Origin of the sequence: Schlesneria paludicola DSM 18645, assembly GCF_000255655.1 — a bacterium.
Taxonomy (GTDB): Bacteria; Planctomycetota; Planctomycetia; order Planctomycetales; family Planctomycetaceae; genus Schlesneria; species Schlesneria paludicola.
Genome location: NZ_JH636435.1, coordinates 1,946,658 through 2,004,328, shown reverse-complemented (window position 1 = coordinate 2,004,328; position 57,671 = coordinate 1,946,658). Strand labels below are relative to the sequence as shown.

Annotated in this window: 39 protein-coding genes and 1 tRNA gene (1 of these 40 only partly in view); 20 read left to right on the top strand and 20 right to left on the bottom strand. The window is 55.3% G+C overall.

What is annotated here, in order from left to right; genetic code table 11:
• On the bottom strand, positions 1-1,685 hold the start of the coding sequence (locus tag OSO_RS0126100) for a hypothetical protein (protein WP_010585981.1). The gene continues 4,747 nt to the left of window position 1, outside the view; only the first 1,685 of its 6,432 coding nucleotides appear in the window; the start codon lies at positions 1,683-1,685; its stop codon lies beyond the left edge, outside the window.
• A 558-nt stretch (positions 1,686-2,243) separates the two neighbouring features.
• Between OSO_RS0126100 and OSO_RS0126095 the strand changes: the two genes are divergently transcribed.
• Entirely contained in the window at positions 2,244-3,329 is a 1,086-nt protein-coding gene (locus OSO_RS0126095; RefSeq protein ID WP_040593237.1) for a PA0069 family radical SAM protein, read from the top strand.
• Positions 3,330-3,395: 66 nt separating this feature from the next.
• Here the strand turns inward: OSO_RS0126095 and OSO_RS0126090 are convergent, their stop codons facing one another.
• Together OSO_RS0126090 and OSO_RS0126080 are read right to left on the bottom strand one after the other, a co-directional pair.
• Positions 3,396-4,865, bottom strand: coding sequence for an Nramp family divalent metal transporter (locus OSO_RS0126090; RefSeq protein WP_010585979.1), 1,470 nt, complete (start codon positions 4,863-4,865; stop codon positions 3,396-3,398).
• 193 nt (positions 4,866-5,058) lie between these two features.
• A complete protein-coding gene (locus OSO_RS0126080) occupies positions 5,059-5,583 on the bottom strand; it encodes a hypothetical protein (RefSeq protein ID WP_010585977.1) in 525 nt (174 codons plus the stop codon).
• Positions 5,584-6,016: 433 nt separating this feature from the next.
• On the opposite strand from OSO_RS0126080, the gene OSO_RS0126070 reads away from it, so the two are divergent.
• Positions 6,017-7,402: an alkaline phosphatase family protein gene (locus OSO_RS0126070; RefSeq protein ID WP_010585976.1), complete on the top strand. Its 1,386-nt coding sequence runs from the start codon at positions 6,017-6,019 to the stop codon at positions 7,400-7,402.
• Positions 7,403-7,413: 11 nt separating this feature from the next.
• Here the strand turns inward: OSO_RS0126070 and OSO_RS0126065 are convergent, their stop codons facing one another.
• Positions 7,414-8,475, bottom strand: coding sequence for a DUF1559 domain-containing protein (locus OSO_RS0126065; protein ID WP_261340395.1), 1,062 nt, complete (start codon positions 8,473-8,475; stop codon positions 7,414-7,416).
• A 239-nt stretch (positions 8,476-8,714) separates the two neighbouring features.
• Here OSO_RS0126065 and OSO_RS50055 point away from each other — a divergent pair, with 239 nt between their 5' ends.
• Positions 8,715-8,933, top strand: a complete 219-nt coding sequence (locus OSO_RS50055) for a SlyX family protein (protein WP_010585973.1) — start codon at positions 8,715-8,717, stop codon at positions 8,931-8,933.
• Between the two features lie 135 nt (positions 8,934-9,068).
• On the opposite strand, the gene OSO_RS0126045 is transcribed toward OSO_RS50055, so the two are convergent.
• Positions 9,069-10,205, bottom strand: coding sequence for a mandelate racemase/muconate lactonizing enzyme family protein (locus OSO_RS0126045; RefSeq protein ID WP_010585972.1), 1,137 nt, complete (start codon positions 10,203-10,205; stop codon positions 9,069-9,071).
• A 710-nt stretch (positions 10,206-10,915) separates the two neighbouring features.
• Here OSO_RS0126045 and OSO_RS0126035 point away from each other — a divergent pair.
• Entirely contained in the window at positions 10,916-14,338 is a 3,423-nt protein-coding gene (locus OSO_RS0126035; RefSeq protein WP_010585970.1) for a cation-translocating P-type ATPase family protein, read from the top strand.
• A gap of 169 nt (positions 14,339-14,507) precedes the next feature.
• Here OSO_RS0126035 and tsaE read toward each other — a convergent pair whose 3' ends face one another.
• A complete protein-coding gene (tsaE, locus tag OSO_RS45175; RefSeq protein ID WP_063710447.1) occupies positions 14,508-15,014 on the bottom strand; it encodes a tRNA (adenosine(37)-N6)-threonylcarbamoyltransferase complex ATPase subunit type 1 TsaE in 507 nt (168 codons plus the stop codon).
• A 248-nt stretch (positions 15,015-15,262) separates the two neighbouring features.
• Here tsaE and OSO_RS0126020 point away from each other — a divergent pair, with 248 nt between their 5' ends.
• Entirely contained in the window at positions 15,263-15,730 is a 468-nt protein-coding gene (locus tag OSO_RS0126020) for a hypothetical protein (RefSeq protein ID WP_010585968.1), read from the top strand.
• 141 nt (positions 15,731-15,871) lie between these two features.
• Positions 15,872-16,636, top strand: a complete 765-nt coding sequence (gene surE / locus OSO_RS0126015; protein ID WP_010585967.1) for a 5'/3'-nucleotidase SurE — start codon at positions 15,872-15,874, stop codon at positions 16,634-16,636.
• A 1,345-nt stretch (positions 16,637-17,981) separates the two neighbouring features.
• Here the strand turns inward: surE and hisF are convergent.
• The 3 genes from hisF to OSO_RS50985 form a co-directional block, all read right to left on the bottom strand.
• Positions 17,982-18,782 carry an imidazole glycerol phosphate synthase subunit HisF gene (gene hisF, locus OSO_RS0126000; RefSeq protein WP_010585965.1) on the bottom strand — a complete coding sequence of 267 codons (801 nt, stop codon included), beginning with the start codon at positions 18,780-18,782 and terminating at the stop codon, positions 17,982-17,984.
• A 140-nt stretch (positions 18,783-18,922) separates the two neighbouring features.
• On the bottom strand, positions 18,923-21,583 hold the full coding sequence (gene topA / locus OSO_RS0125995; RefSeq protein WP_029247485.1) for a type I DNA topoisomerase: 2,661 nt from the start codon (positions 21,581-21,583) through the stop codon (positions 18,923-18,925).
• A gap of 243 nt (positions 21,584-21,826) precedes the next feature.
• Complete coding sequence (locus tag OSO_RS50985) at positions 21,827-21,973, bottom strand: hypothetical protein (RefSeq protein WP_157605456.1); 147 nt, start codon at positions 21,971-21,973, stop codon at positions 21,827-21,829.
• Here OSO_RS50985 and OSO_RS48575 point away from each other — a divergent pair.
• From OSO_RS48575 to OSO_RS0125965, 4 genes are all read left to right on the top strand, one after another.
• Positions 21,972-24,548, top strand: coding sequence for a hypothetical protein (locus OSO_RS48575; RefSeq protein ID WP_010585963.1), 2,577 nt, complete (start codon positions 21,972-21,974; stop codon positions 24,546-24,548). The two genes, OSO_RS50985 and OSO_RS48575, sit on opposite strands and share 2 nt — an antisense overlap.
• 273 nt (positions 24,549-24,821) lie before the next feature.
• Positions 24,822-25,556 carry an ABC transporter ATP-binding protein gene (locus OSO_RS0125975; protein WP_010585961.1) on the top strand — a complete coding sequence of 245 codons (735 nt, stop codon included), beginning with the start codon at positions 24,822-24,824 and terminating at the stop codon, positions 25,554-25,556.
• 287 nt (positions 25,557-25,843) lie between these two features.
• Positions 25,844-28,543, top strand: a complete 2,700-nt coding sequence (locus OSO_RS0125970; RefSeq protein ID WP_010585960.1) for a Gldg family protein — start codon at positions 25,844-25,846, stop codon at positions 28,541-28,543.
• 95 nt (positions 28,544-28,638) lie between these two features.
• Positions 28,639-30,213 carry a DUF4340 domain-containing protein gene (locus OSO_RS0125965; protein ID WP_010585959.1) on the top strand — a complete coding sequence of 525 codons (1,575 nt, stop codon included), beginning with the start codon at positions 28,639-28,641 and terminating at the stop codon, positions 30,211-30,213.
• A gap of 190 nt (positions 30,214-30,403) precedes the next feature.
• Here OSO_RS0125965 and OSO_RS0125960 read toward each other — a convergent pair whose 3' ends face one another.
• From OSO_RS0125960 to OSO_RS45160, 5 genes are all read right to left on the bottom strand, one after another.
• Positions 30,404-31,180 carry an FHA domain-containing protein gene (locus tag OSO_RS0125960; protein ID WP_010585958.1) on the bottom strand — a complete coding sequence of 259 codons (777 nt, stop codon included), beginning with the start codon at positions 31,178-31,180 and terminating at the stop codon, positions 30,404-30,406.
• Positions 31,181-31,589: 409 nt separating this feature from the next.
• A complete protein-coding gene (locus OSO_RS0125950) occupies positions 31,590-32,078 on the bottom strand; it encodes a hypothetical protein (RefSeq protein WP_010585956.1) in 489 nt (162 codons plus the stop codon).
• A 79-nt stretch (positions 32,079-32,157) separates the two neighbouring features.
• Positions 32,158-33,564 (bottom strand): 3-isopropylmalate dehydratase large subunit, encoded by a 1,407-nt coding sequence (gene leuC, locus OSO_RS0125945; RefSeq protein ID WP_010585955.1) that lies wholly within the window; start codon positions 33,562-33,564, stop codon positions 32,158-32,160.
• 307 nt (positions 33,565-33,871) lie between these two features.
• Positions 33,872-35,128 (bottom strand): beta/alpha barrel domain-containing protein, encoded by a 1,257-nt coding sequence (locus OSO_RS0125935; RefSeq protein ID WP_010585954.1) that lies wholly within the window; start codon positions 35,126-35,128, stop codon positions 33,872-33,874.
• 324 nt (positions 35,129-35,452) lie between these two features.
• On the bottom strand, positions 35,453-37,012 hold the full coding sequence (locus OSO_RS45160; RefSeq protein ID WP_010585953.1) for a hypothetical protein: 1,560 nt from the start codon (positions 37,010-37,012) through the stop codon (positions 35,453-35,455).
• A gap of 346 nt (positions 37,013-37,358) precedes the next feature.
• On the opposite strand from OSO_RS45160, the gene OSO_RS48570 reads away from it, so the two are divergent.
• Positions 37,359-39,284 carry a serine/threonine protein kinase gene (locus OSO_RS48570; protein WP_050986195.1) on the top strand — a complete coding sequence of 642 codons (1,926 nt, stop codon included), beginning with the start codon at positions 37,359-37,361 and terminating at the stop codon, positions 39,282-39,284.
• Positions 39,281-39,910, top strand: coding sequence for an RNA polymerase sigma factor (locus OSO_RS0125915; protein WP_010585951.1), 630 nt, complete (start codon positions 39,281-39,283; stop codon positions 39,908-39,910). Before OSO_RS48570 ends, OSO_RS0125915 begins: the two co-directional genes overlap by 4 nt.
• A 356-nt stretch (positions 39,911-40,266) precedes the next feature.
• Here the strand turns inward: OSO_RS0125915 and OSO_RS0125910 are convergent, their stop codons facing one another.
• From OSO_RS0125910 to OSO_RS0125895, 4 genes are all read right to left on the bottom strand, one after another.
• On the bottom strand, positions 40,267-41,490 hold the full coding sequence (locus tag OSO_RS0125910) for an MFS transporter (RefSeq protein ID WP_010585950.1): 1,224 nt from the start codon (positions 41,488-41,490) through the stop codon (positions 40,267-40,269).
• Positions 41,491-41,556: 66 nt separating this feature from the next.
• Positions 41,557-42,381, bottom strand: a complete 825-nt coding sequence (locus OSO_RS0125905) for an ABC transporter permease (protein WP_010585949.1) — start codon at positions 42,379-42,381, stop codon at positions 41,557-41,559.
• Between the two features lie 7 nt (positions 42,382-42,388).
• On the bottom strand, positions 42,389-43,372 hold the full coding sequence (locus OSO_RS0125900; protein WP_010585948.1) for an ABC transporter ATP-binding protein: 984 nt from the start codon (positions 43,370-43,372) through the stop codon (positions 42,389-42,391).
• Positions 43,373-43,457: 85 nt separating this feature from the next.
• The gene (locus OSO_RS0125895) at positions 43,458-45,515 is read right to left on the bottom strand and encodes a carboxy terminal-processing peptidase (protein WP_010585947.1); all 2,058 of its coding nucleotides are present in this window, start codon (positions 45,513-45,515) and stop codon (positions 43,458-43,460) included.
• Positions 45,516-46,016: 501 nt separating this feature from the next.
• Here OSO_RS0125895 and OSO_RS0125885 point away from each other — a divergent pair.
• From OSO_RS0125885 to uvsE, 4 genes are all read left to right on the top strand, one after another.
• A complete protein-coding gene (locus OSO_RS0125885; RefSeq protein WP_010585946.1) occupies positions 46,017-46,415 on the top strand; it encodes a hypothetical protein in 399 nt (132 codons plus the stop codon).
• A 584-nt stretch (positions 46,416-46,999) separates the two neighbouring features.
• Positions 47,000-47,072 (top strand) — tRNA-Ala (locus OSO_RS0125870).
• Positions 47,073-47,398: 326 nt separating this feature from the next.
• Positions 47,399-47,803, top strand: coding sequence for a TspO/MBR family protein (locus tag OSO_RS0125860; RefSeq protein ID WP_010585945.1), 405 nt, complete (start codon positions 47,399-47,401; stop codon positions 47,801-47,803).
• Complete coding sequence (uvsE, locus tag OSO_RS45150) at positions 47,800-49,014, top strand: UV DNA damage repair endonuclease UvsE (protein ID WP_010585944.1); 1,215 nt, start codon at positions 47,800-47,802, stop codon at positions 49,012-49,014. The genes OSO_RS0125860 and uvsE overlap by 4 nt, the downstream gene beginning before the upstream one ends.
• Positions 49,015-49,154: 140 nt before the next feature.
• Here uvsE and OSO_RS0125850 read toward each other — a convergent pair whose 3' ends face one another.
• Entirely contained in the window at positions 49,155-49,388 is a 234-nt protein-coding gene (locus OSO_RS0125850) for a hypothetical protein (protein WP_202799978.1), read from the bottom strand.
• A 505-nt stretch (positions 49,389-49,893) separates the two neighbouring features.
• A complete protein-coding gene (locus OSO_RS50980) occupies positions 49,894-50,325 on the bottom strand; it encodes a hypothetical protein (protein ID WP_157605455.1) in 432 nt (143 codons plus the stop codon).
• 353 nt (positions 50,326-50,678) lie between these two features.
• Between OSO_RS50980 and OSO_RS0125840 the strand changes: the two genes are divergently transcribed.
• The 4 genes from OSO_RS0125840 to OSO_RS51765 all read left to right on the top strand — a co-directional run bounded on the left by OSO_RS0125840 (position 50,679) and on the right by OSO_RS51765 (position 57,564).
• On the top strand, positions 50,679-51,344 hold the full coding sequence (locus tag OSO_RS0125840) for a sigma-70 family RNA polymerase sigma factor (protein WP_202799977.1): 666 nt from the start codon (positions 50,679-50,681) through the stop codon (positions 51,342-51,344).
• 12 nt (positions 51,345-51,356) lie between these two features.
• Positions 51,357-53,600 carry a serine/threonine protein kinase gene (locus OSO_RS45145; protein ID WP_010585940.1) on the top strand — a complete coding sequence of 748 codons (2,244 nt, stop codon included), beginning with the start codon at positions 51,357-51,359 and terminating at the stop codon, positions 53,598-53,600.
• A 331-nt stretch (positions 53,601-53,931) separates the two neighbouring features.
• Positions 53,932-55,251, top strand: coding sequence for an efflux RND transporter periplasmic adaptor subunit (locus OSO_RS0125830; RefSeq protein WP_010585939.1), 1,320 nt, complete (start codon positions 53,932-53,934; stop codon positions 55,249-55,251).
• Between the two features lie 12 nt (positions 55,252-55,263).
• On the top strand, positions 55,264-57,564 hold the full coding sequence (locus tag OSO_RS51765) for an ABC transporter permease (RefSeq protein ID WP_010585938.1): 2,301 nt from the start codon (positions 55,264-55,266) through the stop codon (positions 57,562-57,564).
• The last annotated feature ends 107 nt before the right edge of the window (positions 57,565-57,671 follow it).

Here is a 57,671-nt window from a genome sequence, read left to right as displayed (position 1 = left end):
GACGTGTACTCGTGGCCACTCATCCACAGAACCGCGTCTTTGACGAGTTCGTTCTTCTCATTGAGGATTGTGAATCGTTGTCCGGTGGGTGTGGTCCGGACGAGATGTCGCAGACGTCCTTTTCTGACAAGAGCGCGGCTGCTGCGGCCGTTGCCGATGAAATCGATGATGTAGACGCCCGGTTTGTCGAGTTGAGGAAACTCAAACGACTTGGCAACGCGTCGCAACGGGCCTTCCTGAATCGAATACGTTTGTTCGACGTTCGCCACGAGGCCGTCCAGACTCATGTCGGTATCAACTTCGCGACGCTGCTCGCGGTAATAACTTTGAGTATTGATCTCGTAAACTTTGACGATCAGCGTGCCCGCGTTCTTGATGAACAAATCCAGCTTTACGTGTTCATCGGGATCAAACTGGGTCTTGTTCGTGACGGCGAAATCCAGGTCGACACGTTCCTTCAGGCGTTGAAAGTCCGCCGGTGGCAAGAGGGCCGCCCACTGTTCGGCGTCGCCCAGGCCGTTCACAATTTTGACTTCCGCGAACAGAAGTTTCAGATAGACGTCATTGACGTAGGGTTCAAACTCTTTGGTATTCGTCGCATCTGTCAAGAAATGGGCGAGATAGCTTCGGACGAGTGGTTCGTCGTTGACGATGGGCGCCAGCAGCGTCACGCCGTTGTAGTTCGCGTTCAGATCGCTGGGGAAACGTTTCAACTCGTCCGACGCGAGCATTTTCTTCGAGAGATAGGCGACATTTCGGGGCAGTTTGAGATATTCGATAAACCGCTCTTTGCTCAGCGTGCCTCGCATCCGATCGAGAACCAGACGGTGATAGAGTATGTGCGACTTCAGTGAGTTATGGGCAGGTGAAAGGCGATTGACGAATTTCTGCAGGCGATCGAGATAGGCTTCTAGTTGTCGTGGATTATGACGCCAGTCTTCATCGGCCGTGGGCTGCAGCTTGGACAAATAGGTGATCACGAAGTTTTGTTGATTCAGCAGATCTGGCTTGGCTTTGACCAGTTCTTCCAACTGAGGAACAAGCAATTGCCGGTGAATGGGCAATGAGCCAAATCCCCCGGACCGTTCGCTATTCAAGTCGTCAAGAATCAACTGTGCGAAGCGGTCATAGTCGGGCCGAGTGATCCGCGACAAAAGTGCCCGGCGCAGGATCGGATCCAATTCGGTAGAAACGAGCCAATCGAGTGCGCTGTCTTCGAACGCATTAAGATTGCCGGGCGACGTTGCCTTGGCTCGTTGCAGATACGCTTCGCGCGAGATCAACGTTGGCTCGAGCGCTGTGGGCAGGTTGGGCTCGGCATCGAGCTCTTCCTTCTGGTGCGGATAGGTGACGCCCAGTCGCGTTCTGAGATACTCAAGCGTCTTGCGCGGATTCTTGTCGTAATTGGCGAGTGCGAATCGCGTCCGGATTTCCACGACACGTTGAGTTTCGCCATGTCGCTGGACCCACGCCGTCAGCAGCGAATCAAGTTTGTCGAATTGTTCGGTCTGAATGTAGTGCAGCGCGTGGTAGTAACTATACTCCTCGGTTCCCGGGACCAATTGCTTCAGCACGGCCGCGCGATCCTGTGCCAAGGCAAAGTCCTCGACAAAATCAATTTCGCCACCATAGCTTGTGGACATCCAAGTCATTGCCAATGCTCCGACGAGTGCGAGACGACGCATGACGACTCCTCATTACGTGCGCTGCTGCGCGTGAACAACGGTGAGTGTGATCGAACACCGTGCGAGTGGGTATTTGCCAGGCAATGGTGATTCTCGTCATCCACACTGGGCGAAATCCAAGGGCCGCTCGACGATTTCTACTGTGACGGGGACTGTGGTAGCCGAAGCGTAATAGACGAACGACGATTGCGGAAGTTCCCGAGTTTCCGAACTCACGCAAAGGTTTTTTGGAGATCGGATGGGGACCGGACCGGATTAATCGTTGGGCTGCAATATCCCTTGCGAGTCCGATTGCGGCACTATACTCGGTCTTTGTACAGCAAACGGGCAATTCTCATTCTGTGGCTGATGGGAAACCGTTCCGGCTCGGATCCAGTGACGAAACAATGAGAAACTCGTTCACTTTTCTTGAGCGGTGCCATACCATTCAAGGCGGCAGGTGAATTCGCGACCTGTGACGGACACCGTGCGGTTGTCCGAATTGAGACCATCAACGCCGACTGTTCTGACGTTGCGAACGAGTGCTGGCCGGTATTCAGGCTTACGGAAATTCGTCAGATGACCGATCCAATTCGACCAGGAGAGGTGGGGCGCGGCGCTCAAAGCAATCCCACCAACCGTTTCGCGCGGATTGAGGTGGTCGTTGATGAAGATTCGTTCGACGAATCGTCAGAGGAAAATCCGCCTCGCACCAAGACGCAGTACTTTTCTGATTTGTCGAAGTCGGTGGTCACCGAGAACGACAGCCCGGATGTCTTCTTTCGTTACAGCATCAACCCGTACCGCGGGTGTTCTCATGGGTGCAGCTACTGCTACGCGCGACCGACGCACGAGTATCTGGATCTGAGCGCGGGGCTGGATTTCGAGACCAAGATTTTTGTGAAAGAACGCGCACCGGAACTGTTTCGTGACTGGCTGGCCCGTGACCGTTACCGGCCGGAAATCGTGATGATGTCGGGCGTGACAGACTGCTATCAGCCTGCCGAGCGTCATTTTCAATTGACGCGAAAGTGCCTGGAAGTCGCACTTGCGGCACGTCAGCCGATCGCCATCGTAACGAAGAACGCGCTCGTGACTCGCGACATTGACTTGTTGCGGCAGATGGCCGAACGGAATCTGGTCAGCGTTGCGATCAGTATTACGACATTGGATCAAGCACTCACACGCAGCATGGAGCCTCGAACCAGCAGCCCGCGAGCACGATTGCGCGCACTCCGTGAATTGACGGATGCCGGCGTGCCGACGCATGTGATGATCGCACCGGTGATTCCCAGTTTGAACGACTCACAGATCCCCTCGGTTCTTAAGGCCGCCAGCGAGGCCGGCGCGACATCCGCAGGGTATGTCCTGCTTCGTCTGCCTCACACGGTCAAACCGGTGTTCCTGGATTGGCTGGCCGTCGCCCTTCCCAACCAACGAGAACGGATCGAATCCCGGTTGCGAGATACCAGAGGGGGAAAGCTGTACGAAGCGGACTTTTCAACGCGGATGACAGGCCGTGGACAAATTGCCGATCAGATTCGTCAGACGTTTGAAGTCTTTGCTAATAAATATGGACTCAACCAAAAGCACGAAGAACTTGATACGTCGCAGTTCGTGCGGCCCATCCCGAAATCCGGACAGATGTGGCTGTTCAACGATTGAAAACAGCGATCGAGGACACGCCCCGATCGCTTGAATGTGTCGTTCACGGCGATCGAATCGTAGCGATCAACCGCCAAATCGTTTGATGAGCAACGCGATCGTGAAGCCGCCGTAGGCGAGCGAGCAGAGGACCAGGCCGATTCGTCGCCACAGTTTTGGTCGAACGGCTGGCGGCAGAAATGTCGTGTTTACTCGCAGGATCTGAAGTGAGGCAATCGCCATGATGGGGCAGGCGACGACACCAAGGATTTCAAACAACTCGAGCACGCTGCCCCAACGAACGGCAAACACGGCCCAGGTTGTCAGCAGGACCAACAGGACCGCATAAAGCCGACTCACAGGCCAGCGGCGGATCTTGGGGAATGCGACCCAACTGATGTCAGAGACCAGCCGCACCAGAACGTCTGTGTTGCCGAGGTGAGTCGAGAACAAGATCCAGAATCCATTCAGCAACGCGAGATACCAGAAGCCCGACCACATCTTTTCGGACATGTACTGGGCCTGGAATGTGCCCGCGGCCATCCCTTTCAATTCGACATCGGGTGGAATCAGGTAGGCGGCCAGATTCACATTCAAATACATTCCAATCACGCAGCCGAACGCCCAAAGGGCCACCTGATCCAGAACCGCATACCGCCACCAGGTGTGCCAGCGTCGCATGTTCTCGGGCGTCGTGGGAAATGTGGTTCCGATCGCACGCACGGCGCTTTCTTCACCAGCCAGTGCGTTGCCGATCGAGCCCGAGAGCGAACCCATCGCAAAGCCCTTGTCGCGGAACCAGTTGGAAATCGCGAGGTTTCCGAGTCCACCGGATCCGGCCGTCGCGGCGAATGTCGCCAGAAGAACTAGATCCAAATTGCCGTGGGTCGGTTGCATTCCGATGAACCCCAGGGCGCTTCTTAGTGATTCTTCCCTGGGAACGAACAAGACGTTGACGATGATCAAAAATCCGAAGATGAACACGATCATGATCCACGACAGCCGTTCGAGCACTCGCTCGATCGATTTTCCGGATAAGAGCAGCGCGACGGCGAAGATGATCACGCCGGTCGCGATCCAATGCTGCGTGGCTTGCTGGTCAGCATTCTGAGGCAGATGCCCCAAGAACGCCGCGTACAGAACGGCACCACAGCCAGCGGCCAGAGCCGGAGTCGCCAGTTGAGCGACGCCGATCAGGATATAAAACCAGGCCCAGAACAATGAACCCGGTTTCAGCCGCATGAAACCTGTCAGAATCGGCTCACCCGTGTACATCGTATAGCGGGCCGCTTCGAGATTGAAGATCGTCTGCAGAACGACCGCAAGCGTGGCGATCCAAAGAATACCCCGGCCAAACTTGATCGTGGCCATGGGGCCTGCGATCCATTCGCCTCCTCCGATCGCCGCGACAAGCAGAATTGCGCCGGGGCCAATCGTCTTGAACAGGTTGAAGAAGCCAAACGGCAACGGCTCGGGCAGATCGGCGCGGTCCCAGGCAGGAAGGCAGCCAGGATTGATCGTCTCGGACGAATCAACGGATGAGGTCTCGGCATTCACGATTCGGTGTGCTCCACGAGGTGTCTCTCTCGGCGACAGAGTTTTTTGAGACTGCTGAATGTACCGAGGTGAGCGCCCGTGTCACAGTGATCGAACGGAAGCGTTTCCTGCCAGCGAAACGTCGTCGGTCCGTCGACGACGTCGCAAGTGGATTGTCCTGCGACTGCGGAAATCGTCGCATGCCGTGTTTTCACTAGGCCAGAAGATCGACCGAGCCACCGCTTGAGGCGCTGTTTGCCGACTGAATGGCATTGAGTAGCGTTGACGCCAGGTCCGTTGCGGACGATGTTGAACTGGACGATGAAGAATTGGAAGCGCTGTTCGTGCCATCGCTGTCGCTGACGGGCGGCTTGCCATGATGTCCGTGGTGTGGCTTCGCGGATTTGAGATCCGAAGTCAGCTTGGTCAGGGCGGCTTTTGCGGCATCGGTATCACCCGAAGCGAGCGCAGATTGCACCGCGTTCAGATCCTTCTGAATCGGACTGGTTGAACTTGATGACGTGGATGCTGTCGCGGCGCTGCCCCCACCTGGTGGTGTCGGCAAACTCTGAAAATCCTTCTGCAAAGTCGTGAATGCGGAATTGGCAGAGTCCAGGTCGCCTGAGTTTAAGGCCGACTGTAGCGCGTTCAAATCCTTCTTGATGGCGTTGAAGGGATTGGAGGTACCGCTGGGCTGATACGAACTGATCCCAGATGAGATCCCAGAGATCGACGACATGACATGAAGCTCCTCGCACTGAAAGAATGGGGACACATTCGCTCACGCGACTCACGCTCCCATGAATGAAGAAGCGACGCGCGTTCGAACCAGAAAGGCCGTTGACGTGTTCGGCCGTATCCCGAATATCGGTTGGCGATCTCGAAAATCGTCTTCGTCGGCGTTCACGGCCCGTCAGATTTCGTTTTTGTGACGCAGGATATTCCGTTTGTCGCATCCTGAAATCTGGCGGGATAAAGAAGCTGTTACTTTCCTGCTGTTTGCCGATGGGACGCATGAAAAAAACGTCAGAAATCGACGCCTCGTGAGTCCGACCGATGAGACCTTTCCACGGTGGACAGATCACCCTTAAGATCGGTGACGGGCTGGCTGAATTGGGCGGAATTCGATAAATCAACGTTGTTCCTGACATTATCAACTTGATGGTTTTTCCATGCCCCGCCCACTTCTGATTCTCAATGTTGTCGGCCTAACTCACGAAATGCTGGGCGAGAGTACGCCGCATTTGAAGGCGCTGGCGGATGACGGTTTCTCCCGCCCGATGGGAACGGTGCTTCCCGCAGTCACCTGCTCGGCCCAATCGACGATGTTGACCGGGACATTGCCACGCGAGCATGGAATCGTCGGGAACGGATGGTACTTTCGTGATCTGGCCGAGGTCATGTTTTGGAAGCAATCGAATCGACTTGTTCGCGGTCATCGCATTTATGACGAAGGGGTTTGGCGCGATCCCGCCTATACCACGGCGAAAATGTTCTGGTGGTACAACATGTACGCCAGCGTCGATTGGTCGATGACACCGCGACCGTCCTATCCTGCGGATGGCCGCAAGATCTTCGATTCCTACAGTCAACCTGCCAGTCTGAGGGATGAACTGCAGGCAAAGCTGGGGGTTTTTCCGTTGCCCCGATTCTGGGGGCCGATGGCCGATATCACCAGTTCTCGCTGGATTGCCGACGCCTCGATTGAAGTCATGCAGCGAAACAAACCGACGCTGACGCTGGTCTACCTGCCACACCTCGATTACAGCATGCAGCGGTTAGGACCGGCCGATCCTCAAATCGCACGTGAGATCCAACTGGTCGATGCTGAAGCGGGCAAGTGCATCGCCGCCGCACGAAAATTAGGGGCCGAAATCCTGGTCGTCTCGGAATATGCGATCACACCCGTCTCGAAGCCCGTGCATCTCAATCGGATTCTTCGTCGACACGGCTATGTTCAAACGCGGCTGGAACCACTCGGCTGGGAGACACTCGATTGTGGCGCGTCGAGGGCCTTCGCCGTCGCCGACCATCAGGTGGCGCATGTCTATATTCACGGACATGACGACATCAAGGCGGTGAAGTTGCTACTGAACTCAACGGATGGCGTTGATCTGGTGCTGGATCGCTCCGAGCAGAAGCAGTTCGGTCTTGATCATGAACGCTCGGGCGAACTGGTCGTGGTTGCCGCGCCCGACTCTTGGTTCACCTACTACTTCTGGAACGACGACCGCCTTGCCCCTGACTATGCGCGTACGATCGACATTCATCGCAAGCCGGGATATGACCCGGTGGAACTGTTCGTCGATCCCAAGCTGTCCTTTCCGCAATTGCGGATTGCGCGACGGCTGGCGCAGAAGTTTCTGGGGTTCCGCTACTACATGGACGTCATTGGGCTCGATGCGAGCCTCGTCAAAGGCAGTCATGGACGATTGCCCACACCGGGGCAGGAATCACGCGAAGCGCCTGTCTTCATTTGCTCACGCCGCGATCTCGAAGTCGACGAAATTCCCATGACGGCGGTGAAAGACCTGGCGCTGAAGATGCAGTTTGAATAGCAGCCCCCCAATCACCAGGTATCGACCACGTTTTCCATGGTGGGGCTCATCGATTTCAACGCACCGTTTCGCGTGGAAATCGCCTTGAAGATGCTGGGATCGATCCGTTTCGAAACCGATTTGACCGATCCATCCACGAGTGAGAAGTTACAGAGATCGCCGTGCGCGCTGCCGAAGCTGAAGAATCGCAGTGTGATCAAGGGGCCGTTCACGGTTTGAACCTGGTATGCCCAATACGTATCCCACAGGTCAGGGTGCGTTGAATCCTCCCAGACTCGGACGCAGCAGCTGAATCCATCGGCCCAGAATCCATAAAGAGAATCGCCGACCAGGATAGTGTTGGACTGCCCGTCGGAAACATCCGCAGTCCGCACGGCGCTGTTGCGATACAGCATTCCATTGGGATTCGTGGGAGCGTTGACCGGTCCGCTGTTGTTCGTGTCGTAAGCGCCCATCGATCCCCGGTAAGTTGCGTAGGCCCAGTTCTCGGGACGAGTCCCCGGCAGTGACTGCGCGCTGGGGCAAACGTAACTTGGAATCTGGGTCTTCACATAGGCTTCATTGGGGGTGAAGGCGAAGTCGGTCATATTGAACTTCCCCTTTTTGAAATCGATCGAGATGGTCCCTTGATCCATTTGTGGCAAAATGAAGCTCGGCCAGCCCCAGTCGTCGGGAAGCACCCACGTGGGAAAGGTGGACTGCGTACGCACTTTGTTGATGACCGTATCGAAGACGGGACGCTCCGTCAGTGGTGTTTCTTCGACAGGCTCGATGGGATGAGAGATATACCCTGAGGGAAAGGTGCGAAACGATCCCTCGTAGTTGTGCATGGCCAACGTGATTTGTTTCAGATTGTTGATGCATTGGGAACGCCGACCGGCTTCCCTCGCCATTTGAACGGCGGGCAGTAACAGTGCGGCCAGCATCGCGATGATGGCGATTACGACCAGCAGTTCAATCAACGTGAATCCAGAACGTGCTGGGGGGGCAGACCGACGTGACATATCAAGACTCACCTGCTGACGGGCATTTTCGAGGGGACTGCAGGCTGAGATTGTAGGTTGCGAATTCATTTCCGCCAAATCCACCGCAGAAACCTGTGTCAATGCGCAGCAGTGATTCGTCTGCGCGTTCGCATGACCGCTGAATCGCGGAAATCGATGACGCTGTCACGTTGGGGCGACTGATAAGACGGTTTCTGGTCGCTTTGCGAGCATCTCGCGTTTCTTCACAATTGACGAACCACGCCACCAGACGACAAGATCCTGCTTCATTGCGCCTGTTTCAACGATGACGAAGACGAGGCTTTGGCTTGACCGCACCCGATGTATCGCAACAAATCATTGACCTACAAATGACCGTGGCTCATTTGGAGCACGATCTCGCGCAAATGCACCATGTCCTGCTGGCGGTGCAAGCCGACCTGAAAGGAATGCGCGATCAAATGGCCAAGCTCGAACGGCGCGTCGTTCAGGCCAGCGAACCCGCCGAACAACGCGATCCAAATGACGAACGCCCGCCTCACTACTGAGACGAGCGTTTGCATCGGCGACGTCGATTGCCGTTCAGTGACAGGACTTGTCGAACGAATCGATTTCCAACATCTTCCAACATCGGTCTGTGGCGCATCGCACGCGCCACAGACGGACTCAGCTGGCAAAAACCACTACGATCGAAAGACTGTCCGCCGACCGGCCAGACGTTTCAATTTATCGAGATCAATGTCGATGCCTAGTCCCGGTGTCGTGGGGATTTCCAGGAAGCCTTCACCGTCAATCTTGAATGGCGTCGTGGGCAATTCCTCGATATAGGCACAGGGGGTCAGATATTCGACAAATCTTGCGACGGGAATGGCTGCCGAGAATTGCAAGTCGGCCGCCAGTCCCACGGCGGTATTCCAGCCGTGCGGTACCAGCGTGATGTTATGATCGAAGGCCATCCAGGCGATATGTCGCGATTCCGTCAGGCCGCCGTTCTTGGTCACGTCCGGTTGAATGATGTCGACGGCGCGGCGTTGCAGCCACGGCAGAAACGCTTGCCGTCGAGTCAGAACTTCTCCGCCCGAGATCGGGACGGGCGAGACGCGTGTCAGTTCGATGTAGCCTTCGATGTCGTCCGGCGGAAGCGGTTCTTCAAACCAGGTGATGTTGTAATCGGCCAGCATCTTGGCGGTTTCGCGAGCCCAGTTGGTTCCGTGAGGCCAGAACTGTTCGCTGCCGCCCGCGTCGACCATCAGTTCGACCGAATCGCCGACAGTCTCGCGTGCGGTGCGAACGAGTAGTTCATCGAACTGACGATTGCGTCGTCCGAACGGGCGCCAGCCCATCTTGATTGCCTTGAATCCCCGTTGGACGACGCTTGTCAGAGTCTCTCGCAGGGCCGCAGGCTCATCAAACAGGATGGACCCGTACGGCATGATCCGCTGGCGATAGTTTCCACCCAGCAGCCGTGACACCGGCTGGTTGCAGGCTTTGCCCATGATGTCCCACAGGGCGATGTCGATCCCGCTGATGGCATGTTCGACCGATCCACCGCGTCCCTGCCAGAAACTTGCTTGTCGCAGCGTCTCGGTCACGCGTTCAGGTTCGACGGCGGACTGTCCTTTCAGCAGCGGCCAAAGCAGCGCAACGGCGCCTTCGACAAGCGTTCCGGAAGTGAAGACGCTACCCCAGCCATGAATCCCCTCGTCCGTCTTGATCTGCACCAAAGTATGCAGGTTTTCTTGAGGTTCATGGCCTTGCGGCCAACCGCCGTCGACGGTGGCACCGGTCAGGGGGACGACTTCAATTTCAACGATTTTCATGCTGGTCGCTCACTGGGGTTTTCATCAAAATTTCGGACTACGGGACAATATGCCGAACGGTTCTTTTCGCACAAGCGACCCCGCGTCGCAAGAATCGCTCGACACACGATTTCCAAAGGCGATCGTTCAAAGGCCGACAAGCCGTTTGGGTGCCGATTTCCTCGTTACCAAGCGCCGCTTTATCTCGTTTCTCGTCGTTTCTCCTCGTTACCAAGCTCGGCTTGGTAACGCCTCTTTTTCTCGTGACCAAGCTCCCGTTTGGTCACGCCTCTTAACACGAATTTTCCCATGACGGAGGGACCTGGTGGTCCCTCCTGTACATTCCGAGATCGCGGCCGCATGTGCGAGTGTTCCAGGACCCTTTCCTACGCGACAGAAAACGTGCGTGCATGAGGCGTTACCAAGCGGGACGGCGTGTTGATTTAATCGAAAAGTTGACGACGCGCGAGGAGGATTAAGGAGTTACGGAGATGCTTTTCGCTGTAACTCCTTAATCCTCCTCGTCACCACTCACGCTCGGCGATTAAATCAACAGGCCGGGGAGCTTGGTAACGAGATAAGGAGGTCAAAAAGAGGTGACGAAAAAACCTTCCAGACGGCACGCGTGAATCGGAGCTCGTTGGCAATTCACTCATTTCTGGATTGCAGTCTTGGCAACGCCCATGGCTTGGGTCACTATGCTGGGCGAGTCTTCCTCAAAGAATGGATCAATGCACTACATTCCTGAATCGACGACCGAGATGCTGCGTGGCAATGCCACATGCCGCGTCGCGTCGAAGTCGAACTTCCACTATCAGTCGGCACCGCTCTATTTTCTGACATCGATCGTGGCCGCGCTGGTGGTCGCCGATTGGTACTTGAGTTTCGGGGCTGGAACAGCCACGGCAGCGACCCTCTGGGGTTATCGGCTCGCGCTCTTGGCCGCCGTCGCGGGAGGTGCCCGCATCCTCTACCACACACTCGACGGTATGTTTTCGGGCCGGTTTGGTGCGGATTTGGCGCTGACACTGGCGTGTCTGGCCGCGATTGCACTCGGTGAGCATCAAACAGCAGGACTGGTCGTGTTGATCTCGTTGATTGGCGAGAGCATCGAGGGGTACACGATTGATCGCGCGCGATGGGCCGTCCAGCAAACCTTCGCACTTTGGCCCGAGATTGTGCACCGACAGCGCGACGGTCGCGAGCAGGACGTACCGCTCGTCGAACTCGCTGTGGGTGACATTGTCACGGTGCGGCCGGGTGAGCGAATTCCGGTTGATGGTCGAGTTGTCGCGGGTTCGTCTGTGATCGACCAAAGTCCCTTTACCGGCGAAAGTGTTCCTGTCGATAAACAGGCTGGTGACCTCGTGTTGGCCGGTACGTTGAATCAGTTTGGCGCCTTGACGATCGTCGCCGAAACAATCGGCGATCAGACCGCCCTGGCGCGCGTGTCCCAGCTCGTCGGAACAGCGGTCAGTCGCAAAGCAGATTTTGAACGTTTGGCCGATCAATTGGCCAAGTGGTTTTTGCCGGTTGTCCTGCTGGCCGCCGTGATCACGCTGGTGGGTTGGCGTATTGTGGCGGGGACCTGGTCCAGTGGGATGCTTCCCGCGCTGGGCGTTCTGGTCGTCGCGTGTCCCTGTCCGCTGGTGCTGGCCACACCCTGTGCCGTAATGGCCTCGCTCGCCTGGCTCGCTCGCCGAGGTGTGGTCGTCAAAGGGTCCGCTGTACTGGAACGGTTGGCAACGGTCGACACATTCGCCTTCGACAAGACGGGGACATTAACGCAAGGGGCCTTGGCGCTTGGCGAAATCGTTCCGACATCCGGCCTGACCGCCGACGAAGTGCTGCAAGTGGCTGCTATTGCCGAGCGACACAGCGAACATCTGTTGGCGCGAATTCTGGTCACGAGTGCCGAAGATCGTGGCTTGGAGATCCCCGCGTCGCTCGACTTTCAGGCGCTGGCCGGCGCCGGTGTCATGGCGAAAATTCCCCTGGGCGACCTAAAACTTGCCCGGGAGTTTGCGTCCTTGAGCGGAGTCCGTTCCACCGACACAACGACACGAGCGACACCGGATGCAGCGCGACTTGTCACGATTGTGGTGGGGAATCGACGCGCGCTGGATCGGGCGGAGATTGCATTTTCTCATGACGCGGCCGAACTGCTGAGGCTTCGCGAAGTTGCGGGAGAGTCTCCCCTGGTCGTGGCACTCGACGGGACGGTGATTGGTGTCATCGGAGTGCGTGAGTCAATCCGACCCGAATCGCGACGAGTTCTCGAGGAACTTCGTGGCGAGGGCATTACGCGATTTGCGTTGTTAACGGGTGATCGAGCCCAACCAGCGGACGCCGTCGTGAAATCGCTCGGCTTATTTGAACATGTGGCGACCGATCAACTGCCGGCGGATAAAGCCGAGTGGGTCGAGGCGTCGCGACAGGCCGGGCGACAGATCGCGATGGTGGGCGATGGAATCAACGATGCGCCAGCCCTGGCGGCTGCGAACGTCGGCTTGGCCCTCGGTCGCGCCGGTGGAGACCTGGCGGCCGCCGCAGGAGATATCATACTTCTCGGCGATCCACTGCGGCCCCTGCCCGGTTTGGTTCGTCTGTCACGCGCACTCGTCCGGAACATCTGGCAAAGCATCGTCATTTTTGCCTTTGGTCTGAATGGACTAGGGATCATTGCCTGCGCGTTGCGGTGGATCGACCCGATTGGCGGAGCGGTGTTTCACGAGGTGGCGTCGCTGGCGGTGATGGCCAACGCGATGCGATTGCTTGCGTTCGAGAACTGGTCCGCAACGGTCGCGTCGCGTTTCCTGATGCGGATGACCTTGGCTCTCGACTGGCTGGCAATTTATGCGTCTCCTTCCAGATGGCTGTATTGGACCATCGACCACTGGCGGTTAGGAATGAAGCTCGCCGCAGCCCTGGTATGCGCCGGGTGGTTCGTATCGGGAATCGTCCAGCTCAACGAAGATGAGCAAGCGATCGTCACGCGACTAGGACGATACGAGACAACGCTGTCGGCGGGGCTGCACTGGCGCTGGCCTTGGCCGCTCGAACGAACCCTGCGTGAAAAGACGAATCGGGTTCGGAGCGTTGCGGTCGGCTTCCGAAATTTGGATGGCGCGAATCGAACGGGCAGCGTGCCTTCGCGTGTCCGCCTGACAAGGTTCGGCGAACGAAGTCGCACCGCGCGTCTTTGGCTCGGAGGTCTGTTCTCGCGTCCATCAAACTCCACGTCAATCGTCACGAGCGAGCCTGTCGTGGAATGGACCAGCAGTCACGACGACAATTCCATGACGGAGATGGCCGATGAGGCGATGATGTTGACGGCGGACGAAGTGCCTGTCGAATTGCGGGCTGAAGCGCAGTATGTCATTCGCGATCTCAAACAATTTCTGTTCGCGGGAAGCCGTCAAACGGATGTTGTCTTACGGGCTGCTGCCGAAAGTGTCTTGCGCGAGATTGCGGCAAGCGCTTCGATTGATGAACTGCTGACGGAAGGCCGTGCAAACCTGGAACGACGCTCGTTATCGCGTCTGAAGCAGCGAGTCGATCAGTACGGCATCGGGATCGAAGTGGTGGAATTGCAATGGTTGGATGTTCATCCGCCGCAATCGGTGGTTCCGGCATATCGGCAGGTTGCCGATGCGTTGGAAGAACAGGAATTGCTGATCAATGAAGCGGAAGCCTATGCGTCAAGGACGCTGGTGTCGGCCATCGGTGAAGAAGCGTTCACGTTGTTGCAGTCGGCCGCGAAAACGCAGGTGCCTGATCGACGCAATTCGCCGACGCGAATCGATTGGCAATTGAGCGACGAATTGTGGCGGCAATTGCAGCAACCGAACGAGCATGGTGATCCGCGCTTGTCGGGAAATGCGGCGGCAATTCTGCTCGAAGGTCACTGTGCCCGTGCCCGGCGTGAACATGCCGCGCGCGGTGTTGCGAGTCGATTCAATGAACTGTTTGTCGAAGATCAGCGACACCCGGAGATGACCCGGCGGCATCTTTACTGGACGGCGATGATTGAGATCCTGGTGCAGCGCGCGCTGACAATCATCGATCCAATGGCGGCCGGTCGGCAACATCTGTGGCTTGGGACGGCACCGGCGAATGGCATGATTCCACAGCTTCCCGCCCCACGCGAATAAGTGATGACGTTGCGATCGTTAGAATATTCTCTCGATGCGATCGCGGAGAAATTGCGAGTTTCGAGTACGAATCAACCTGGGTCACAATTTCGTCATTGTCGTGTGATGGCGTTTTCCTCTGGCCACGTTGGGCCTGAAGACCGGGCGCTTGACGCTCTCACTTGTTGATTCAATTCGAGCCTGCACTGTTGGCTTCGATTCTCGACAACAATTCGTGAGCACGCCCGCCGATCGCCGTCATCGTGATCAAACGGATGGAGGGGCTTTCGATGACGATTTCGATACGCAATCGGTTCCGTGGAAGATATTCCGTCACACGATCAGCCCATTCGATCAGCGCAATTCCATCTGATGCGAACAACTCATCCAGCCCCAGATCGGCGAACTCTTCGGCGTCGCGCAAACGATAGGTGTCACAATGCCGAATCGGCAACCGCCCCTGATATTCGTGGATCAAGGTGAAGGTGGGGCTATTGACGTCATCGCCGGGAATACCCCACGCTTCCGCAATCGCTTTGACAAAACGCGTTTTGCCGGCACCTAAATCCCCGACGAGTGCGATGACATCACCGGCACGAAGCGGTGCAGCCACTTGCGATGCAATCGTGTGGGTTTCTTCTTCTGACGTCACACGGCAAGAGAGTGTGTCGTTATTTGCTCGTGTCCAGAACACCATGCTCGTTTCGAATTCAGCGCAAGAAAAGTTGATGACGGTGAACCCAGGCCGCATTGTAGTTCAGGGAGCATGAATTTGCTCATCAAGATCTCACGAGAACTTTTTCTTGTTTGCATCGAGAGATGCATGCTTCAAGTCTATGATGTGCCACGCAGTGCTGGTGGCGCGCATGGGATATCCGATGAGATCGTGATCGTTTGAGTTGAGCATCGTCTGGACGTAACGAGGCTTTTGTTGAACTGGGCTCAATGATTGGCGAATACTTCCATGGAACGAGCCGAAAGCTTGGCGTTGTGACGCTCGTTCTGGCGTGCGCATTGATGGCGGGTTGGAGCAGAAGCATCAGCACGTTGGATGTCGTGACCGTTCCGTTGGGCGCGACGACCGTGGTTCAGTGGGCGTCGACAGACCGTCAATTGCTTTGGGTGATCGATTCGAGTTTGGCTCCCGGAGATGCGTTCAGTTTCAATCTGTGGGACTCTGATGCTGTCATGCCGTTGAATGAGATCTTGAAGGAATACAGATGGACATGGCATTTTTATGGGATGGGCACGGCTGAAGCTTTTACGGGACAAGAGTCCATATGGGTTGTGCCCTACATGATGGTTGTGATTCCCCTGACGCTGGTGTCCCTGATTCTGATCGTCTGGAATCCGCGAATTCCCGTTGTGCGTTCTCAGCAGCCACCAGAGCCTTTATCGAATCAGATCGGCTAAACGCGAAGTCAAACAATTCCCTGGTGATCCAATCCCTTGACAGTCACTGTGATCGCAATGAGCATTCGGTTGTCGAGACGCGCTTGTTTCTTACGGCGTGGTCGCATGCTGGCCCGTGACCTTTCTCCGAGATGATCATTAATGCAGATTCTGCTGGCGAATGATGATGGAATCCATGCTCCCAGTTTGCATGCGATGCATGCCGCCCTGCAGGAATGGGGTGATGTCACAGTGGTGGCTCCTGCGATTGAGCAGAGCGGCGTGGGGCACTCGATTACCTATCTGCATCCGCTTGTCGCGCACAAAGAATTCAAGAACGGCGAATTTTTTGGCTGGAAGGTGGAAGGTAGCCCGGCCGATTGTGTGAAGTTAGGCGTGCTCGAATTCTGCCCTTCGAAGCCCGATGTGATTGTCAGCGGCCTGAACACGGGAGCGAATATCGGGATCAACGTGCTGTACTCGGGGACTGTCGCCGCGGCAATTGAGGGGGCCTTCTTCGGGATCCCATCGTTTGCGTTGTCACAGTGGATGGACGGACCACCCGATTTTGCCGCGTCCGCTCGCCGAGCCATTCCGTTGTGTCAGCAATTGCTGCCCAAAACGCGCCCTGGACAACTGTGGAATATCAACTTCCCGCCACCGCGCCCCGGTTGGCCGACCGGCGTCGAGTACGTCACGATGGGGGTTCGTCGGGTTGCGGAAGAGGTCGAAAAACGGATTGATCCGCGTGGGCGAGCTTACTACTGGAGTGGTCTAAATCCCATTCGCAGCCATCTGCTCGACGAGGGAACGGACATCAAGGAACTGCAAGAGGGCAAGATTACTGTCACCCCGCTGCATTTCGATTTGACGGAAAAAGCGTTCTTGAATGAACTGCGATCCGAAAAGCTGTCCTTGCCCGAGTGAATGAGTGATCCGCGACGGACGAGCGTCGGCCGATGTCGGCATTGCCAATAACGGGTTTCCTCGACGGGTTTCCTCGTTCCTCGTTGCCAAGCTCCCGCTTGGCAACGCTTCTGGAAGTGCACGACAGTCCGAAACTATTTTTCTGGTCGGCAGAAAGTAAAATCGCAAGAAGCGTTGCAAGCAGGAGCTTAGTAACGAGGAATCAAATGAGGGAACGCTTGGACCGAGCCTATCGGAGCCCTTGCGGCCTCCTTTGGGCTGGTGGAATGGCTGGGTCTGCCTCCCGCAGGAAAAGCCACGATTGCCTCACATTGAACACGCACGAATCCATCACGGCGTTGCCTGCCAGGGCAAAAGAATGCAAGCGATTGTCCGATTTGGGCCGACCTTTTGCCCGGTCAGGCAAAACTTTGTGATGGTCATTCCCAGGAGAGCATTCGAAACGATCGTACCCCTGGCGCCAGCACACTGCACCACGTTATGGTGGCCAGGGGGGTTATGGTGGCCAGGGGGGTTATGGTGGCCAGAGGGGTTATGGTGGCCAGAGGGGCGGAGACCGTGCGTACAACTCCCCTGAGTGTGGAGTTTTTAATCTGGGCAACTTCAAAAGCTCTCGCTTGGGAAAGCCTCTCGCAGATCGCGGAAGGTCCTCGTCCGAACGCCTCTCGGCTCGACTGAGTTTTCACACTCTCGCGCTGCACGTCGGCGTGGGCGCAGCATGCGGAGCCAGCTTTGCCAATCGAGTCTTCCAAAGGTTTGGAACATTGGTCCTGACACGATCGATTAGGATCGTATGATCATCGGACAACGTGTGCGGGCAACCGCGCGAAGAGTGAACCACGTGGTTCACCATCGGCGAGTTCGAAACCGAACCTGCGACTGACGGGGCATCCGAATGACAGTCTTCAATCGCGACGATTCCGACGTGACACCGACCGAGATCCGTGTTGGGGAATTGCGCTCGTCTATTCCGCGGTTGGATCTCAGGTGCAACCCCCGAACTTCAAAGAGCGACCCCTCTGGGATGTTGCTCATGACGCTCAAGATGTTCAACGCATTGAATTGTGACGAGCATACGCAAGTCCTTGTCAAATAAGGCAATCGACAACAAAGTGCTCATGATGATCAAAGCGATCAAACATTTCGCCCCGGCCGCTCTTTGACAATTTGGCAACTTTGACAAAAAAACACATACTGTGGTCCGTGGCGCGGTTTTTGACGCGGCGCGCCATTGGGCCTGAAGGCCCGGCGCGCCCTGTCCTGCAGCCACGCAACGTGCCAAAGTATTAGGGCAGTAAGGTATTTGGGCCGTAAGTCAGGACGCCGTAAGTCAGGACGCCGTAAGTCAGGACAGAGTGGCTGCGCCGCTGGTCAGCGTATTGAAACGAATTGGAACATTGTGTTCCGCCAGATATCGCTTCGTGGCGCCGATCGGATGTGTTCCATAGTGGAAGATACTGGCTGCCAGGGCCGCGCTGGCACGACCCTCGGTCAGGATGGTCTTCAGGTGTTCGGGGTGTCCTGCACCACCACTGGCGACAACAGGGATTTGCACGGCATCCGCGACGGCGCGCGTCATTGCAAGGTCATATCCGTCCTGAGTGCCGTCGGCATCCATGGACGTCAGTACGATTTCACCTGCGCCCAGGCGTTCTACCTCTTTTGCCCATGCGACGGCTTCTAATCCGGTCGGAATGCGCCCGCCATTCACGTGCACTTCCCAGATTTCGTGGCCATCACGCTGAACACGCTTCGGATCGATATTGACGACGATGCACTGGCTGCCGAACTTCAGCGCCGCCGCTCGGACGAATTCCGGGTCCTTCACGGCTGCCGAATTAATCGAGACTTTATCGCAGCCCGCATTCAGCAGCATGCGAATATCTTCAAGCGTTCGAATGCCTCCCCCGACTGTCAGTGGCATGAAGCAAACTTCGGACGTCCGGCGTACGACGTCCAGAATGATTCCCCGCTGTTCGTGGCTGGCGGTAATGTCGAGAAAGACCAGTTCGTCGGCACCCTCTTCTTCGTAGCGTGCCGCGATCTGGACGGGATCACCCGCGTCGCGCAGATTCAGAAAGTTGACGCCTTTGACGACTCGACCGGCGTGAACGTCGAGACACGGAATGATACGTTTGGCAAGCATGTCGATCGCAGCGTGAGAAGGAAACGAAGAAGCGCGTAATGCTGGGCCAATCTACGGCACGGCATTCGCGCACGTCAAATCTGTCTGGTGAAATGACACACGCTGGTCACGTCGCGTTCACGATTTCCGTTCATCGCCGATTACTCGACCGCCTTCTTCTTCGTGGCCTTTTTGGCAGCCTTTTTCTTGACCGCTTTCTTTTCCTTGGGTTCTGCTGCGACTTTGGTGCTGGCCGCCTTGGTCGCGCGTCCTCGTGATTTCTTCGGCGCTGGACCGCGTGCGGCACGCTCGGCGAGCAGCGGCAATGCCTCTTCCAGCGTAAACGCCTGCGGGTCGGTTCCCTTAGGAAGCGTGGCGTTGACCTTGCCGTGTTTGACATACGCGCCGTAACGGCCGTCGAAGATCTGAACCGGTTCTTTGTCTTCGGGGTGAGGTCCCAGTTCCTTGATCGGAACCACGACCGCTTTGACCTTGGCCTGGGCGAGCAATTCGATCGCTCGTTCCATGGTAATCGTCAGCACATCGTCGGTCTTCTCGAGCGACTTGAACGTTTTCTCGTGCTTGACATAGGGGCCGTACATTCCGATGCCGGCATTGACGACATGGTCGGTGGTGGGATGTTTTCCTAACTGACGTGGCAACGCGAGATAGGATAATGCATCGTCGAGCGTAATCGTGTTCGGGTCGCGGGTTTTCGGCAGCGAAACACGCTTGGGTTTTGTGCCGTCTTCGCCTTTTTCACCGAGTTGCAAATAGGGACCAAATGGGCCCACCAGCAAGAAGATCGGCAATCCCGTTTCCGGGTGCTCACCCAGCGATTGCGGTCCACGCTGCTTGAGTTCAATGAGGTTATCAACCATCGCATTCGTGATGTCGGCTGGTGCCAGGCTGTCTGGAATGCTGGCCGTAATTGTTTCGCCGTTTTTCTCGGACTCCAGGTACGGGCCAAACTTGCCGACGCGGATTTTCGAGTTCAATCCGTCGAACTGCAGTGTGCATGCCGAGCGTGGGTCGATGGCTTCCTCGTTCGCTTTGACCTGAGCGTCCAGCCCTTCGGACCCGTTGTAGAACTGCTGCAGATACGGCAGCCGATCACCTTGGCCGTTGGCGATATCGTCCAGATCCTGCTCCATCTTCGCCGTGAAACCCAGATCGACCAGCTTGGGGAAATAGGTTTCCAGCAATTGATTGACGGCGAAGGCGGTAAAGGTCGGGACCAGCTGTGAACCGGCCTTCATGACATACTCGCGATCGATGATCGTATCAATGATCGTCGCGTACGTACTGGGGCGGCCAATTCCGTCGGCTTCGAGCGCTTTGACCAGCGTCGCTTCCGTATACCGAGCGGGAGGCTTTGTTTCGTGTCCGATGGGGTCGAGGGCCTGTAGCGCCAGGCGATCCTGTTCATTCAGGGGCGGAAGCGCGGCTTCCTGGTCATCCAGCGCGGCTTCGGGGTCGTCGACACCTTCGACGTAGGCGCGGAAGAAACCGGGGAATTCAACGTGACGACCGGTTGCTTTGAACTCGGCATCGTCAACGGTGACGGTCACGGTCTGGAACCGAAGCTGTGCTTCGGCCATCTGTGTGGCCACCGTCCGTTTCCAGATCATGCCGTAAAGCGCCGCCTCGCGGCCGGACAATCCTTGTTCTTCGGCGGTTTTCATTTCTGTACCGGCCGGACGAATCGCCTCGTGTGCCTCTTGAGCATTCTTCGTTTTCGTCGAATACTGACGCGGTTCCGGGCTGAGATAGTCTTTTCCATATCGGTCGAGAACCGACTTTCGTGCCGCGTTCAGCGCTTCCTGCGACAGATTCACACTGTCGGTACGCATATAAGTAATGTAACCGTCTTCGTACAGGCTTTGCGCGATCCGCATGGTGTCGCGCGCCGTCAAACCCAGCTTGCGGTTGGCTTCTTGCTGCAGCGTACTCGTTGTGAATGGTGCGTACGGCTTTCGCGTCTGCATGCGGGTTTCGACAGACGTTACATTCCACGACTGCGATTGCAGTTGCGTCTGCAGTCGTTTTGCAGCGTCTTCGTCCAGCAGGACGACGTTCGCTTCATGTTTCAGCTTGCCGGTGTTCTCGTCAAAATCCTTGCCTGTCGCGACGCGTTGACCTTTGACCGTCGCGAGTGTTGCTTCGAATTCGGCCCCGGTCGACGTGGCGAGTTTCGACTTCAAATCCCAGTAGCTACCGGAACGGAATGCCAACCGTTCGAGTTCGCGTCGAACCAAAACTCGCACGGCAACGGATTGAACCCGCCCTGCAGACAGCTTGGGGCGGACTTTCTTCCACAAGAGCGGGCTCAGTCGGTATCCGTACAAGCGGTCGATAATTCGACGCGCTTCTTGTGCCGCGACCAGGTTCATATCCAGTTCGCGTGTGTGCTGAACGGCTTCCTGGATCGCTTCTTTCGTGATTTCCGAGAAAACCATCCGCTTGACCGGTACTTTGGGGGCCAAAAGCTCGGCCAGATGCCAGCCGATGCTTTCTCCTTCGCGGTCTTCGTCGGTTGCGAGTAGAAGCTCGCCGGCTCCCTTTAATGCATCACGAAGTTCTTTGACGAGTTTCTTTTTTCGCTCGCTGACAATGTAAAGCGGTTCAAATTCGTTATCGACGTCGACTCCGTACTTGGCGAGATTGGACTTTGTCTTTTTGATCTCTTCGGGAATGTCTTTGGCGCTTTCGGGAAGATCCCGCACATGGCCCATGCTGGCCATGACGGTGTAATTGCTGCCGAGGTACCCGCCAATCTTCTTGGCCTTGGCGGGGGATTCGACGATCACCAGACGTTTCATCGACTTTTCTGTCACCGGAAAACTTTCCGTTTGCAAACATATTGGTCGCGAGCACACACGAATGCGCAGGGGTGTCGATGCTTCGCACGACTGTTTCGGGCGAAACCTGCACGACGCAACTGCCGATGGCGGCAAGAACTGGGTGCAAGCGTGAGTTTGACATTCCCTTGTGTGCTGTGCTTGTCTGGCTACAATGCCGACGACTGCACGGGTGATTCCAATAAGGAATCGTGACAGGGTCTGTCAAGCCACGGGCTTGGCAGCGTCGACGTCCGTGGAGTGGACGATGACGCTATTCGGGTAAAGGACGCCGTTGATGAGCACCAGATTCTTCGCATCAGTCCGCCGCAACCAGAGACAGTGGATGGTCGTTGTTACGATCTTGTCCATGATCTCGTTTTTGTTCCTCGACAACATAGGGGGCGGACGCGGTCCGATGTCCGCAATCAGCGGCGCGCTGATCATCGGAAGTCTGTGTGCGGCAGGGTTGACGATCGTCGGCTATCCACGCGGTCAAACGCTGGAATATGGTGTCGGCGGTTTTGTCGTCGGAGCCATTGCCGGTTTTATTGGTTTCAGTCGATTGGGTGATAATAAGCCGCTGGTTCAGACGGTTTATGGAAACTATTCGCAAAAAGATCTGCTGCAGCTTGGTCGTCAACGAAGCAAGCTCAATCAATTTATGGGGGCCGTACAACGCAAGGTTCTTGCGCCCGTGGGGCAATTCGGCAATGTGGACGAACCTTCGATGCTGATGCATCAAATGTTGCTGTCCGACGCTCGGAAAATGGGAATTCGAATCTCTGATTCGGCCGTGCAGGATTATCTGAAGCAGGTATTGCAGGGACGCCTGAGTCGCGCCGATTTCAATGCCTGTTTGAAGGATGCTCAGGTAGGCGAAGGCGAGCTGTACGAGCTGTTGAAAGCCGAACTGGCCGCGAATCTGGTTGTGGAACTGACGCAACCGCCTGCTCACGCGCCACAGATTCCTCAAGGTTTCGAGCGGTTCATCAATCCGCAAGAGTCACTTCGGTACATTGTCGAGACCCCCTTTCAGCTCTGGGACATCTATCAAAAGCTGACGTTGAAAGAGTCATTGCAAGCGGTTCCGCTTCCTGTGAAGGATTTCGTCGGTAAGGTTGCCGAACCGACTGAGACCGAGTTGCTCGCCTTCTTCGAGAAGTTCAGCAAGCAACGTTGGGTGAGCGAGGCGCAGCCAGGTTTTGTGCAGATGCCGCGCGTGCAGTTGGCGTATCTGACAGGTGATTTCGAGAAATTCGAAAAAGGTGCTGATCCTACCGACGAAGATGTTTTGGAATACTATCAAAAGTTCAAGGACAGGTATCGGATTGCACCTGATAAGGCCAAGTCGCAAAGTGAACTTCCAGGTACTGACGTGGAAGCATCGAAGTCCGATGCGGACGTAAAGCCAGAGGCCGACAAGGCACCTGATCCGGCCACGACGTCAGAAGCTGCTCCGAAGTCGGAAGTCGCTCCTCCTGCGGACGAGAAAAAGTCAGAAGAGAAAAAATCTGCTGAAGGCGGCGACGCGAAGCCAGAAGTCAAAGAATCCAGCGAGCAGCCCAAGGTTGATCCACCCAAGGAACAGCCGAAGCCGGAAGCTGATCCGAAGTCGAGCTGTGGTGAAGAGCCGGCGAAGCCAGAGGCCACTGCCACGGAAGAAAAGCCAGCGGCCGATGCCAAGCCCGCCGACCCGAAGCCTGAGACGCCGGAAGTTAAGGCGGAGCCGGCTGCGGAGTCAAAGCCGGAAGCCAGTGCTGCAGAGCCTGCGAATTCCACCTCCGATGATCAGCCAAAATCGGACGAATCACTCGTTCCACCATCACCTGATGCCACGACGGCTTCCGCGCCGCCGAAGTATCGTGAGTTGGATGACGAGTTAAAGCTGGAGATTCGTGAAGCGATCCTCCGTGATCGCGCTTTTGCGAAGATGAGTCAGGAGCTTGATAAAGCTCTCGATTTCATGGTTCGGCTCGGGCTGGACTACGACGCGACCGTCGACGCGACACAGAAAGCGGAGAAGCTCAAGCAGATCTCCGAAAAAATGACCGCGTACGCTCAGGAGCACAAGCTGGAGTACAAAACAACCGGAGAATTAACGTACGAAGAGCTCGTGGCGGAACCGATTGGCAGTTCGTTCGAGGGAAATAAGCAAAATAATGTCGCGAATGACGTCTTTATCGTGGGCCCCAATAACGAGCCGCTGATGCCATTGTATTCCCCACGTCGTGCGGATCAACGATTCGACAATCAGGCGTTCGCGTATTGGAAAGTCGCCGAGTTCCCTGCTCGCCTGTCGGATTTCAAGGATGACGCCGTGCGTGCGCGAGTGCTGTCGGCCTGGAAGTTTGAGCAGGCTCGCGGATTGGCGGAAAAGCGAGCGGAAGAGCTCGTTGCCAAGATTAAGGCTCAGGGAAATGATGTGCCGGCGGCCATCGCAGGGACGTCGGTGACCGGAGAACCAAGCGACCCGGCATTGACGATGATTGCCACCGAAGAATTCACCTGGTTGACCTCGAATCAAAAAGTGCCGAGCGCATCCCAGCGTGGGCCAACGATTTCCTCGATTCCATTGGTCGAGGGGGCCGGTAATGGGTTCATGAAAGTCGTGTTCGATGATTTGGCCGACGGTGACGTTGGTTCCTCATTTGATGACACACGCTCGACGCTTTACATTGTGAAGGTGCTGAACCGCGATGGCGGTAAGAATGATGAAGGTGGCGTGGCCAAGCAGGAGCGTCAACTTCGGTTCATGGGCGAAGAATTTGATTCAAAGCTTTTCCCAATCATCAAAAGTCCATACCAGACATTCTCGCAGGCTTTTCAATCGCAGATTGATCAGTCCTGGCGACGAAATTTCGAGCAGCAACACAACGTCGTTTGGGATGAAGACGCGATTGCCGCTCGTTCGCGACGGTCACGACGTGGGCAGCAAGAGGAATAATTCGTTGTCGGCTTGTTGAAGTGTCGGTCTGTTCACTTTCGCGACGTCAGGCAAGGTTCTGACGTCGCCATTGTGGATCGACCTGCCGTTCGTTGTTCGACAGGCCGTCGTTCGGAATTAATGCATTCGGATGGGTTGCGTCTCTGGACTGTTTTCGCAATCTTCATTCGAATGGAAATGGAACGGTGGTTGCTTCTAATTGCCGTTTGCGGTTCATCCTGCCAAATTGACGGCTTGTTGAACGTCACCACACTTAAAGTGAGATGTGACTGAATGAGTAATTCGACGGGTGCGATGATTGAGGCGATTGGCCTGAGCAAGTTTTATGGCCCATTCGCTGCAACGCAAAATGTCTCGTTTTCGGTGCCTCGCGGTCAGGTCGCGGCATTTCTGGGCCCCAACGGTGCTGGCAAATCAACAACGATGAAGTTGCTGACGGGATTTCTGGCTCCCAGTACCGGGACGGCGAAGATCGGTGGGTTCGACATGTCGACCGATCGATTGAAAGCCGCTGAAATTTTGGGTTACCTGCCGGAGAACGGCCCCCTGTATCTGGAAATGACGCCTTCTTCCATCCTTCGATTCCTGGGTGAAGCCCGGGGAATGTCGGGCGGACGGTTGAGCGAACGTCTTGATTATGTGGCCACCAAGTGCTCGTTGAAGGGCGTTTGGGGAAAGCCAATTTCGAAGCTGTCGAAAGGGTTTCGTCAGCGGGTTGGAATGGCTCAAGCACTGCTGCATGATCCGCAGGTCTTGATTCTCGATGAACCAACCAGCGGACTCGATCCCAATCAGACATATGATGTTCGCGAACTGATTCTCAGTCTTGCCAAGACAAAAACCATCCTGTTGTCAACGCATATCCTCACGGAAGTGAAAGCGGTCTGTAACCGCGTGATTCTGATCAATGACGGTCGAGTCGTGCTGGACGGTCCGGTGGATCAGTTGGAACAGGGCGGCGGTGGGATGGATGCCAAGTTCCGCCAACTGACAGGTGCGGGTCGCTAGCGATCTGACACGTGATTGGCCGCACAGCGCGGATTGACGAGCGGTTTGCATTTAAGTTCTGAGCGTCATTTCGTCCGCGGTGTGTCGGTTCACATTGGAGCATGGATTTCATTCCTGACAAAGGGGATGAAATTCCAATGGTTTGAGATCATTTGAGGTGAGGTCGTTGGACCTCTGTGAAATTTGGTTCGTTTCGAGGTGAGTGACCTCGATTGGTCGGCAGTGCTCGTCGACTCAGAATGACACTCGCGGTAACAGTTTCTCAATTCGACAGGGATCGCCCACCGATGCGCGCGCATGTTGTCCTTGCGGTCTTCAAACGCAATTTCTGGAGCTACTTCTCCGGAGTCATCGGTTACTTATTTATCGTAGCCTTCGTTTTTCTGGGCGCGTTCGCCGCGTTCCAAGAGAAATTCTTTGCGAATAACGTCGCCAGCTTCGAACAGCTCAACGAGTGGTTCCCACAACTCCTACTGTTCATTGTTCCTGCGATCACGATGAGTATCTGGTCGGAAGAGCGGAAGCTGGGGACTGAAGAACTTCTGTTCACACTGCCTGTCTCTGATCTGGAAGTGTTGATCGGCAAGTATCTGGCGGTCGTGTCGGTCTACAGCGTGGCACTCGGTTTTTCGCTGACAAACGTGCTCAGCCTCAGTTGGATTGGTTCGCCTGACCCAGGTCTGATTCTGACGACCTATTTGGGCTACTGGCTGTCGGGATGTGCGCTGCTTGCGGCGGGGATGGTTGCGTCGCAACTGACGAGCAACAGCACAGTGGCGTTCGTACTGGGATCAGCGATTTGTGCGATTCCCGTTTTTGCCGGACGCCTGTCATTCATTCTGTCCTGGCTTGCTCCCGATTCGAAATTTGATGCGCTGCGAACGGCGTTCGAAGGCCTAAGCCTGTCGTCCCAGTTCAAGCCGTTTGGGATGGGACTGATTCCGTCGCAGGGGTTGTTTTACTTCCTGGCGCTGACGGGACTGATGCTGTACATCAACTATGTATTGATTGGCTATCGCCACTGGAGTGGTGGTGTCAAAGGGACGAACATGGGCGTGCAATACGCCATCCGTGCCGTATCGTTGTTGTTGATTCTGATTGGTGCCGGGACGGTGTTTGCCCGGGGCGGTTTTCGTTCCGATTTGACGTCGGAGCAATTGTTCTCGTTCAGCCGAACCACGCGCGAAGTTTTGAAGGATTTGAAGAGCGAACGCCAAGTGACGATTCAGGCGTTTGTCAGCCGGAATCCACCCCGCGACTATGTGTCGGTGAAGAGTACTCTACTGGGACTGTTGGGGCAGTATGCTCAATCCTCTTCGAATGTCAGCATTCGAATCGTCGAAGTCGATCCATCAAGCGAGCAAGCCGACGAAGCGAAGCAGTTCGGCATCGAAACACGCGATGTTCAGTTTGAACTCGAAGGCAGCATGCGCGTTGAGAAGGTCGTGATGGGCGCTGTCGTCAACAGCGGTTCGAACGAAGTCGTGATTCCCCATTTCGGCCAAGGAACGCCGATCGAATACGAATTGACTCGGTCGATCCTCACCGTCGCCAATGAGAAACGCAAAACGATCGGTGTGCTGGAGACAGACGCCAAGATCAATGGTGGTTTCGATATGTCATCCTTCCGATCGCAGCCCGAATGGCGCATCGTCGCAGAACTGAAGAAATCCTATAACGTCGAAACGGTCTCTCCCGCTCAGCCGATTGATGAATCGAAGTACGATGCCTTGATTGCCGTACTTCCGTCCTCACTGGGGATGAACGAGTTCACCCATTTCCTTGACTATGTGAAAAAAGGAAAGCCGACGCTGATCCTGGACGATCCGTTCCCCGCGACGAACCCTTCGTTGGCTCCACGCCAGCCGAAGCCCCGTGCGGGCGGCAATCCGATGATGGGAATGGGGCAACAGGGTGAGCCGAAGGCATTTGGGGGTAAGACCACGCCGCTGGTGGATCTGCTGGGAATCGAATGGAACTTTGACGAGATCGTCTGGGACGATACGTCGCTTTACCTGCATCCTGAATATGAGAAGCTCCTTCGCGAAGAAATCATCTCGGTCAGCCCACGCAGCGAGAATCCCAAAGCGTTCAATCGGGAGAGTCCGATCACCCGCAGCTTGCAAGAAGTCATGCTGTTCTTCTCGGGTTCCATCAAGGAACGCGAACTGAAGAAGGGCGACGAGAAGACGCTGGAATTCCTGCCGCTGCTTCAAACGGGACGACGATCTGGTCTGCTCATGTGGGATGATCTGGTCAAGAACAGCATGTTCGGGCTTCAGATCGATCCTAATCCGGTTCATGTGATGGATGACTATGCTCACATCCTGGCCGCACAGATCACCTCGGTGAAAGACGCGAAGGGTGACAAAGTCAATGTGATCTATGTTGCAGATACCGACCTTGTTTCTGACTTCTTCTTCCAGCTGCGCGAAACCAAGCAGTTCAAGCTCGATCTCGACAACGTCACGTTCATCCTGAATGCGGTCGATTCGCTGTCGGGTGATTCGGCGATGATCGATCTTCGCAATCGCCGTCCAAAACATCGCACGTTGACCTCGGTGGAACGTCAGACCGGTCAATACGTTGAAGAGGCAAACAAAGAACGCCAGAAAGCGGCCGAAGATGCCAAGCTGGCCTTGAAGGATGCCAAGAAGCGATTGGCCGACAAAGTTGAGAAGATTAAGAAAGATGAATCGCTCGACGAAGACAGCAAGATGCAACAGCTGTTGATTGCTCAACAAGAGGAATCGCGCCGGTTGGAAGTGGACGAAGCCACGATCAACCTGAAGAAAGAACAGCAGATTGATACCAGCAAGACGAAGATGGACCGTCTGACACGGCAGGTCAAAGATCGCTATTACACCATGGCTCTGCTCGCGTCACCCATCCCCGCCATTCTGCTCGGACTGCTCGTCTGGATGATGCGATTGAACAACGAACAAAAAGACATTGCGCCGAACCGTCGTGTTGCGAAGAAGACGTGACACCGATTGCCGGTAAGTTGTTACCAGCAGTTTGACGAGTCATTGGCCATTTTTACCTCCGTTTTTTCCGCGAGAGCTTCGTTATGAACGAATCCATGCGAACGTCGATCTATGTCGGTGTTGCCGCTTTGTCGCTAATCGTGGCATGGTTTGCAGGGCCCGCAGTTCCCAAGGCACCGGCCGACTTCAGCCTGGTGGGCAAAGAGTTCTTCAAGGACGACTTCCAGGATGCGAGCGCCGCAAAGTCACTGCAGGTTGTCAGCTACAATCCCGAAACCGCGGCTGTCCGCGTGTTTGGTGTTGAGCAAGGCAGCGACGGCGTCTGGCGTGTGCCGTCACGCAACAACTATCCCGTCGACGGTAAGGAACGCCTCGGCAAGATGGCGACGTCCGTGATCGGCATCAAGCGCGAAGCGCTGGCTGGAAAACGCGAGAGCCAGTTTGTCGAATTCGGTGTGCTCGATCCTTTGGGCGAAAACGTGACCGATTTCAAAGGGGTTGGAAACCGGATCACTTTGAAGGATGGCAAAGACGGCAAAGTTCTGGCCGATTTGATTATCGGTAAAGAAGTTAAAGGGCGAAATGGATACTTCTACGTTCGCAATCCGAAGGAAAAGCAGACCTATATCGCCAAGGTCAGCATTGATGTGTCGACGAAGTTTGCAGACTGGATCGAGCCTGATCTGCTGAAGCTGGATCAATCGAAGCTTCGAACGATCGTCATCAACAAACACAGTATCGAGTTGACGCCCGAGGGCGGGCGGATGACCGGCAAAGAAGCCAATACCTTGACGCGCGCCAGTGCGACGGACAAGTGGGAATTGGAAGGCATCGATGCCGCAAAAGAAGAAGTCAACGAAGACGAAGTGAAGAAGCTCGTCCAGTCTCTTGACGATCTGAAGATCGTGGGCGTTCGTCCGAAAGGGGAACGGCTGAAGAAGCGATTGCAGGACGACAAGGCGATTGTTCCCGATGATCGTACCCGAATCGAAATGCAGGATATGGGCTTTTTCTTCGTGCCGATGCAGGATAGCCGCAGACTGACGATGATCTCGCAGGAAGGGGATCTGTTCGCATCCACTGAGCAGGGAGTGGTCTATGAACTCCACTTTGGTTCGGTGTTCTCCGGAACCGAGGAAGAAGTCGAAGCGGGCTTCATCAAGAAAGACGATGCAAAGCCGGAAGGCGAAAAGAAGGATGACGCGGCCGAGGCGAAAGACGAAAAGCCCGGGGTCAAGAAGATCAAGAGCCGCTACCTGTTCGCTCAGGCTCAATTCGATCCGTCATTGCTCGGCGTGAAGCCCGAAACGCCTGTAAAGCCGGAACCACCAGCCGAAGACGCCAAGCCCGAAGAGCCCAAAGCCGATGCTGCGGCCGACGCCGCAGCCACCGAGAACGATGCCAACAAGGCTGATCCCAAGAAAGTCTATGAGGCCGCGTTGGCGACCTATGAAGCCGACGTCAAGAAGTACGAAGGCGATAAACATGCCTACGAAGAGAAGGTCAAGGCAGGCGAGAAACTGGTCAAAGACTTGAACCGTCGATTTGCCGACTGGTACTACGTGATCTCGGGCGATAGCTTCGAGAGCTTGCGACAAGGTCGCAAGACGCTCGTCAAAGAGCTGTCTGCCGAGACGACACCAACTGAACCAGCACCACAGCAGAACTGAGTCTGTTTCACGCGTCGATTTGGCCTTGGTAGCGAATTCAGCGCTCCAAGGACAGGAAACACGAGTTTCACGGAACAGACCAAACAGAACCGGCAGCATTCTTCTGTCGGGTTGAATCTACAGCAGTGGCAGACAATCTTGTCTGCCACTGCCTTTTTATTGAGTGACTATCAGCGTGCTCAGAAGGCTGTCAGGCGCTCGCCCGTAATTCGTTGGGCGGATCGGATTGATTGAGCTGCTCAAGCAATTGTTCGATTTGCTGGGCCACTCGGTTCTGCGATTCTTCGAGCAGCGCCGTTGATTCGAGGATTTGTCGTTCGTGATCGTCTAGTTCTTGGGTTCGATCGTTGATTGTTCGACTGAGCGACTGCAACTGCTCAAGCAATCCGTCGAAGTCAGATTCGTCGAACGAATTTGCGTTGGCCTGTCCCTGCGGAACAGAGATTTCGGGTTCACGATTTGCGTTGTCGATGGCTCGAAAGAGTGCTTCCCAGCCTGCGCGACGTCCTTCGACAAATTCCTCGACCATCGCCTGTTCGGAAAGAATTCGATCGCACAACTCTTCGGCCGTCAGCAGATCGAGATCCTCGTCTTGATTCGCCTGTTCGAAGGCCGACAGGGTATTGGGCTGCACAAGAATCGTGAACTCGGTTGAGCCAATTTTCAGGCGGTCATCGTGTCGCAGAGCCATTCTCCGGTAAGAGCGTCCATTAAGCTCGACAGTCGTCGTCGCGTTCGCGGATTCAATCCAGATCGCACCACTCTGCATGTGAATGATGCTATGCAGGGCGGGAATCGCGGCGTCGTTGAGCGACAGATCACATTGGCGGCTTGTGCCGATTGTGAATCCATCGCGCCCGACAGTGACCGTGTAGCTCGATGACTGCAGTCGCAGACAGTTGGTCTGCGGATGGCGGGAGTGCGCCAAACTCTGTCCTGAATCTTCCGAACGGATTGGTTCAAACATATCTGACCTCGTTCCAACGTCATGTCGGACGGCCCGAAGGGGGCCCTATTCGCGTTTCTTCATCATCGAACGGCGAATCGAACGGTCATGATGGAATCACCTGAATCCTTTGAACGCCACTGATATTTCAGTCGAAGGAAAATCAGGCGTTCAGGAAAGCTCTGACGGTTTTGAGCAAGAATCGCCTGATTTCCCCACTGATTTGCATCATGCTGGGAAGGCTGCGTGAACCTTCGGGGTTGTGAGGACGAAATCTGATTTCTGATTGGGGGTTTTCTAAGCGAGGTGTCGGTGGCAAAAAAAATCACTGCAGACCGCGGCGAAAACGACCAGCGTTACGATTTTGTCACACTGCGATGACTGTGTGAACACCATTTCCGTGGCAAATCTGCAGGTCTGTCGCCGGCATCTATTTCTTGGCAGGGGCTGTGCCAAATTCCTTGCCATGCTTCTTCATCGCTGTTTCGAATGCGGTGCGTGCGGTTTCCCAGGCCCCTTCCATCAATGGAATATGGCAACCGCCCTTTCCCTTGCAATCATTCATGCCAGGGTTTGCTCCACATCCCCCCTGCCCTTTGCAATCGTTATTTCCGCCGCACGAGGCGTTGGCGATGCTGGCGCATGTTCCTTGACCGGCACACGAGTTTTCCTTGTCGCGGCCCTGCCCTTTGCAGGTGTTCAGGCCCCGGCAGACGTGCGGCTCATCGAGAATGATCGCTTCCGCTTCGGGGCTCAGTTCGACGGCCGCCGTGGACGCGGCAGCTGAATTCCCGTCCGTTGCCGCGGGTTTGGTTCCGCCTTGATTCCCACAACCGGCCGATGTGCCGGCAATTGCGCCTCCAAGAGCTGCCATCGCCAATTGATGAAAACGGCGTCGATCCATTTCTGAGGAATTCATGCGCATCCTTTCAGATGAATCACCTTGCGGTGTGTACCGCAAGGTGCTGGAGAAAACGTAATGGGCAATTGGCGAATGTTCAGAGCAAATCGCGAACGTCGCTGACGCAACCCGAAATCGCCGCAGCGGCGACCATCGCGGGACTCATCAGCAGCGTGCGGCCTGTTGGGCTTCCCTGTCGACCTTTGAAATTTCGATTGCTCGATGATGCACAGACTTCTCGACCTTGCAGCTTGTCTGGATTCATTGCCAGGCACATCGAACAACCGGCTTCGCGCCATTGGAAGCCTGCGGCTTCGAAGACTTTGTCCAATCCTTCTGCAATCGCTTGTTCGCGCACCAGTTGTGATCCGGGGACAACCAGTGCTTTGACTCCTTGGGCCACATGACGGCCCTTGGCGATGGCAGCGGCTTCTCGCAGGTCCGAGATTCGCCCGTTGGTGCACGAACCGATAAATGCGACATTGATTTTCACGCCTCGAATCGGCTGCTTTTCATGCAGATCCATATATTCAAAGGCGTCGCGAATTCCCTTTTGATCGTCTGCGGTAAAGGTCGCGAGTGCGGGCAATGTTTCCGAGACTCCAACAGACTGAGCGGGATTAATCCCCCACGTCACGGTTGGCTCGATCTGCGAGCCATCGAATGTGACATGATCGTCAAATTCGGCATCTTTGGCTGAGGCGAGACTCGTCCACCATGCCGCTGCACGTTCAAAATCGGCCCCGGTGGGAGCGAATGGTCGTCCGCGGATATAGTCCACGGTCGTTTGGTCGGGATTGACGTAACCGCAACGGGCACCGCCTTCGATGCTCATATTGCAGACGGTCATTCGCTCTTCCATCGTCATGCGATCGAAGACTTCGCCAGCGTATTCATAGGCGTAACCAACACCGCCCTGCACGCCCAGCTTGCGGATGATGTGGAGAGCTACGTCTTTCGCGAAGACACCCGGGCGAAGCTTGCCCGTCACTTCGATGCGGCGAACCTTGGGCCGGCTTAGTGCCAGTGTTTGTGTGGCCAGCACGTCGGCGACCTGACTGGTGCCGATTCCGAACGCGATCGAACCAAATGCGCCGTGGGTGCTGGTGTGACTGTCGCCGCACGCGATGGTCATGCCTGGCTGAGTCAACCCTTGCTCGGGGCCGACAATGTGTACAACGCCCTGTCGCTTGTCGTCGAGATTGAAGAGCCGGATGCCAAAGTCACGACAGTTTTTCTCGATCGCCGACATCATTTCTTCGGCAAGTCCATCGGCAAACGGCCGAAGCTGGACATCCGTTGGAATGATATGATCGACCGTTGCGAGTGTGCGTTCGGGATACTGAACTTTCAGACCGCGGTCCCGCAGAATCGAAAAGGCCTGCGGGCTCGTCACTTCGTGGATCAGATGCAGTCCGATAAACAGTTGTGTCTGTCCGCCTGCAAGCGAACGAACGGTGTGTAAATCCCAAACTTTGTTGAACAGATTGCGGCGGTCAGTCATGGCGAAACGCTCGATATCCTCAAAAGTAAAAACGGATCGACACGTATTCTAACATCGTTGTCGTGGAGGTGCGAATCTTCCTCGGCCGAAACTCGTCTCGTACCGTCGATTTGCTGACACCACGCGCCGTCGGTGGTTCGTTCCCAGAAACGCCTCAAAACGATCTCGCACCGGACGAACTCTCATTTTGAACCGTGTACCGGCCTAGCAGCCTGTTGAGGTAAGGGGGGACAGGCACCTTGGCGTTGACGATGTCATGGCGTTTCTTAAGCGGGCTGGCGCCAGTCCCCGTTACTTCAACAGACTGCTAGCCGAACGATTTTTTCAGCCGATCCATGTGATACTTGAGCCGCTGCTCGGACGTCATTTTGGCGAAATCGGGTTTTTCACCACCGCCAGAGCCCGTTTTTGGCGAAGGCTCCGGCGATGCCGGTTTCGGCGTCGTGGATTTGGACGGTTCGGCCGCCGCCGTGGAACCGCTGGATGACGCAGGGATACTGATCGTTGTCGAACTTCCACCGTAGCTCATGACACTTGTTTGCAGTGTCAAATCCTGCTCCAGGGGGCGATGCGGCGACACACCAAGTTTTTGCAGAACCGAGTGATAGGCTCGTACCGCTTCTTCGGGTTCAATAACGCCATCCGCGATATAACGCAAAAATTCGATGAACGCGAGCTGGTTTTCGGCCTGATTGATCTTCCGCCCGAACAATGCCGCCCGGCCCCCGTATTTCTTTGCCTGGTGCAGCAATTGAAAGGCATCAAGGGTGGTCCCTGCGGCACCGCCTAAAACGCCCACCACGAGGTGCGGGTCGTAGGCGACCAATTCTTCCATGGCCTTCGGGCCGTGATAGACAATCTTCAGGAACACAGGTCGTCCGGCCTGGGGGACACCAGCCAGCGTGCGCGCGATCAAATCGTTGATGAAACCGGGTAACGTCTCGGCGGCGACCACGTCTGAGACATTGGGGTCAAAGACTTCCAGAAAGTGGCGAAATCCTTTTCGCTCGGCTTCTTCGCGAAACTCTTTGTATCGAGTCAGTGTTTCCAGATCGCGTTCCAGATTGTTTGTGAAGGTCACCGAATACAAACCAAGGTTTGCACCCAGCGTTCGTTCGGCCGTCGCGCAGTCGAGGTGCCCACACTGCATATGATCGATATTGGCCGAGCGGAACGGCCGAGCCGCTTCGGTATGGATACGACCACCACGCGGAACATGCACGTCCGTGGCATCATTCGCACGTGCAGCGGATGTGATGGGCGAGTTTTCAAACAGCCGCTCTTCGATCGCCAGTTGTTCGCACGTGCTGGCCGACATCAGCACAATGTCGACAATTTGCTGGTCAATAACCTGGCGGATTTGATCGCGGTACTCGGCCAGCGTCTTAAAGCGAACTTCGTTGGAGTGTGACTCGGGCGACCGGCCTGCCCGCGTTTCACCTGGTGCCGACATTCCAAACGCCATGTCCGCGTCTTTTGCGTCGGCGATGATAAATTCGGGCGACCCGTGCGGGTCTTGATGAATCGAACGCAGCTTTTCGTCCAGAGATTTCGTCACCGTCATTCGCCAGGTCCGTCGTGAGTATTGTCCGAGGGTCTCATTTCAGACCTGCAACAATAAAGGAGCTACGCGGCGAAGGGAACACCTCTTCTGAGTTTCTATCGAAATGCGGGTATCTCAACCGGATGCCTTTGTGCAGGCATTCGCAGAATACGGCAAATCGAGCCGATTCTGTGGATGGGTGCGACCCGAAGTTGGCCATCGTAGCGATTGACAACTTCGACAGCAGAAAATCCGCCGCAAATCTTCATTTGCGGCGGATCTGACGCGGTATTGTTGTGGGGCCCCAAACGGGCATCGTCCATTCAGAACCAAGTGGCTGCGCCACTAGCACTCGACGCCGAGCAATTTGCAAGCGGCTTCATAACCGGCGGCACGGAAGCCATGCTGATCGTCTCGATTGTAGCCGTAGGCGCTGGCTGTCACGCGAGCGAGCCCCACGATTTGCCGCCACCGAAACGATGGACGAGTCGTGCCGAATTCTTCGCGGACCGTGTGAAAATACTTCTCGCCGTGCAACCGGCCGTCTTCGCTGATCGCGTACTTCAGCATCAAATCGAAGACCGGATCGACTGGCAGATTTCGTTCGCCATAAATCTGGATCGCGGCCGTTGCGCGGCCTTGGTCGTTCTGCCGAATGGCATCTTCCGTTTCCGCAAGCAAGCGTGCGGGATCCTGGACTTTCAGCAGTGCGCGATGTTCGTCCGTTGGATAAGGCGGTGTTGTAAAAGGGGCAGACTGAATCCCGGCGTGATACGCCGCAACGATCAGGCCAGAGATGGCATATTGCGGATCGGCGCGCCGTGCCATGTTTCTCCAAGCGTTCGTCGCGTCCGAGGCATGGACGCCCGCCGAGTCCCCATGCGTGCGCCACTTGTCGGAACCTTGGCGCAGGACGTACTGATTTGAGGCCATCGAAATTGCTTCGCCGACGATTTCTGGATCGATCCCCTCGGCAAGTGCGGCGGCGGCCGCTTCGGCGGCCCGTTCGCGCGGGCCCTCGTAGATTACCTGGCACAGTGCTTCAACGGCGGCGTCACCAGGATCGCGTTTGCCGAGCGGCTTTCCGACGAGTTTGTATTGATCGAGCAATTTCGGAATGAGTGTGCGGATTGGAGATTCGGGTTGTTTGTGCTCGATATGCATCCGTTCGTGGTCGGCACACAGCCGGACGCACTGCTTGAGCAGCGCGTGCGAATAGTCCGCACCCAGCAGTTCGACCAATCCAAAAGTCCGGTAGGCGAAGACAAATCGATGCACGTTCAAATCATCTTGAACGGCGGGCTGCAGTGCGTTGAACGCTTCGATGGGAGACTTTGTCGTACTCAAAAGCTTCTCGCCAGTGGCGGCGTCGACATGGCGACAGGCATCGCGGATCTGAATTCCCAAGTCGGTACTGGCGGCATGCTCAGCGGCATGTTCCGTCGCGTGAAATGCCTCCAGTGCTGCCTTTGAAGTGCTGCCGTCCTTTTGGATCTGCTGGGAGTTGCGATAAAGAACTTTGAGCACCGGAAGCGGTTGTCGTGCTGTCGGGAGCAGGCGACTCATTTGCAGCGAAGGAATCATGGCCATGGCGGTGTGAAACCCGACATAATCACAACCACCGAACGTCACGGCATTGGCCAGCGCGCCGGCTGCGATCAGCGTCTGAAGGTCCGTCTCCCCTCGCTGAATCATTTGGGCGAGCTTGGGCTGCAGTGCTTCGGCCGGGGAATTCTGCATCAGGTCGACAAGCCGGGCATATTTCCCCAGCGGAATTCCTTCGGTCGCGTCACTCGCGAAACCAATTGAAAAGCCCAGATCGTTAGCGAGTGTCGTTCCTAGCCCCGCCGCGAGCATTCCGCGGCCCACATCCGTCAAGAACGTCCGGCGCGATGATGACGTCATCGGTATCTCCAATCGTTGGAACTCGAGGACCATGGCTTCAACGACGAACGTCGTGACGACGACATTCTGTGTTGCCTGTTACTCAAGAACGAAGAGGCGTTACACGCCATTGTCCGCGATTCTCCGTTTCTGAAGATTTCGACCATTCTGAGATGTCTCACCAATCGACGGATACCCTGAAGCTCTGATCAGACACCCTGCGCAATTCACAGGTGTGTCGGGATTATCGAGTTCGCGGTTCCTTCGAATTCGACAGGAAAGCCGCGACGCTGAGCGTGGTTCCGGGTATCCTAGGGGACGCTCCTTTTTCATTCCGAATCGCTCTTTCCGATTTCCTGGTGTCGTCGTGACGGACAATGTCTGCCCACCGTCAGAGCAACTGCGCGAGATGGCTCTCGGTCTGGGCGATTCGTCACAGCTTGAATCATTGGCGCTTCATCTCGAGAATTGTCCCGCTTGTCAGCGGTTGTTCGAGCAATTCGACAACTCGAGTGATCCGCTTATTCGTCACCTCGGTAGGTTGCAAACCCCCGTCGAGATCTCAGAGGCAGAGTGTGAATCGTTGGCGCAGGCGGTGATTTCGGCCACCTCGCAATCAATGTACCGCAATACACGCGTCGCCACCGATGCAGGCCGGGATCTTGCGCGGCGATTGCTGGAGGGGGGAGTGACTCTCGACCGGTTTGAGCTGCGCTCTGAACTGGGAATCGGATCGTTCGGCTATGTGTTCTGTGCCTGGGATCCACGGCTGGAACGCGTGGTCGCATTAAAGGTCCAGCGTGCAGGGAATTTGGCATCGGCCGAAGAAGTCGAACGGTTCCTGCGCGAAGCCCGTAGTGCCGCCCAACTCAAGCATCCCGGTATCGTCTCGCTATATGAAAGTGGTCAAACCGACGACAACGTCTGGTATCTCGTCAGCGAATACATCGACGGAATGACGTTGGAGGAACAGCTCAAGCAAGGGGCGATTCCACCGCACGAGGCGGCGGGCATTGTGCTCGAACTGGCCGACGCATTGCAGTACGCACACGAGCAAGGCGTGATTCATCGAGACATCAAACCTTCGAATATCATTCTCGACCGGAAGCATCGTGCCCATATCATGGACTTTGGCCTTGCGAAACGCGATTCGGCCGAGATCACGATGACGTCCGATGGCCGCGTCGTCGGCACCCCCGCCTATATGTCGCCTGAGCAGGCGGCGGGATCATCTCGACTGGTTGATGCACGCAGCGATGTCTACAGCCTGGGAGTCGTACTCTACGAGATGCTTACTGGCGAACGCCCGTTTCACGGAAATCGGCGGCTGTTGCTGCTACAGGTCTTGGAAGACGACCCGCGTCCACCCCGTGCCATGAACTGGATGATCCCCCGTGATCTGGAAATCATTTGTCTGAAAGCGATGAGTAAGTCTCCTTCTCGACGCTACCAGACCTGTCGAGAATTGGCCGATGATTTGCAGCGATTCTCGAGGGGAAAGCCGATCCTCGCTCGACCCATGGGGTATGCGGAACGTGTCCTTCGCTGGAGCTATCGCTATCCGCTGGCGGTCGGCGTCCTGATGGCCGTGATCGTCGGATCGATCTCCGGAATGTGGTACCTGTCGAGCCTGTCCGAATTCTTTGTCCGCCTGACCGCGCTCGAAAGTGCGCGGCTGGAATCCAAGATGCTCGACGAAGTCTGGCGATTCTACAGCGACGAAATTTCCGATATCGATCCTCGTGTGACGACGGTTGCGATCACGGAGAATTACAAGAACGTTCACCCTGCCCTGCCCCTGCCTGCGACGTTCGCCATCGATCTCGGCGAGCGGATTAGTCGCCGAAATTCGGGAATGGAAGTTCGCGTGTTCAGCCGGTTTCCCTGGCCAACTCGCAAAGACGGTGGTCCGCAGTCGGATCTCGATCTCGAGGCTCTGCTCTGGCTGGAAGAACACGCAAAGCCGGGTGACGAGTCGTCGACCGAATTCTCGCGGTTCGTCACCGACGACGGGCGTCGAAAGCTTTTGTTCTACAGTTCACGACTGATGGAGAAAAGCTGTCTTGGCTGCCATAACCATCCGGACAGCCGCAGTCCAAAGAAAGACTGGAAGGTCGGCGACGTCGTCGGAGCACTCAAGATTGTGCGTCCGCTCGAACGGGAAATGGACAATACACAATCCGCGCTTCGTGGCGCGTTCCTGATCATGGGGCTGATCTCGTTCTCGCTCCTCGCCATCAGTGCGGGCGTGACGGTCATTGCGCAGCGACGGCGCAAGGGGGGCGCCGAATGACCACCCGAGACGCCTTCGATGACCAGGACCGACTGGAAGGTTCGACGTCGCTCAATCTGCTCTCGGCCGCTCGGCGTGGTCAGCCGGGAGCATGGGAGCGGCTCGTTCGGTTGTACGCCCCACTGGTCGCGTCATGGTGCCGAAACTGGGGCATCGCAGAACAGGATTTTGTCGATATCCTGCAGGATGTGTTCCTCTCCGTTTCAGGACATCTGAAGAACTTTCGAAAGGTTCGGCCCAGCGACACTTTTCGAGGTTGGTTGTTTACCATCGCTCGAAATAAAGCGCGCGATCATTTCCGGCGAACGGCATCACAACCGATCGGTGAAGGTGGTTCGGAAGCGAATCAACGCTTGCAGCAATCGTTCGATCCTCACGTCGAAGTCGAGCAGGTCGACGCGATGGACGACGCGGCAATGGATACCTTGCTGCAGAATGCGTTGAACGTCATTCGAAAAGAGTTTCATGCAAAAACGTGGCAGGCATTCTGGAGCGTCGTGATTGAAGGACGGTTAGCGGCCGATGTCGCCGCCGATCTCAACATGACGCCAGGTGCCGTCCGAGTCGCCAAGTCGCGCGTCTTGCTCAGGCTTCGCCAGGAGTTGGGTGACGCCCCCGGCTCCTAACGTTTGAAGTTGCGCACTATCGTTCCTCGCATGAAGTCATCGCGGTCGTGGGTTGCTGTCACGACAAAATGCCGCCCTGGCAGGCAACGCCGTGAGGGATTTTTGCTTGCCAATTGGGAGCGAACCGTGGCGTTTTCTGTCGGCCATCGGTCCAGCAATTCTACAAGCCCAGGCCAAAGGAGACCGCAAGGGATCAGACGGGGCTCCGATGGGCTGGGTGATCTCATTCCCAGCAGCACAAGAGTGCCTGCGGGGCCGGCAATTCAGTCCAAGGCGCCCGTTCCCCTGATTCAACAGACCACCAAGACTTTTCTGGTTTCGGCAACTTGTGTCTGGCTGTGGGACACGTCGATTCTTTACGCCAAACCCGCCGCCGCTTCATGGTCAGGGTGGTAACGCGCCACGAGAATGTAGCCCAGCGCCGTTGCCAGCGCGACTCCGCTCGAGACGCAATACATCACGTGGAACCCAAATTCATCACTGATGCGACCGAGCAACGGCGAATAGATCAGCGAGCCAAAATCGGTGAAGCCAAGAATAATCGCCGTTCCCGCTCCGCGACATTCTTTGGGAAATGTCCCGGAACCGAGCGAAACCACCGCGGGAAACAGCAGCGCGTGCCCAAATCCACAAATGATCGACGGCAGAATGAACTGCCACCCATCCGTCACGAATGCGAGCAAAAGATGGCCCGTTGCGTGGCCAAGCAGTCCACGAACCAGCATCCAATGCCGACCGATCGTACGACTCCAATTTTGGACCAGCAGACGAAATACGAAGGCCGAGATTGCATAACCGGTGAAAAAGACGCCGATCCCTTCGATCTTCTGCGACGTCGCATATCGAGTCAGAAAGGTCTGCGTCGCCGTGATGCCCAGTCCCATCGTCATGGCCGCCAGCACGACGGTACCGGGCCAGAAGCGAAACATCAGCCTAAGTGCCATCGGAGACCCGCTTCGGACTTCGGTATCCTGACCGTGCGTCAGAACCAGAACGATACCAAGGTAGACGACACCGATCAGGCCCGCTCCGCCGAACAGGATGAAGAACTGGGTTTGTGGATCTTTGACGAAGTACAGAATCCAGTCACCCAAATTTGAACCGAGAATCATGCCGACAAATCCACTGCTCCCCAGATTGCCAATGATCTCGGTCCGTCGACTCGGCGGAACGTGATTCTGGATGTGCGTCATTGAGCACGCAAACATTCCCGTCAGCCCAACGAAAAACGCGATCCGCGCGAGATAGAGCATCCACATTTCATGGGAAGCACTCACGAACAGAACGCAGCCACTGATAAACAGGATCGAGCATGCCGGCCACATACGCCGAGTTCCGTAGTCATCAAGCAGATGAGAAAAACTAAATCGCACACCGACAGCGACCAAAACTCCCAGTGCGACAATATCCCCGACGCGACTCTCTGATCCGCCGAGGAAGTGCACCAGTTCGGCGAAGCGAAATGTCAACGCATTCGCCATCACCAGCGCCGAATTGGCGAAGTAGGCCAACCAGAAGGTTCGGCCATAAACGGCCGAGGTGTCAATGTGCCGTTCATCGGCGGGCAGTGCGAGGGGCATGAGTTTTGTCTACTCGACCGGCCCGCGGGGCATTCACGTGTCGGTCAAGCGTCTTCGTTCTAAAGGTCATCCACCGTAAGCGCTATATCGTCGCAACCCGCGGGATAAAGCGACTCGGTTCAGTAGGAACAAAACGGCAACCCAGACAACGCCGAGCGCCAGTTCGAGAGCGACCTGTGACGGCGTGTATTTACCGAGCCAAATCGCGGCGGGAACAAACGCCAGGTACTTGAAGGGAAACAGACGAATGACATCGCTGAAGGGGGATGGCAGCCAATCCAGCGGCAGCATGTGACCGGATAGAAAATAGCTGAGCAGCATGTAGACGAAGACCAGTGAACTGACTTCCAGAAACCAGAACGCGCAAAGTCCCATCAGGCTTTCGATCAGAAATCCGATCAGAAATGCCAGCACAAGTGCCAATGAGGTCGTGATGAGGACGTCGATTCCTGGCCAGTCGCGAAAGTACGAACGACACAGCCAAAACACGAATCCGAAAGGCAGGAACGCGACGAAGTAGTAGACCAGTTTATGAGCAACGCGATGCCAGAAGAGATAGTCCAATAGATCGATCGGCTGGACGAGAAATTTCTTGATCGCGCCGTCACGAATATCGCGCGCAATCCCCGTTGTCAGGCCAGGCATCGAAGAAAATGCGCGTCCCACCATGACTAGCAGTGAATACGCGACCATGTCGCCGTAGGTATACCCGTTAATCGATTTCGGATCGGTGGGGCTGGCCGTCTGATAGATCGCCCCCCAGAGAAACACCTGTGTCACGATCGGCAAAAAACGAACCAGCGTCGCGAAGGCAAAGTCGGCGCGATAGACGAGCCGTTCTTCGATCGACGTCCGCAAGATGCACCATTTGACGCGTAGTGAAGGTGGCATCGTTCGTTCAGCTTTCCGATTTTCGTGCAAACAGCTCGGCGATGACTTCCTCCAGTGGCCGTTCCTGCACGCCCACATCTTCAATCGTGTATCGGTCAAGCAATGCGGCCAGAACTTTGGGAATCTCTTGCCGAGGCACTTCGAGTTTGACTCGAGGAGGTAATTGCTCAAGCACTTTGCCGTACCGTTCCAGGTCCGGCGGAACCTCGGTGCCAGCAAATTGAAGATGAATCTGCTTCATGCTGCTGAATCGATCGACGATGTCAGCGAGGGGGCCATCGTGCTTGATCTCACCTTCGTTGATGATGATCGCGCGACGGCAGAGTGCCTCGACATCCTTCATATAGTGGCTTGTTAACAGCACGGTCATTTGCTGTTCAGCTTGATAGTGTCTCAGAAATCCTTGCACTTTTCGTTGCGAAACGACATCGAGGCCAATCGTTGGCTCGTCCAGCAATAGAACTTCGGGTGAATGTAGCAGCGACGCAATCAACTCCATCCGCATTCGCTCGCCCAGCGACAGTTCGCGGACAGGCTGTTTCACCAGTTGTCGAACATCGAGCAAATCGGTCAGCTCATCGACTCGACGCTGAAACTGGGCGGGCTCAATGGCGTAGATTTCTCGATGTAGAATGAACGATTCCTGAGCGGGCAGATCCCACCAGAGTTGGTTCTTCTGCCCCATCACGAGCGAAAATCGCTTCCGATAGGCATTGGCTCGTTGCCACGGCACATAGCCGAGAACCGTGGCGGTGCCCGTCGTTGGGTAAATCAGCCCCGAAAGCAGCTTTAGTGTCGTTGTTTTTCCGGCCCCGTTTGGGCCTAGAAACGCCACCATCTCGCCCCGTTCGATCTGAAAGCTGACTTCTTTCACCGCACGAACGACGTTGTATTCGCGGTGAAACAAACCGGCCAGCGAGGCCAGCCAGCCTGCGTTCTTCCGGTAGACCTGATAATGCTTCGCGAGATTCTTGACTTCAATAATGGGCATAGATCGACAAGTCTATCAGATTCAAAAACAGAACGCTCGGTATCAACGATACCGAGCGTCATGATCATAAACGTTGGCCAGCGACTTAGCGATTGGCCGCGGTCTTTTGGGCTTTCAGCAATCCGGCATACTCAACCGCGATCGCCATCAGTTCCGTGTTGTACTCGGTCTTGGCCAGGACCGGAGTCTTGTCGCTTTTCGTTTCGAATTCTTCTTCCTCTTTTTCCACCTCTTTGGCGGCTTTGTCTTCTTCGCGTTCCTTACGCAACGTCTCTTCGTTCAGTGAGACGGATTTGCGGCTCTTGCGGGCCAGATATCGATCAATGTCCTTTAAGGTCTGTTGGAACTTCGGATCGGCCGCGACGCGTTTTTCGCTGTCCGTTTTCAAGACGCTCACGATCTCGGGCGTGACATACTTCAAGTACTGATGACGAGCGGGTTGAACGCGATCGAAGGCCAATGCGTTATCCATGAACGACTCGCCGAGGTCCATGTGATCGATGAGTGACGGCAGGACCACGTCCGACTCGACGCCGCGGTTCTGGGTGCTATCGCCGTTGACGCGATAGAACTGATTGATCGTCAACTTCAATGCGCCGCGATCCTTTGAGCTCGGCAGCAGCTTGAACATTTGATTGCTGACGGGCATGACGTTCTGGACAGTCCCTTTGCCATGCGTCGTCGTATCTCCGACCACGATCCCGCGACCGTAATCTTTGATTGCCGCCGCGAAGATTTCTGATGCCGATGCCGACAGCCGATTGCAGACGACCATCAGCGGTCCGAGATATTCGGCGCCATCCTCTTCGTCGTCGTGGCTCTTGATATTACCGTTCTGCTCTTTGACTTGGACCACGGGGCCCTTGTCGATGAACAGGCCGGTCACTTCGATGGCTTCGCTCAATGCACCGCCGCCATTCATCCGGAGGTCGATGATGATGGCATCAACGCCACCTTCTTTGGCAAAGTTCCCGAGAACCTTCGAAACATCGCGTGCTGTGCTCTTGAAGTCGTCCTTGCCTTGCTGGGCTCCGCTGAAGTCGCGATAGAACGATGGGATGTTGATGACCCCGACTCGACCTTTACCGGACAGGCCAAAATCTGCGGGCTGGAAAATCTTGCCTTTGACCTCAGAGGAATGCAGTTCGATCGTTTGACGCGTCAGTTCGATCGAGACCGTTTCACCGGCGTCACGCAGGATTCGCAAGCGAACCTTTGTGCCGAGCTTGCCGCGGATCAGCCGAACAACGCGGTTCAGCCGCATTTCGACCACATCCTGAAAATCGCCATCTTCCTGTCCCACCGCGACGATCTTGTCGCCCACTTTCAAGCGGCCGTCCTTTTCCGCGGCGCCCCCGGGGACGATCTGTGCCACGACGGTCATTCCGTCCTCTGAGCGGAGTGCTGCGCCAATTCCCTCAAGGCTCAACTTCATCTGGATCTGAAAGTCTTCGAGAGTCTGGGGCGACATATAGCTTGAATGCGGGTCGTAGCAGTGAGCCACCGATGTCAGGAATCGCTCGAGAACTTCGCCGTCTTCGGTGTCATGCTCATTGCGGCGGAAGGTTTCGTAGCGCTTGTGCAGGCGCTTGCGGGCTTCTGCGAGCTCGGTCTTGTCGAGCTGCAGTGAGAGCAACTCATACTTAATGCGTTTCCGCCAACGATCATTGAGCTCCTTTTGATCGACCGACCAGGACATTTGTTCGCCATCGACCTGCATTGATTCGTCGAGCGAATAATCGTGTGGCTCGTCGATCATGCGATTGGCGACGGTCACGCGCTCGTCGAGACGTCGCAAATAAAGATTCCAGGCTTCGTGTGCGAATGCGGCGTCGCCGCTTCGCAGCAAATTGTCCAGTTGATCGCGATACCGTGCGAATCCGTCGATGTCCGCCTTGAGGAAGTACATCTTTTGAGGATCGAGTTCCTTGATGAACCGCTGAAGGATCATCGCCGAAATTCGATCATCCAGCGGTTTTTGGCTGATGTGATACTGAGAGATCATGTTCGCGACGAGCTTGACGGTAGTCGCTTCAGAGGATTGAGCTCCCCCAATATTTTGAGCGAAAAGCGTCGTCGCGACGAGAAAAACGACGCCGACGGAGAGAACTCCGACGGTCCGTGACGGAGCATGCAGCTTCATAAGAGATTCCGCTTCAAAGTGGGGTTGAATACCGCCGGATCTTGGAGGGCATCGGATGCCCCGCGGTCACTCCTCCGACCTGACGCAGCTACCGACCAAACGAATCGTAGCGGAACCCGAAAATCACGACAAGAGGCATCACGGCAGACGCGCACCCCGGAAAGGTCTTCCGTCTGTTCTTGATGGCGGAAAGCTGGGTCGGGCGTGCCATCGGTTCGGCAATGCGCAATGACACATGTTCAGGCAACGAATTCGTAAGCTATTAGGATTTGAATTAGAGCTAGGGCATTGATATGGTCGTACGCATGCGAACTATAGTCCTCTATAGGATTCTGTCTATGATCTCGATGTGACGTGTGGTGTCGTTGTGGAACCTCACGAAATTGAGAGGTTAGTGGTTACGGAAGCCATTGCTGAAATTCAGCTCGCTTTCATACTAAATGACGATCCAAGACTGATTCGCTTACAACGGGCCTTTAAGTGTTACGGGAGTACGACAAAATGGTAAAGCCGACGGGTGTGTTGAGCGTCGCGGAGTTGGAACAGATCCTTGAAGATCGCCGTGTGAAGGCGATGGAGTTGGGGAAACGTCGCGAAGAGCTGCAGAAGCAGCTCGACGAGATCGATCGTCAGCTTCTCGAGGTGATGGGCGACAATCGAGTCATTCGTCGGCGTCGGCGCCGCCTGAAGAACGACATGTCGTTGCGTTCACACGTGCTGGAATTGTTAGGTAAAAGCAAGAAAGGCTTCTCGATGGCCGATCTGACATCGAAGATCGTGGATTCCGGATACAAATCCTCGAGCCGTAATTTTCGTAATGTTCTCTATCAATGTCTCTATAACACTGAAGGTGTGTCGTTCGATCAGGCAACAGGGTGTTACAAACTCAAACAGGCCTAGTCGTCGTCGCAATTATGAACGACGGCAAGTTCTCTTCTGCCAATTTCCTCTCGTGACTCAGTCAGCAAGATCCAATGACCGTGCCGCCTTCTGGGGCGATGGTCGATTCCCAGCGGCTTCGCAAAGGCCTGCATCCGCCGAGTTTCTTAAGCCCTCCGCGCGACTCTTGGATTGAGCCCCGGGGAGGGCTTTGTTTCCAGGCAGGCGTTGCATCCGGTGGATTCAGTCCCCCGTGATCGTCGCTTTGCTTTTCCCGGCGGGATTCTGGCGAATGGCTGGGGCCGCACTTCTCTGGTGCGTTTATCAGCGGTGGACTGGAACGGTATGCCGTGATTTTGAGGGCCGCCCAATTGAGGGCACGAATCAGCGGGTTCAAGGTTGCAACGGCCGAAGGTTTCCCATGCCATTGTCGAGGCGTACTGGAAGAAAAAAAATGAGCGATCTGTGAGCAAGCGGCATCGCTTGACGCGCTTCAAGCTCCCTGATACGTTCCCCGCACACGAACGAAAACTGACGTTTTACGGAAAATAAGTTGAGTTCGCGGCCTCGATTTGTCGATTGATTCGGCGTCGAGATCACACCCAGGGGGATTAGCTCAGCTGGGAGAGCGCTTGCATGGCATGCAAGAGGTCGGGGGTTCAAATCCCCCATCCTCCATAACGAAAAGCCTTAAACTGTAATGGTTTAAGGCTTTTTTTGTTGCCGGAATTTGTACCCCGTTTGCGTGCCGCCCTGATTTGTACCGTCATGCCAGAGATGCCGCCGAACGTCCTTGACACGCTGTTTCTTGGGTCGTCCGGGCAGGTATTCTTGAATCGCCATCGCTGCTCCAGTCCAATTTTTGTATTGGGGAAGTCGAGGTCGAAATGACCAATGCGATGGCAAGACGGTGTCTTGATTGGACTGACTGCCAGACAACCGCTTGAGCGGCTAAAACTCATCGAGAGCAAATGAACTCAGATGAAGCATGAATTGGAACGCTGATGGACTGGATGACTTGGTACAACGGACTTGTTAAGCCCTCTTGGACGCCTGCCCCGGCGACCATTGGACTAATCTGGCAGATTCTCTACCCGATCATCCTCGTGACGTTCGGTTTTGTATTCGTGCAGATGTTCCGAGGCAAAGTCGTTTGGATGATCGCTTTGCCATTCGCCATCAATCTCGTGGCGAACCTGATTTTCACGCCGATTCAGTTCGGCATGAGGAATCTGCCTCTTGCGGCTGTGGACATCTTGATTGTCTGGGCCACAATCATCTGGATGATGGTGGCGATCTGGCGACACTATCGATGGGTTGCCATCGCTCAAGTCCCATATTTCGTCTGGGTCTCGCTGGCAACCGTGCTGCAATTGTCGATCACGTTGATGAATTGGGGGAGGTCGTGATTCGACTGGGCCTCTGCTGTATGTTTCGTGATGAGCCAATCAAATTTGGCACGACGACGGCGACATCCATCGGCAAAATGAAGCGGTCCGACGCCTTGATGAAGTTGAGCCGTCTGTGCATGGAGAATGCCGACGCCCTGCTTGCTGCACTTCAGTTTTGTGCCGACAACGGTATCGGCTGCTTCCGCGTCAACAGTCAGATTCTTCCCGTCAAGACGCATCCGACATGCGGATACGAAGTCGATGCTCTGCCAGAGAGCGAAGAGATCATTCGCAGATTCAAGGAGTGTGGTAAATTCTCCTTTAAGCACAAACTGCGAACTTGTTTCCACCCGGATCAGTTCGTGGTGCTGAACTCACCACGAACTGATGTTGTTGAGAAGTCCGTACAGGAACTTGAATATCAGGCTGAAGTGGCCGAGTGGATCGGGGCTGATGTCATCAACATTCACGGTGGCGGTGCCTACGGCGACAAACTGAAGGCTCTTGCCAATTTCGCCCGCAATCTCGACCGGCTTTCATCGAGGGTCAGAAGTCGATTGACCGTCGAAAACGATGACAAAACCTACACGCCAGCCGATCTACTACCGATCTGCAAAGCAACGGGTATCCCGCTCGTTTACGATGTGCATCACCATCGCTGCAATTCAGATGCTATGTCCATCGAAGAAACCACGAAGAACGCTTTGGCCACATGGGATCGGGAGCCGCTGTTTCACATTTCCAGTCCAATTGATGGATGGAAGAAACCGAAGCCGGAACGACACCACGATCTTATCGACATCACCGACTTTCCCGAGTGCTGGCGGGGCATCAGTGCGACCATCGAGGTTGAAGCCAAGGCTAAGGAAGTCGCCGTGCTGAAGTTGCGAAAGCAGCTATCAGAGCAATGGCTTGTTTACATTATGAGATGTGCAGATGGATCACTCTACACTGGAATCACGAACGATTTGGAGAGGCGAGCCGAACAACACAATGCTGGGACGGCTGCACGATACACTCGCTCTCGCCTACCAGTAGTTTGTGTCTACTGGGAACTTCAACAGAACCAAAGCATGGCTTTGAAGCGAGAACTGGCGATAAAAGCATTGTCACGGACTGCCAAGGAAACTCTGATTCGGACGACGAACGAGGCATCAGCAATCGACAGAATCACGCGGCCCAATAATCTGCCGCTCAGTCATCCATTGGAACAAAACCATGCAACATAGTGCGAAGTCGATTCGTGCGTTCATCGGTGCCAAGAACTTTGAAGCCTCACGGCAGTTCTACAGAGACTTGGGATTTACGGAAAGTGTCGTGTCGTCGGACACTTCTCAACTGACTGTCTGGGATTTTACCTTCAGGACGCCTAATCGGCATCGCGGATTTGCTTGCGCGCTTCCTCTAAAATCCGACTGTAGTCTGGAGAAAAAATTTCAGTCAATTGCTTTTCAAGTATGACCTCCAATGTCAAAAGTATTCGCTCCTCTGATTGATCTGCGAATTTGTAATCGTTCTCGTCTTCGCATCGACGTAAAAACTCGAAAAGCACGAGTGCTTCTTGATTCGTAAGTTCGATCACAATTTTATCTGGACTGCTCACAGTCATCTTCCTTGTCAATACTTCTATCACGGTGAGTTCGGCTAGAATCTGGGAAACTCCTGTATGAAGGCATCATGTCCGCCGCATCAGGAAATAGTCTCGCTTTATGCGAAGTATCGAGTTTTCTAGTTCCTCAAGCAATTCGGGCCGCGCTGGTACTTCAGGCGGTTTGACGATGTCGTGTATCCACTTCGGGCGCGACGACACCACTTCACCGAACGACAAGTATTAATGCAGTAGGAATCAGAAAACTGACGGTAAGCCAATCGAAACCAGTGGGCTGTCTCAACGTTTTGAGAATAAGCCGAGATCATTCTTTTTCAAGAAGCTTGTCCATGACATATCCATCTGTCCCGGTGGACCGAAAAAGGAGGCCAATTCATCAGGGACTAGGCGAAACACGACGAACTGCGAGGTAAGACCAGGCTCACCACAGGTCTGCGGTTGGCTACAACATTGGCTGGGGTGGCCATCGAGAAGTTGGCTGAAGCCAGCTTGCCTAAGGTCAGACGGGCTGGTTTTCTGAGACTGGCGTTCTCACCCGTGGCTTGCTGATGAGCAGGTAGGCGGAGAGGGCGGTCAGCGGGACGACGAGTAGCCAGTATGGCGCGATGATTAGTAAATCTCGCGGATCGCTTTTCGAGCGAATATTCGTCCCATGTACGAGGCCCAGTTGCCAGTTGCTCCATGGATAGTTCAACGGTGCCGCGACCGAACGAGACCTCCAATCGGGCCAAGAGAACCAGCTACCCGGCACGCTATGGAATATGCCAATCCGCAGCCTGCCAGTCGTTGATTCGATTCTCACATTGGTGATTGGAGAAATCAGCGCATCTTCCACTGCCTGGCTTCTGATCCAAAAGCTGGAAAGAATGCAAGCCATCAGGAGTGTGACAACTCCGATTTTCCGCTTCCAACCTCTAAAAAAGTCTCGCATGATGTCGCTCGCCAATGAATCGTGACGGTGCGTTTTTGTCGACGACGGAATGTCTTTATTGTGGCGTCGCGACGAATGGATGGCAAGCGTACACTCAACCTAGCAGCCTGTTGAAGTAAGGGGGACAGGCACCCTGGCGTTCACGATGTCATGGCGTTTTTTGATCTGGTCGGAGCCAGTCCCCGTTACGTCAACAGATTGCTTGGATCCAACTGCGATAGTTGATTTCAGGACGATGACTTGCCCGAATCGCTTGGTATGCCGCGGATGGTATTTCCTGCCAGGCAGGGTATTGTTGAACCCTAGCAGCCTGCTGAAGCAAGGGGGACAGGCACTTTGGCGTTCACGATGTCATGGCGTTTTTTAATCTGGTCGGAGCCAGTCCCCGTTACTCCAACAGGCTGCTAGAAAATGTCTCCGAGAATCAGCAGTGGTGCGATCGCGTAGAAATGTCGAATATGAATCATCCAGCGGGAGAAGAGTGTCGCCCGATCGAGGAGTATCGGGATTATTTGCGACTGTTAACGAGCCTGCAATTTGGTCCTCGGTTGCGTCGTAAATTGGACGAGTCAGACGTCGTGCAGCAGACCGTTCTTGAGGCGTGCCGAAGTGAGAACCAATTCCGAGGACAGACTGAAGCGGAACGTCTCGTATGGCTTCGCTCCATTCTTGCAAATGTGATTGCGGGCGCGGCGCGGCGTTTTTCTACCCAAGCACGAGACATGGGGCGAGAACGTTCGCTGGAGGCAGAGCTGAACTTGTCGGCATCGCGCCTCGAACGAGCGCTGACGGCAGATCAGACGTCGCCGAGTGGTCATCTGTTGCGTGCGGAAGAGGTGCTTGCGCTGGCGAGAGCGATGTCACAGGTCTCAGACGAACAGCGTGAGGTACTCGAATTGCATCATTTGAAGGGCATGCCCTTGGCGGTCGTTGCAGATGAAGTCGGAAAGAGCCGGAGTGCCGTCGCTGGACTCTTGTATCGAGGCCTTCGTAGACTTCGTGAGTTGATGGGGTCATGAGAAGAAGACAAGATGAGTGCCGACGACGCTAGCGATCGCGAATCTCGACTCAACGAAGTGCTGGCCTCCTACATCGAGGCTTGCGAGGCCGGAAAAATTGTCCGACAGGAGGATTTTTTCGTACAGCACCCCGAGTTTGCCGACGAGCTGCGAGAGTACATGGATCTGCAGACGGGGGTTGAGCGAGTCGCCGGTCCGCTGCGCGAGGCTGCATATTCGCCTCTGTTGGACGAAAAGACGCTGATCTGGTGGCAGGACAATCTCAAGGAGGTTCCAGACGCGCAGCGATCCGATGAGTCAATTCAGACTCGACAACTTGGCGAATTCCGCTTGATTCGGGAGATTGGCCGTGGCGGGATGGGCGTGGTCTACGAGGCCGAACAGCTTTCTCTGCGTCGTCGTGTTGCATTGAAGGTGCTGCCGTTCGCTGCGGCTCTCGATCCGAAGCGGTTGCAACGGTTCAAAAACGAAGCCATGGCGGCAGCCAACTTACGACATGAGAACATTGTTGCCGTCCATGGAGTTGGTGCCGAATTGGGCGTGCATTACTACGCCATGCAGCTTATTGAGGGCCAAAGTCTCGGTGAGTTGATCGGTGAGATGAGGAACTTAAAAGAGGGGGCCGCTTTCGATGTGCAGGACAGCGGCAACGAATTCCTTAAATTAGCCCGGTCGCGTACAGCATTGGTCGCGACAGACAAGACTTTTCCAGAGATCAAAGAGTCGGTCATACCGCGCGGATATGACACCGCCAGTCGCAAATACTGTGATTGGGTGGCCAATCTGGGCCGTCAATGCGCGCTGGCGCTTCAATACGCTCACGAGGTGGGAATCGTTCACCGGGACATTAAACCGGCGAATCTTTTGATCGATACACGCGGTGAAATTTGGATCACCGATTTTGGCCTGGCTCAGATTGCCGGTGACGCTGGTCTGACGGTTTCCGGAGAGATTCTCGGCACATTGCGCTATGCCAGTCCTGAGCAAACACGAGCCCTGCCCGGACTGGTGGATCAACGCACGGACATTTATTCACTCGGGGCCACGCTGTACGAACTTCTGACGCTAAGAACGCTCTTTGAGGGAACAGACCGCAACGAACTTCTCAGGCAAATCGCGGAGGTCGATCCTGTACCGCTTCGTAAAGTCGCTCCGAATGTACCCGAAGAGCTGGAGACAATCGTCCTGAAGTCGCTCAGCAAGTCACCTTTTGACCGGTACACAACCGCTGAAGAATTCGCCGCCGATTTGAAACGTTACCTTGAGGACCAGCCGATTCGAGCGAGGCGGCCGACGGTATTGGAGCGAACTCGGAAATGGCTACGTCGACATCCCTCGCTGCTAATTGCGGGAGGCATCCTTTTGGTGCTGACCACGGTGGGATCTCTCGTCGCCTCAGCGATCATTCACGGAGAACGACTCAAGGTGCAACAGGCATTTCAGCGGGAGCGTGCGCGCGCCGATGAAGCCGAAGAACAATACCGGCTGGCGCGACGAAGTGTTGATGAACTGTTCCGGGCCAGCGAAGAAGAACTTGTGGATCAGCCAGGGACAGAGCCGATACGAAAACGGTTGCTGACTTCGGTCTTGTCGTACTACCGCGAATTCATCGAGCAGAGAAAAGAAGACGATCGTGCTCAAGTCGACCTTCGTGAGGCACAAAGCCGCGTCGAAAAGATCTTGGCCGATCTCGCGGCACTTCGTGCGAGTCGACAGATTCGTCTCCTCGACAATGACGCCGTGCATATTGACCTGAAGCTCAACGAGCAACAGCGCAGACAGGTCAAGAAGCTGTCGGAACACGTCAATCAGCAATTCCAGGAAATGATTAACGAATTGGGGCATCGTCCGGCGTCCGAGCGATTGCAACAGTTGCTGAAGGATGCCCGACAAAATGAATCCGTCGTGCGGACGATCCTCAGTCAGGACCAGTTACAACGTTTGTATCAGATCAGTTTGCAAACGGACGTGTCGGATGCGTTTCGAGATCCTGACGTCGCAACCGCATTGCAATTGACGGGTGAGCAGCAAGAACGTGCTCGAGTGATTGAAGACGGAATCTTGGTCAATTCCTTGCGGACCGCTCAGAGCCAAAATCAAGGTGATGAATCAATTGATGGGCGGCAATTTCTGTCGGCCAATCAACGTGCGTTGGCCATTCTGACCGACCAACAGCTCGTAAAGTGGCGCGAAATCACTGGCGTTCCCTTCACCACGGAGATACCTCGGCCGCCATTGCTGTTGCCGAAGAACTAACGTTTGATCGGCCTCGCACTGTTTGTCTCAACAAAAATGCGCCTCTCATTCCCACTGTCTCGTATTTCCGTTTCGTCGCAAATACGTGGAATCTGATTGGTCCGCGTCGGATTGCTGCGACCCGCTCACTGGTAGGACCGCGTGAGGGTGGCCGGAAACAGGCGGAGCACGGTGACGGACGACGAACTGTTTTTCAAAAATTTCGCCGAATGCGCGCTCCATCTGATCTTCGGCCGCACCTTACATTGAGAAAGGACCGCGGCGGATTGTGGCTCAATGCTTGATTGCCAATAACTGAGGACGTCATTTGTGCCGCCGCAGACTGAACTTTATGAAAGCCTTACTGGCGATTGTCGGTGTCCTAACGCTTTGTGCGGTATTGTTTTACTCTTGTTGCACGCAAGCGACTCAGACGGTGAAATACCGAACGGTCTCAATCGAACGCGGCGACTTGACCCTGACTGTGGGGGCTACGGGAACAGTCGAGCCCGAAGAAGTCGTTGACGTGGGAGCCCAGCTCGCTGGCCGGATCAAGGAAATCGGTCTCGACCCTCGCGGAAAATCTGATTCCTCGTACGCCAATATGACTTTGGATTACGGGTCGCCCGTCGAGGAAGGGATGTTGCTTGTCCAGATCGATCCGTCTGTCTACGTGGCCCAGCGCGATCAGGCCAAGGCGAATTTCGATAAGGCCAAAGCCGACCTGCTGCAGATGCAGGCGAAGCGTGAACAAACGGAAGCAGAATGGATCCGGGCCCAAAAGCTTCGGGGTGACACCTCCGGTAATCCGTCCACAACTGGTTCTCAAGCATCAGCCCAGTTCAGAGCCATCTCCGACTCTGACTACATCTCTGCAAAGGCAAATCATGAGATTGCCAAAGCCAGCGTTGAAGTCGGCAAAAGTGTCATCGATCAATCAGAGTCTGCCTTAAAGCTCGCTGAGATCAATCTTGGATACACCACGATCAACTCGCCTGTCTCTGGGACCATCATCGATCGCCGGGTCAACATTGGACAGACCGTCGTCGCAAGTCTTAACACACCGAGCCTATTCTTGATCGCGAAAGATCTTCGTCGAATGCAAGTGTGGGCCTCGGTGAATGAAGCGGATATCGGCCTACTGAGCCCCAACATGCCGGTGCAGTTTACGGTGGATGCCTTTCCGAAAGACCGCTTCTACGGCAGGGTCTCGCAGATTCGACTTAACGCGTCGATGACTCAGAACGTCGTGACCTACACCGTCGTCATTGCGACAGACAACTCGAATATGAAACTTCTTCCGTACCTGACTGCAGATGTCAAGTTTCAGATCGAAAAGCGGTCAGATGTGTTGTTCGTGCCAAACGCCGCGCTGCGTTACACCCCGCCGCAAGGTCGGATTGCACCGGAGAACCCAGAATTAATTCCGATCCCCAAGGGCGAAAACCAAGGGGTGATTTGGATTCAGAAGGACAATTTTGTTTCACCCCTGCTCGTCACGCTTGGAATCAACGACGGATCGTCGACTGAAATTTCGGGAGAAGGAATCACCGAAGGGGTTCGGGTTGTGCTGGGCGAGAAGTCCAGCTCGGCCTCCGATGAAGTGAACAACCCGTTCGCACCGCCAAAGATTCCCCGCAACAAACAAAGCGATGCCGCTAAAAAAGAATGAGGTCGTGTACTCATGGATCTGATTCGTATCGCAAATGTGACAAAGACATATCGCGTTGGAGAAGTTGATGTCCCCGTCCTCAAAGGAGTGAGTTTCACGATCCGGCGTGGAGAATTCGTCGCCATTGTCGGTGCTTCAGGCTCAGGCAAAAGCACACTGATGAATGTTTTGGGTTGCCTGGATCGCCCCAGTTCCGGTGAATACTGGCTGGACGGCCAGGAAGTCGGAAAGCTAAACGCCAGCGAACGGGCGATCGTCCGTACGTCGAAGCTCGGATTCGTCTTTCAAAGCTTCAACCTGCTGGCACGAACGACAGCCGTGCAGAATGTCCTGATGCCATTGGACTATGCCGTCAATGCCCCGTCGACGACTGTCGCGAACCAGCGCGCGATCGAAATACTGGAACGCGTGGGACTGCAAAATCGCCTCGATCATGTGCCCTCGAAAATGTCCGGTGGCCAGCAACAACGAGTCGCGATCGCGCGTTCGCTGATCAACCAACCAGCTGTTCTTCTGGCGGACGAACCAACGGGCAACCTCGATTCCCACACGAGTGCCGAGATACTGCAGATGTTTCGCCAGCTCAATGAATCGGGGATCACGATTATTCTGGTGACGCACGATCCAAAGGTCGCTGCCGCTGCTCTTCGTACGATTCGAGTTGAGGATGGGTTGATAATTGAAGATCGAAAGAATCCGCATGGCAATGCTCCCGTTCTCGATTCGTGCAATTCACAACCTGCGGCCGTCGCTGAAATTCAAACGTCCGGAAAGAATCACTCTGAAGATTCACCTGATGGGGATTGCGAGGGTAGTGGTGTCACAGTGCGATCCCGTCGACGTGCTGCGGTACACACGTCAATTCAAGCAGACACGCGAGTCGTTCTTAGCAGACAACAAAGATCGGCGATTGGCGCGCCACTATCTGTTGAGCTCCTCACAAAGGTAGTGCCTTCATCGATTCGCACATCGGTAGCCGCGTTGTGGAGAAACCGCATGCGCTCGGCCCTGACCGCTATTGGGGTTGTGATTGGGGTATCCGCAGTGATTGCCATGGTCGAGATTAGCCAGGGTTCTCGCGTCGCGTTACTTAAGACAATGTCCACGATGGGTGCCGACAATTTGATGGTTCAATCAGGCGCATCGTCCAGCGGTGGGATCAATTTTGGATCTGGCAGTGAAATGACGCTAACACCGCAGGATTGCGAAGCGGTCGACGAGCAGTGTTCGAGCGTGGCATATGTCGCGCCGACGATTTCGATTCAGGCGCAAGTCATCCGTGGCAATCGCAACTGGGTGCCGATGTCGATCATCGGAACCACACCGACTTACTTAAAGGTCCGTGATTGGAATGAAATTGAAGAAGGAGAAATGTTCACCGATCGTGATGTTCGCGGAAGCAATAAGGTCTGCGTTATCGGTCTGACACTCGCCAAGGAGCTTTTCGAAGCCGAATCCCCGGTGGGCAAGGATCTTCGTGTCAAGAATGTCACCTTGCGCGTCGTTGGTGTCCTCGGACGCAAGGGGGCCAACATGATGGGTATGGATCAGGACGACATTTTGATTGCGCCTTGGACAACATTGAAGTATCGAGTGTCCGGCAATAACACCGGCGGCTCGAGTCAAGGTTCCACCAGTAGCTCTTCAAGCACAGATTCGAATTCGTTAAGTGAAATCTATCCTGCCTCCACGTCGCTCTATCCGGCCAAGGACTCGACACAATCGACAAATCACCCGCAACATACCCGTTTCACCAACGTTGATCAGATCATGGTGAAGGCCGCTTCAGCAGACGAAATCCCCTCTGCGATCGCTCAGATCACCTCACTCCTTCACGAACGCCACCATATTCGAGAGGGGCAGGACGACGATTTTAACATTCGCAACATGAGTGAGATGTTGAAAGCGTTCGGAGCAATGTCACAAATGATGGGCGGCCTGCTGCTCATCGTCGCGATGATTTCACTGGCCGTTGGAGGCGTGGGAATCATGAATATCATGCTTGTCTCAGTCACTGAACGAACACGAGAGATCGGTTTGCGGATGGCCGTGGGCGCAAGGGCGTATCACGTGATGCGCCAGTTTCTGATCGAAGCAATTCTTTTGTGCCTCTTTGGCGGCGTGATGGGAATCGTGTTGGGCCGAAGTGCCTCGACCTTAGTCTGGTTCCTGCTTCGATGGCCGATCGAAACCTCTGTTCCTGCAATCATCGCCTCGTTCGTTGTATCAGCCTCAGTCGGAATTACGTTTGGTTTTTATCCAGCCTGGAAGGCCTCGCGCTTGGATCCGATCGATGCTCTGCGTTACGAATGAAATGCCACGTTCTTTCCAACATGTGTTTGTTATGGCAATTGCCGTTCACCTGTCGTGTTTTCTATCCCAAACATCAAGAGCACGATGTACATGGAGCGTTAGCTTAC

What these genes read in the sequence shown, in the direction of transcription:
- OSO_RS0125950 (WP_010585956.1), bottom strand. Translation starts at nt 32,078, where the DNA reads ATGAATTCCTCAGAAATGGATCGACGCCGTTTTCATCAATTGGCGATG.
- OSO_RS0126095 (WP_040593237.1), top strand. Translation starts at nt 2,244, where the DNA reads ATGACCGATCCAATTCGACCAGGAGAGGTGGGGCGCGGCGCTCAAAGC.
- OSO_RS0125960 (WP_010585958.1), bottom strand. Translation starts at nt 31,180, where the DNA reads ATGTTTGAACCAATCCGTTCGGAAGATTCAGGACAGAGTTTGGCGCAC.
- surE (WP_010585967.1), top strand. Translation starts at nt 15,872, where the DNA reads ATGCAGATTCTGCTGGCGAATGATGATGGAATCCATGCTCCCAGTTTG.
- hisF (WP_010585965.1), bottom strand. Translation starts at nt 18,782, where the DNA reads ATGCTTGCCAAACGTATCATTCCGTGTCTCGACGTTCACGCCGGTCGA.
- OSO_RS0125830 (WP_010585939.1), top strand. Translation starts at nt 53,932, where the DNA reads ATGAAAGCCTTACTGGCGATTGTCGGTGTCCTAACGCTTTGTGCGGTA.
- OSO_RS0125900 (WP_010585948.1), bottom strand. Translation starts at nt 43,372, where the DNA reads ATGCCCATTATTGAAGTCAAGAATCTCGCGAAGCATTATCAGGTCTAC.
- topA (WP_029247485.1), bottom strand. Translation starts at nt 21,583, where the DNA reads ATGAAACGTCTGGTGATCGTCGAATCCCCCGCCAAGGCCAAGAAGATT.
- OSO_RS51765 (WP_010585938.1), top strand. Translation starts at nt 55,264, where the DNA reads ATGGATCTGATTCGTATCGCAAATGTGACAAAGACATATCGCGTTGGA.
- OSO_RS45145 (WP_010585940.1), top strand. Translation starts at nt 51,357, where the DNA reads ATGAGTGCCGACGACGCTAGCGATCGCGAATCTCGACTCAACGAAGTG.
- leuC (WP_010585955.1), bottom strand. Translation starts at nt 33,564, where the DNA reads ATGACTGACCGCCGCAATCTGTTCAACAAAGTTTGGGATTTACACACC.
- OSO_RS0125915 (WP_010585951.1), top strand. Translation starts at nt 39,281, where the DNA reads ATGACCACCCGAGACGCCTTCGATGACCAGGACCGACTGGAAGGTTCG.
- OSO_RS0126080 (WP_010585977.1), bottom strand. Translation starts at nt 5,583, where the DNA reads ATGTCGTCGATCTCTGGGATCTCATCTGGGATCAGTTCGTATCAGCCC.
- OSO_RS0126065 (WP_261340395.1), bottom strand. Translation starts at nt 8,475, where the DNA reads ATGAATTCGCAACCTACAATCTCAGCCTGCAGTCCCCTCGAAAATGCC.
- OSO_RS0126045 (WP_010585972.1), bottom strand. Translation starts at nt 10,205, where the DNA reads ATGAAAATCGTTGAAATTGAAGTCGTCCCCCTGACCGGTGCCACCGTC.
- OSO_RS48575 (WP_010585963.1), top strand. Translation starts at nt 21,972, where the DNA reads ATGATCTCGTTTTTGTTCCTCGACAACATAGGGGGCGGACGCGGTCCG.
- OSO_RS50985 (WP_157605456.1), bottom strand. Translation starts at nt 21,973, where the DNA reads ATGGACAAGATCGTAACAACGACCATCCACTGTCTCTGGTTGCGGCGG.
- OSO_RS0126035 (WP_010585970.1), top strand. Translation starts at nt 10,916, where the DNA reads ATGCACTACATTCCTGAATCGACGACCGAGATGCTGCGTGGCAATGCC.
- OSO_RS0125975 (WP_010585961.1), top strand. Translation starts at nt 24,822, where the DNA reads ATGAGTAATTCGACGGGTGCGATGATTGAGGCGATTGGCCTGAGCAAG.
- OSO_RS0125910 (WP_010585950.1), bottom strand. Translation starts at nt 41,490, where the DNA reads ATGCCCCTCGCACTGCCCGCCGATGAACGGCACATTGACACCTCGGCC.
- OSO_RS0125905 (WP_010585949.1), bottom strand. Translation starts at nt 42,381, where the DNA reads ATGCCACCTTCACTACGCGTCAAATGGTGCATCTTGCGGACGTCGATC.
- OSO_RS0126020 (WP_010585968.1), top strand. Translation starts at nt 15,263, where the DNA reads ATGATTGGCGAATACTTCCATGGAACGAGCCGAAAGCTTGGCGTTGTG.
- tsaE (WP_063710447.1), bottom strand. Translation starts at nt 15,014, where the DNA reads ATGGTGTTCTGGACACGAGCAAATAACGACACACTCTCTTGCCGTGTG.
- OSO_RS0125970 (WP_010585960.1), top strand. Translation starts at nt 25,844, where the DNA reads ATGCGCGCGCATGTTGTCCTTGCGGTCTTCAAACGCAATTTCTGGAGC.
- OSO_RS0125885 (WP_010585946.1), top strand. Translation starts at nt 46,017, where the DNA reads ATGGTAAAGCCGACGGGTGTGTTGAGCGTCGCGGAGTTGGAACAGATC.
- OSO_RS0125895 (WP_010585947.1), bottom strand. Translation starts at nt 45,515, where the DNA reads ATGAAGCTGCATGCTCCGTCACGGACCGTCGGAGTTCTCTCCGTCGGC.
- OSO_RS0125860 (WP_010585945.1), top strand. Translation starts at nt 47,399, where the DNA reads ATGGACTGGATGACTTGGTACAACGGACTTGTTAAGCCCTCTTGGACG.
- OSO_RS0125935 (WP_010585954.1), bottom strand. Translation starts at nt 35,128, where the DNA reads ATGACGGTGACGAAATCTCTGGACGAAAAGCTGCGTTCGATTCATCAA.
- OSO_RS45160 (WP_010585953.1), bottom strand. Translation starts at nt 37,012, where the DNA reads ATGACGTCATCATCGCGCCGGACGTTCTTGACGGATGTGGGCCGCGGA.
- OSO_RS50980 (WP_157605455.1), bottom strand. Translation starts at nt 50,325, where the DNA reads ATGCGAGACTTTTTTAGAGGTTGGAAGCGGAAAATCGGAGTTGTCACA.
- OSO_RS0125965 (WP_010585959.1), top strand. Translation starts at nt 28,639, where the DNA reads ATGCGAACGTCGATCTATGTCGGTGTTGCCGCTTTGTCGCTAATCGTG.
- OSO_RS0125840 (WP_202799977.1), top strand. Translation starts at nt 50,679, where the DNA reads ATGGCGTTTTTTAATCTGGTCGGAGCCAGTCCCCGTTACTCCAACAGG.
- OSO_RS0126070 (WP_010585976.1), top strand. Translation starts at nt 6,017, where the DNA reads ATGCCCCGCCCACTTCTGATTCTCAATGTTGTCGGCCTAACTCACGAA.